The following is a 57,049-nucleotide window of genomic DNA, read 5'->3' as shown; positions in this document are numbered from 1 at the left end:
GGGCGGGACGGCCGTCGCCTCGTAGGGTCGGGTCATGACCACACCTGATTTCATCCGCGCGATCCGGGCCACCGCCGGGCACCAGCTGCTCCTGCTGCCCGGGGTCACCGCGATCGTCTTCGACGACCTGGGCCGGGTGCTGCTGGGCCGCCGGGTCGACACCGGCCAGTGGGCCGTGATCGGCGGCATCGCCGAGCCCGACGAGCAGCCGGCGGAGACGGCGGTACGGGAGGTCTTCGAGGAGACGGCCGTGCACTGCGTCCCCGAACGGGTCGTCCTGGTCCAGATGCTCCAGCCGATCGTGTACCCGAACGGGGACGTCTGCCAGTTCCAGGACATCACCTTCCGCTGCCGGGCCACCGGCGGCCAGGCCCGCGCCAACGACAACGAGTCACTGGAAGTGGCCTGGTTCGCGCTGGACGCCCTGCCCCCGCTGGACGACTTCGGCCTGGACCGCATCCACCGCGCCCTGACCGACGAGCCGACCTGGTTCGAGGCCCCGTCCGAGGCACTGACGGCCGCGTCGAGCGGGCCCGCGCACGAGGTGGGCGATGAGTGACGAGTCCGGGGGGCTGCGCGCCGCACTGGAGCGCACCCGTGCCGAGCGCGACGCCGCACTGCGCGAGGTGGCGCTGCTGAGGGCCGAGGTGGACTCCCTGAAGAGGCCGGCGTACGACCCGGAGTCCCGTTGGTCCCGGATCGACCACCTCATCCGCGAGGGGCGTCGCATCCAGGCCCTGCACCGGATCGGCGAGGAGTTCGACTGCGGGGACCGGCAGGCGGCGCACCTGCTGGACAACCGGGTACGCCGGTTGCGCGAGAGGGATCCGGAGGACTTCGCGGACGGACCCGGCGCGTAGTCGTGGCGGCGCGGGAGTCCGGAGCCGGGTCGAGGAGCGGTCAGCCCGCCGGGACCGCGGCCTCCCGGTACAGCTCCAGCGCCTGGTCTCCCACCACCGCGCTGTACGAGACGTCCGGCACCGTGCCACCGCCCTCGTGGCCGCCGAGCACCCCGGCCAGCGCGCCGTTCGCCAGCCAGGGGCTGCCACTGGTGCCGCCGCTGAGGTCCGGGCAGTCGATGCGGCGCTGGGTGTCGGAGAACAGTGAGGTGTCGTTGGCGCAGCGCAGCGGCGCGTCCTCGGTGCTCGGATAGCCGACGATGGTCACCGACACGTCGTCCGGCTGTTCGGCCGCCACGGGGAACCCGCCCACCACGTCCTCGATCGCCTCGGTCCCGCCGTCCACCGGTGTGACCGAGGCGAAGGCTATGTCCTCGTCCGGGTCCTCGTCGCTCGTCCAGCCCGGGGCCACGTGCACATCGGTGAGCTTCCATACGCCGAACGGGGCACGCCCGTCGCGGTAACCCGGTGCGAACACCGTGGACTCCGGGTGGTCCAGACAGTGCGCGGCGGTGGCGATCACGTCGCGGCCGGCGCTGCGCACCACGGCAGCGGTGCAGAAGTGGCCGCCGTCCAGCCCGCCCGCGAACAGCGCGCCCACCCGGTCCGCCGTCCGGTCGGGGACGGCCCGCGCCGTGACGCCCGCGGGCGTCACGACCGTCGCGTCGGGCAGGTCGATGCCCAGCAGCGCGCCCATGGCGGCCAGCGCGAGCGCGATCCGTGAGGCCCGCAGGGCGCGGGCGCGGCCGGTCTGTCGGGGGAGCACGCGATGGATCATGTATCGAGCCTGCCCTTCGAGACTGTGTCCGGAGCCCGAAGTTCCATATGAATCCGCTGTGAATGCCGGACCCGGACGAACCAACCGGACGAACCACCTCGCGAAGCCCGGTCGCTCGGCGATCCGGGTCCATCCAGGATCCGGGCTCCTCGACGATCCCGCTCGTGAGAACGGGGCCCGCGAGGAGGGCCCCGCCGGCTCGTCGAGGGCTCCGCCTTGTGCCGACGAGGGCTCCGCAGGCGTCCCCTCCCGGCCGGGGCGAGACTGGCAGAGGCGCCGGGGGTCCCAGGAGGTGTCCCGCCATGACCACACCGCACCGCACGCCCGTGGTGTTCATCCACGGGCTCTGGTTGCACTCCACGAGCTGGCAGGCCTGGGCCGAGGCCTTCCTCGACGCGGGATTCGAGCCGATCCTCCCCGAGTGGCCCGGGGTCCCCGCCACCGTCACCGAGGCCCGCCGGCGCCCCGGCGACCAGGCCGGGGTCGGGCTGGCCGAGATCTCCGAGGCGCACGCCCGGGTCATCCGCGCGCTGCCCACCGCGCCGGTGCTCGTCGGGCACTCGGTGGGCGGTTTCATCGCCCAGCACCTGCTAGGCCAAGGCCTCGGATCGGCGGCCGTGGCCGTGTGCCCCGGCCAGATCAAAGGAGTGAAGGCCATCGCCCCGGCGCAGGCGAAATCGACCTTCGCCTTCCTGCGCGACCCCGTGAACATCAAGCACGCCGTGTCGCTGAACACCGAGCAGTTCCGCTACGGCTTCGCCAACGCGGTCTCCGAGCGCGAGTCCGCCGAGCTGTACGACGAGTGGACGATCCCGAGCCCGGCCCGCCCCCTGTTCCAGTTGGCGCTCGGCAACTTCGTCCCGCACTCCGCCGCCCGGGTGAACACCGACAACGAGACCCGCGGCCCGCTGCTCCTGCTGTCCGGCCGCCTCGACCACACCGTCCCGGACGTGCTGACCCGCTCCACCTACACGCAGTACCGGGACTCCCGCGCCACCACCGAGTACCAGTGCTTCGAGGACCGGGGCCACTCCCTGACCGTCGACCACGGCTGGCCGGACCTGGCCCGCACCTCGCTCGGCTGGCTGGACTCCCACACCCACTGACCTCGCGACCGGCCGCGCGGCGGTCGTTTCCGTGGGATGCCATGAAAGAACCCGGGACCCCGGTGGGATCCGACGGCGCACCCGCCCGGTCTATGGACGACACGGAGGGTTTCCCGTACGCCTGTTGTGCACGACGGAGCGTGATCGTCGGGCCCCGCCGCCCCTAGCCTCGCCGCAGGAGCACGAAACGAGGGGCGGTACCCGGTGAACTGGCTCATCCACGACTACCGCGAGAGCGATCTCGCAGCGGTGGTGCACCTGATCGACACCACGGCCGAACTCGGCCAGGAGTCGGTCTTCTCGCTCGCCGAGTGCATCAGCGCCCTCACCGACCGGCAGCCCTGCGTGGTCGCCGTCCACCAGGGCGTCCCCATCGGCGCGGCCCTGGCCTGCGTCACCGGCGAGCGGGCCTGGGTGATGCGGATCGCCATCGCCGCCGGCTGGCGCGGCCGGGGCCTGGCCAGCGCCCTCCTCGTCGAACTGGAGCGCCGCCTCATCGCCGCCCGCGTCGGCCGGATCGCCTACGTCCTGCCCGAGGAGGACCTGCTCGGCGAAGGCCTGCTCAACGCCGGCTACACCCGCCAGCCCGCCGTCGCCTACTTCGAGAAGACCGAGCCGCTGCACGGACCGGCCGCCGGACTCCTCGACGACCTCGGCGGCCGGTTCCTGCCGAACGACCTGTGGACCAAGGTCGCCGGCATGGAGAAGGAGAAGGACCTCATCGAGCGCCGCGTGGTCCTGCCGCTCGCCGAACCCGAACGGGCCGCCGCGCACGGGGTACGGCCACCGCGCGCCATCGCCCTCTTCGGACCCCCCGGCACCGGCAAGACCACCTTCGCCCGCGCCATCGCCTCCCGACTCGGCTGGCCCTTCGTGGAACTGCTGCCCTCCCGCCTCGCGGACGAGGGGAACCTCGCCGCCGCGCTGCGCGACGCCTTCGCCCGCATCGCCGAACTCGAACGCGTCCTCGTCTTCATCGACGAGGTCGAGGAGATCGCCCCCGTACGCACCGAGCCCGCGCAGCCCGGCGGCATCCACGGGGTGACCAACGAACTGCTCAAGCTGATACCGGGCTTCCGGGAGGGCGACGAAAGGCTGCTGGTCTGTGCGACCAACTCCGTCCGCTCCCTCGACCCCGCCTTCCTGCGCCCCGGCCGCTTCGACTACCTGATCCCCATCGGCACCCCCGACGCCGGCGCCCGCGCCGCGATGTGGTCGCGGCACACGGCCGGTCGGGCGGACGTCGACGTCGCGGCCCTGGTGGAGGCGAGCGAACTGTTCACCCCGGCCGACATCGAGCACGCGGCCCGGGCGGCCGCGCAGGCGTCCTTCGAACGGGACCTGGAAGCCGTGGGCACCCGGGGCGCGTCGGCGGCGCAGCCCGGCGCGAGCACCGAGGACTACCTCTCGGCGGTCGCCCAGTGCCGGCCCTCGGTGACCCCGGCGATGACGGGGGAGTTCGCGGCGGACATCACCGCGCACGCCCGGTTCTAGGCCGGCCGGCGCGTTGACCGGGGACCGGGGACCGGCGCCGGAGCTTCGGCCGGACGGCCACGACCACGCCGGCCGTAGGAACCGGCGGGACCGCCCCGGTCGCGCGCCTCAGGGGCGGCAGCGGTACGTGAACTCCACCGAGGCCGTGTGCCGCGAGGGCGACAGCAGCTCGATCTCGGCCCGCGCCGGGTAGGTCCCCGCGCCCTGGAACGTCCACAGCAGATGCAGCGAGACCTCCCGCTGCCCGCTCGGCACCCGCTCGGTGAGCCGCTCCGAGCGCGTGCCGTCGCTGCGGAGCCAGCGGTACGCGAGCGTCCCCGGGCGCCCGTCGGTCCGTACGAGCGCCACCACGTCGGCGGCGGAATCGCAGCCAGGCCCCTTCGGATCGGTGCTGACCGCCACGTCCCGGACCTCGACGGCCGGCCCGAAGCGCTGCCAGCCCAGGTACGCGAGCACCGCGACCAGCACCACGGCGGCCAGGGTGTACCGACGCCACTGCCCACCGCGGCGGCGCGGGGTGCCCACCGCGGTCCCGACGACCACCGGGAACGGCGCGGGGACGGCAGCCGTCACCCCGGGCCCGAACCGCAGGACCGATCCCTCGATCCGGTCGGGCACCGCTCCGGGGGTGGTCTGCGGGGTGTCGAACCGTTTCGTGTCCGGTTCGTCGAGCCGCCGCGTGTCGGGGCCGGAGTCGGGTGTGCCGTCGAGCCGCCGTGTCGCCGGTTCGTCGGCGGGGTCCGCGGGCGGGCCGCTGAACCAGTGGCTGCCGAGGACGGTGGCGCTGTAGTCGTCTCCCTCGGGAGCGCGGGCATCGCTCATCGCGGCACGTCCTGACACCTGGGGATGAAGATCGAGTCGACGGCCACCTTGCCGGACGTCGGTTTGGTGGTGACACGCGCGCTCAAGTAGCAGCCGCCGACCCGCGCGAGGGCGTGGGACCGCGTCACCGGACCCGTCCCGGCCTCGACGGCGACGGAGTCCGCGCCGTCCGGCGAGCGCAGGTCGCCCGGGCTGTCGCCGCGGAACCACTCGATGGTCACCGTCGCCGGTCCGCCCCGCACCTTCAGGGACACGGTCGCCCGACCGGCGCTCGGGGCGGCGGACAGGGTGACGGACACCCCCGAGACGACCACCGGAGTCGGAGTCGGAGTCGGCGTCGGTGTGGGGGTCGGCGTGGGAGTGGGCGTCGGGGTCGGCTCGGTGACGGTCGGTGTGGGGGTCGGCGTCGGGGTGTCGCTCGCGCCGGGGCTCGCGGACGTCGAGGCCGAGACGGACGGGGACACGGACGCCGAGGGACTCGCGGACGGCGACACCGACACCGACGCCGAAGGGGAACCCGACGGGCTCGGACCGGGAGCCGGCGAAGCCGTCGGCGCACCCGGGCTGGTCGTCGCGAACGCGCTCAGCGCCGCCGCGCCGTCCGGCTCGCCGCCGACCGCGTCGTACGTGAACATCAACAGCGCCCCCACCACCAGCACCGCACCCGCCGCGAGCGCTCCCCGCCGACCCGGCAGCAGGCTCCTCGGGGGCGGCTTCAGGGCGGTCGTCGCCAGCGCGGTGGTACCGGCGGCCGGCGCGCCCGCCGAGGGGAACAGCAAGGGCAGCAGCGCCGCCAGCGCCGCCAGCTTGCGCTGCCCGCGCTCCTCCCAGTCGGGCCCGTACGCGGCCAGCGCCACGCCCTCCAACTCCGCGACGAACGCCTCGGCGTTCTCCGGCCGCCGCTCGGGCTCCTTGGCCAGACCGCGCCGAATCAGCGGACGCACCGGTTCCGGGGCCTCCGTCTCCGGTACGGGCGCCTCGATGTGCTGGACCGCCAACTCCGCGAAGTTGGTCCCGTCGAAGGGCTTGCGCCCCGTGAGGCACTCGAAGAACGTCGCCGTCGCCGCGTACACGTCGGCCGCGGGGGAGGCCGGCCGTCCCTGCCACTGCTCGGGGGCCATGTACGCGGGCGTGCCCGCCACGCCGGGCGTGGTGCCGCGCCCCGCCGCGATCCCGAAGTCCACCAATTTCGACGAACCGTCCGGCGAGACCAGCACGTTCTCCGGCTTGTAGTCCCGGTGGACCACCCCCGCCCGGTGCGCCGCGGCCAGGCCCAGCAGGGACCCCTTCAGCACCACCAGCGCGGCCTCGGCGTCCGCCCGGCCGGACCGCTTCAGCAGGGCGCGCAGGGAGATCCCGTCGACCAGTTCCATGACGATCGCGGCGCCGCCGGGCGCCTCCACGTACTCGTACAGACCGACCACGTACGGCGAGCGCAGCCCGCCCAGCAGCCGGGCCTCCGCGCGGAACTCACGGACGAAGGCGGGGTCCTCGCGCAGCCGGTCACCGAGGTACTTCACCGCGACCGCCGTGCCCGTCGCGCCGTGCACGGCGAGAACCACACGGCCGCTGCCGCCCGCACCGAGCTCCCGGACCTGGGTGTACCCCGGTACGGTCCACACGTCGTTCATCGTTCCCCCCGCCCATGGCGTCGCGCCCGGTTCCGGTCGTCCCCCGACCGGCCACCACCAGGGACACGGTTTCCGCCACGGCTGGTTCCCAACCTCGCGGGGGTGTCTCGAACGGGTGTCAGGCCGCCGCCCGCTCCGCGCCGATCATGGCGTGCAGTCGGTCGGCCGCGCCCCGGCCGAACGCCGGGTCGTTGATGTGGGTGTCGTAGTCGTACAGCCGGGCGGCACTGCCCCGCAATCCCTCGCGCAGAGCCGAGAACAGCGCCCCGTCCGCACAGGGGTCATGGTAGGGGCCGCCCGGCGCGCCGAGCGTGGACAGTCCGCGCAATGGGACGCACACGGCCGCGGGACCGGTGGCCGACCGCAGCTTGACCGCGACCCGCCGGCCCAGTTCGGCGCACTCGGACGCGGTCGTACGGATCACCGTGATCGAGGGATTGTGCAGGCGCACCCGCCGGTACCGGGCACGTTCGGGCAGGCTCTCCAAGGGGCCGAACTTCACCATGTCCAGCGCGCCCAGGCTCACCACCTGCGGAATCCCGGCACGACCGGCCGCGCTGAGCCGATCGGGGCCCGCCGTGAGGATGCCCCCGCACAGGTCGTCGGCCAGCTCGCTCAGCGTGAGGTCCAGCACCCCCGCGAAGATCCCCTGACCCGCCAGCTTCTCCAGGGTCCGGCCGCCCGTGCCGCTGACGTGGAAGACCAGCACCTCGTAGCCCAGCTCGGTCAGTCGTTCCCGGGCCGCGTCCACGCCGATCGTGGTCACGCCGGCCATGCTCGCCGCGATCAGCGGCCGCCCACCCGCCCCGAGCCGGGTCGGGCCGCGCTCCCGGCCATCGCGGGCGAAGCCCCCGGCCATCGCGGCGACCGCCTCCACCGCGTTGGCGAGCACGGGAGCGGAGATGCGGTTGATCCCCGCTATGTCCACGACGCTGTACATCATGGTGATGTCCGAGGATCCGACGTACGGGGCGACGTCCCCGGACGCCATCGAGGAGACCATCACCTTCGGCACGCCCAGCGGGAGCGCCCGCATGGCCCGGGTCGCGATGGACGTCCCGCCGCTGCCGCCGATCGCGAGCACCCCCTGCAGCCGGCCCTCGGCGTGCAGGCGCAGGAGGGTCGCTTCCGCCCCGGCGGCCATCGCGGTGACGGCCGACCCCCGGTCGGCGGCGGCCCGCAGGTCCGCGAGTTCCGTTCCCGCGGCCCGCGCGACCACCTCGCGCGGCACGTCCGCCGGCACCCGGGGCTCGTCCATGATCCCCGTGTCGACCAGTACCACCTCGACGCCGGCGCGCAGCAGTCTCTCGCGCAACCAGCCGTACTCCACACCCTTGGTGTCCAGGGTCCCCACCAGCACGACGCTCGTCATATGTGCAATGTCCACGCAGGTGGGCTTTATTGGCAAGTCAAGGTCGGGTCAACCCTTCAGAAGCACCAACAGCCGCTCCAGAAAAGGCACTTGGCCGGGAATCAACTTGGATTCGGCCACTGCCGGAGGGAACCAGGCCACCCTGTCCAGTTCCGGGAACTCGCCGATCCGTCCCGAGTGCGGCGGCCACTCCATCGTGAACGTCCCGGGCACCATGAGGGCCGGATCCAGGTCCGCCCGCACCGCCCAGATCGTCACCAGCTTCCCGCTCGGCATCCGGATCTCCCCCAGGGGCAGGTACGGGCCCTCCGGGGGCGGCAGGCCGATCTCCTCGGTGAACTCCCGGCGGGCCGCGTCGCGGGGGGTCTCCTCCGGGCCGTACTCGCCCTTGGGGATCGCCCAGGTCCCGGCGTCGCCGCGCCGGTCCCACAGTGGCCCGCCCATGTGCCCGAGCAGGACCTCGATGTCGGTCTCCTCTTCGCCGGCCCGACGGAAGAGGAGCAGACCGGCGCTTCGTTTCTGTGCCATGCCGCTATCCATGCCCCGCGTATGGGGTGTCGGCACCACCGGACCGTCAGTGGTCCCGACCACCGGACCGTCAGTGGTCGTGCGGACCCTCGCGGTGGACCGGACCGTGCGCGTCCGCGCAGTGCGAGTCGCCCGCCGGGGCCTCGCCCGGTCGCCGCCCGACCGAGAGCAGCGCGTCCTGCGCGTGGTCCACCTGGAGGGTGGTGTGCGTGATCCCGTACTCCTTCTCCAGCAGTGCTTCCAGGTCACGGCGCACGGCGTGGCAGTCGCCCGCCGGTTCCACCAGGACGTGCGCGGAGAGCGCCGCCTGACCCGAGGTGATGGTCCAGATGTGCAGGTCGTGGACCTCGGTCACCGGCGGCTGCCCGACGAGCCGGTCGCCGACCGCGTCCGGGTCCGTGCCGGCCGGAGCGGCCTCCAGGAGGATCCGACCCGACTCGCGGACCAGTCCGTAGCCCGCCTTGACCATCAGCGCCACCACCACGAGCGAGGCGATGGCGTCGGCCTGGACGAAACCGGTGGTGAGCACGATCAGGCCGGCCACGGCGGTGCCGATGAAGGCGAACAGGTCGTTCAGCACGTGCTGGTAGGCGCCCTCGACCGCCAGGGAGGAGCGGTTCGCCTTCGAGATGCACCAGGCCGCCGCCACGTTCACGACGATGCCCGCGAGCGCCGTCACCAGGACGAGTCCGCCCTCCACCGGCGGTGGGTCGAGCAGCCTGCGCACCGCCTCGTACGCCAACCAGACCGCCAGCAGGAGCAGGGTGAGGCCGTTGGCCTGGGCGGAGAGTATCTCGGCGCGCTTGAGGCCGTACGTGAACCCACCGCGCGCCGGCCGGGCGGCGAGCCGCATCGCGATCAGCGCGAGGGCGATCGAGACGGCGTCCGTCAGCATGTGCGCGGCGTCGGAGATCAGCGCCAGGGAGTGCGCCATGACGCCGATGACCACCTCGACGGCCATGAAGCCCGCGATCAGCGCGAGGGCGATGGCCAGCCAGCGGCGATCGGCGTTCGGGTCGACCCCGTGGCTGTGTCCGCCGTGGGCGTGGCCGCCTTGGGCGTGGGTGTGATCCTTCGCGTGGTCGTGCCCGGTCATGGCGTCCCCCGTTTGTTCGGTTCCGACGCGTGAAGTGAAGCGCACCTTTCGGAGATGGGCAAAGGCTGCAACGGGGACCGTTGTCATTACCCTTAAGGGCGCCCTGACCTGCGGTTATGCCGAGCCGGTCGGATCGTGGGAAAATCTGACCATGGTCCAGCGCCCCGGTGTGCCGACCGCACCCGAACTCGTTCTGGAAACGGCCGGGGGCTCCACCGCGATGAGCCCGGTCCGGACCTACCACGTCGGTCGGGACCCCCTCTGCGAGATCTGCCTCGACGACGCCCGCGTCTCCTGGCACCACGCCGTGCTGCGCGCCGAAGGCGACCACTGGACCGTCGAGGACGAGAACAGCACCAACGGCACCTGGGCCGACGGCCACCGCATCCACGCCTGGAACATCGGCGCCGGCAGCGAACTGCGTTTCGGGAGCGTCGACGACGGCCCGCGCGCCCTCCTGCTCGGCCCCAAGCCGCCTGCCAAATCCGCCGAGCCGGCGGCGACCCCCGCCTCATCCGCGCCCGCACCGGCCCCGTCCGCCCCCGCGCCGTCCGCCACCCCCGCGTGGCCTTCGGCGTACCTGGCGCCCACCGGGTCCGCCGGCGGGACCTCGCGGCCGTCCTCCGTGTCACACCCCGGGCTGACCGGCACCTTCGCCCGGCCGACGTCGGTCCGCCCGCTGCCCGCGCGGACCGCCGTACGCATCGGGCGGGCCTCGGACAACGACCTCGTCGTCGACGACCTCGTCGTCTCCCGACGCCACGCCGAGCTGCGGGCGCTCGCGGACGGCACGTACGAGATCGTCGACCTCGCCAGCCACAACGGCACCTACCTGAACGGCGCCCGCGTCGAGCGCGCGCCGATCGCCGAGGGCGACATCGTCGGCATCGGGCACACCGCCTTCTGCCTGGTCGGCGACCAACTCCAGGAGTACGTGGACACCGGAGAGGTCTCCCTCGACGTCCAGGACCTCGCCGTCGCGGTCGACCACGGCCGCAAGGTCCTCCTCGACCACGTCTCCTTCCCCGTCGGCGCCAAATGCCTGCTCGCCGTCGTCGGCCCCAGCGGCGCCGGCAAATCCACCCTGCTCGGCGCCCTCACCGGCCTGCGCCCCGCCGACCAGGGCACCGTCCTGTACGACGGGCGCGACCTGTACCGCGACTACGCCGAACTCCGCAGCCGCATCGGCCTCGTGCCGCAGGACGACATCCTGCACGCCCAGCTCACGGTGCGCCGCGCCCTGACCTACGCCGCCGAACTGCGCTTCCCCCAGGACACCGAGAAGGCGGAACGCCAGGCGCGGGTGGACGAGGTGATCGGTGAGCTCGGCCTCGGACAGCGCGCCGACCAGTCCATCCACAGCCTCTCCGGCGGCCAGCGCAAGCGGGTGTCCGTCGCCCTGGAACTGCTGACCAAACCCTCCCTGCTCTTCCTCGACGAACCCACCTCCGGTCTCGACCCCGGGATGGACCGCTCCGTCATGCACATGCTGCGCGGCCTCGCCGACGACGGCCGCACCGTCATCGTCGTCACCCACAGCGTGCTCAGCCTCGACGTCTGTGACCGGCTGCTCGTCCTCGCCCCCGGCGGGCGCGTCGCCTACTTCGGACCGCCCGACGAGACCCTTGCCTTCTTCGGCTACGAGCAGTGGCCCGAAGCCTTCGAGGCCTTCGAGAACCAACAGGACCGCGACTGGGCGGCCGAGTACGCGGCATCCCCCCTGTACCGCAGGTACGTGCGCGGGGCCGCCACCCGGCCCCCGGTCGCGGACGGCAGACCCGGACCGGCCGGTTTCGTCGCCCCTCCGCCCAAGGCGCAGAGCTGGGGCTCCCAGCTCTCCACGCTGGTCCGGCGGTACGCGGCGGCGCTGAGCGCGGACCGGACCTTCCTCGCCATCATGATCGCGCTGCCGTTCGTGATGGGCGCCATGGCCCGCGCCCTGGCCGGCAGCCGCCTCACCCAGGAGACGGCGATCAACGCCCTGCTCATCCTGTGCGTGGGAGGCGTGCTCACCGGCGCCGCCAACGCGGTGCGCGAACTGGTCAAGGAACGGACCATCTACCAGCGCGAACGCGCGGTGGGACTGTCCCGCTCCGCCTACCTGATGTCCAAGGTGGTGGTCCTGGGCGCGATCACGGTGGCCCAGGCCGTCGTGCTGACGCTCGTCGCCCTGTTGGGCGTGAACCTCGGCGCCCCCGGCGGCAAGGGCGTCCTCATGCCGCCGCTGATCGAGATCACGCTCGCCGTCGCCCTGCTGTCGTTCACCGCGATGATGCTCGGCCTGCTGGTCTCCGCCCTGGTCAGGAAGGAGGAGGTCACCATGCCGCTGCTGGTCCTCCTCGCCATCGTCCAGGTGGTCTTCTGCGGGGCGCTCCTGCAACTGGACGGGGTGCCGGTGATCCAACAGCTGTCCTGGCTGGTGCCCTCCCGCTGGGCGCTCGGCGCGATGGCGGGCACCATCGACCTGGGCGCGATCGTGCCCGGCCCCCTCACCGACGACCCGCTGTTCGCGCACACCGTCGGCGTGTGGCTGCTGAACCTCGGGATGCTGGTCGTGCTGTCCGTACTGTTCGGCGTACTGGTCTCCCGGCTGCTGCGGCGCCACGAACCCGCCATCATGCGGAAGTAGGCCGCGTGACGAGCCCCGAAGGCGTCGCCGACTTCCGGCCCACCCACGTCGTGCCCCGGGACGGCCTGCCCGCCTGGGAGGCACCGGACGTCTCCCGGCCCACCGCCGCCCTGGACGCCTTCCTGCCGGTGCAACTGCTGTCCCGGCGCGGCGAATGGGCGGAGATCCTCTGCGCCAACGGCTGGTCCGCCTGGGTGGACGGGCGACTGCTGGTCGTCGTCCCGCAGCCGCCGCCCACGGCGGGACGCCCCCTCTCCCGCGCCGAGGACCCCCGACCGGTCCTCGCCCGCGGCGTCGAGGCCCTGGAGCGCTACCGCCGGGCCGCCGACGAACTCGCCTCCGGCCGGACGGACGCCGACGGCTTCCGGCGGGCGACCCGGGGCCTGCGCGCCGGGGTGGTGCTCGACGGGGCGGAGATCTGGCTCTACGACGAGACGGCCGGGCGGTGGATGTACGGCGACGGGACCCGGCGGGCGACGTACGCCGTCGTCTCGGAACCGGGCGCGGCCCCCGGCCCGCAGCCGCCGGCCGAGACCCCGGAGTCCGACGGACAGGCGGCCGACGCGCCCACGCCCGGACCCGCGCCCGGCGAACAAGCGACCGCGCCCGAGCCCACGTCCGGCGAACGGGCGGCCTCGGCGGGCGACGGTCCGGGCGAGGCACCCACCGGCCCGGCGGACGGACACGAGCCGACGCGGATCGTCGACACACCCGGGGACGGTGGCCGGTGACGTCCGCCGCGGACACCCCGGGAGGTCGACCGGCCGCGCCGGGGACACGGATCGCCGGGTACCGGTTGGAGGACGAGATCGGACGCGGAGGCATGGCCGTCGTCTACCGGGCGCGGGACCTGCGCCTCGACCGCGTCGTGGCACTGAAGCTGCTGGCACCCGAGTTGGCCCGCAACGACACGTTCCGACAGCGGTTCGCGCACGAGTCGAGGGTGGCGGCGTCCCTCGACCATCCCCACATCGTTCCCGTCTTCGAGGCGGGCGAGGCCGACGGTCTGCTGTACATCGCCATGCGCCACGTCGCCGGACAGGACCTGCGGGCGATGCTGGACCGCACCGGCCCGCTGCCGGTGGCGACGGCCGCGCGGATCGCCGGCCAGGTGGCCTCGGCCCTGGACGCGGCCCACGACCACGACCTGGTCCACCGGGACGTCAAACCCGGCAACATCCTGGTCGCGGAGGGCACCGACAGCGAGCACCCCGAGCACGTGTACCTGACGGACTTCGGGCTGACGAAGAAGTCCCTGTCGCTGACCGGGTTCACGAGCGTCGGACAGTTCGTCGGAACGCTGGACTACGTGGCGCCGGAACAGATCTCCGGCAAGCCGGTGGACGGGCGGTGCGACGTCTACGGCCTGGGGTGCGTCGTCCACGAGATGCTGGCCGGTGGACCACCTTTCCGGCGGGACGACGACATGGCCCTGCTGTGGGCCCACCAGTACGACCCGCCGCCACCGGTGAGCGCGGAGCGGCCGGACCTGCCGGCCGCGGTGGACGACGTACTGGCGAAGGCCCTGGCCAAGTCGCCGGAGGAACGCTGGAGCACCTGCCTGGAGTTCACTGCGGCGCTGCGCCGGGCCGGGGAGGAAGGACAGGCGGCCGGTCGGCGCCCGCCCACCCGAACGGCTTCGGCGCCGCCCGTCGACGCCCCGGCGCCGGGGGAGACGGAACCGGCGCCCCCGCCGCCGCGCTGGGCGCTGCCCGTCTTCCGACCGCGGGAGCGGGCCTGACGCCGTCGCGGTGAGGGAGCCCGTCCGCCGGACCGGGTCAGGGTCCGTCCGCGCCGGGGACGGGCAGGCAGAGCACGTACGCCCGGACGTCCGCGTGCGAGGCCGAGGCGTACCAGCCCTTGCGCCCGTGCGGACCGGCGACCGGGTGGCTGGCGAGGACGGGGCCGGTCCGACCGTTCTCCAGGGAGTAGCCGCCGGACTGTACGAGCATGCCGTCGGGACAGTAGACCGCGCTCCCGGAGACCTTGCGGGGCGTGGCGTCCTGCACGCCGACCGGACCGGCCAGGTAGCGGGTGCCGGTCGTCGCCTCCGTGGGGAGGGCGGTGGACAGGGTCAGGGCGACGGCGGAGACGGCAAGCAGGCCGCCGGCGTGGAGCGGCCGGAACAGGCCTTTAAACGTGTTCACGGAGGTGAGGTTGGCATGCAGAAACGATGCCCCGATGAACCGATATCCCGCTCTTCACCCGTACGGCCCATCGGTTGCCGGGTTCAGCGTCGCTCCCCGCGGGGATCAGGGTCGCCCACTCGGCCGCGGCGGCGCAGGGGGCGGGCCACCAGGGCGCCGAGGAAGCCCGCCACGGCGCCCCACAACAGTCCCAGACCGACGTTGCGCCACAGGTGCGCGCTGAGCTCGACCTTGCCCCCGAGACCGCCCGCGTCGCCGATCCCGAGCAGCGACAGACCGAACTCGGCCCGGACGGAGGCCGTCAGGCACACCGCCAACGTCGCCAGCGCCAGGGCCACCGCCAGGTGCAGGGCGTGCTGCCGCGCCCGGACGTGCGCGGGGGAGCGTACGGCCGCCAGCACACCGGTGCCCAGCAGCAGGACGGCGGCCACCGGAACCAGCCACCACGCCCGGGAATCGTGTTCCGCGAGCGAGGCGACGTCCACCGTGGACAGGTCGGGGCCGCGCAGCGCCTGGTCCAACAACCGCGGCATCGGCAGCCCGAACGGCCCGTCCACGCGGCCCTCCCAGGACCCGCCGAAGCCCAGGGTCAGCGCGAGCCAGGCCAGGTTCGGCAGGCCCAACAGGATCACCGCGAACGTCTGTGCGACGTCCCCCCGGGTGGCGGCCACCACCAGACCGGCGACCACGCCGATCGCCACGTACGCCAGCAGCAGCACGACCGTGGCGAAGGCGGCCGGGCGCACGGCCGTGTGGAAGCGCACCAGGGCGGCGGGCAACGGCGCACGCCGGGAAACCAGCAGGGTGATCGCCAACAAGCCCAGGATCCAAAGCAGTCCGAAGAACAGCGTGGCCGGCACCTCGGCCCGGAAGCCCACCGTCGGGGCCGCGTCGAGGAGTTCGCCGATCTCCCCGACGGGGGAGTCGCCCGTGGAGATCCCGAAGTCCTGCCTGGCGACCAGGGCGACGCCGAGGAGCGCGAGCAGCCACAGCACCACCAACGGCACGACCCGTCCGAGCAGTTCGCGCGGGTGGGCCACCGCCCGGTTGTGCAGGGGGCGCAGGAAGCAGAGGCCGACCGTCAGGGCGCCGGCCAGGGTCACCGAGAGCGGGAGCACGGACAGGTTCACGTCGGCCTCGGCCAGGAACCCGGCGCCGCCCGACACCCCGATCGAGCCGCCGGCCGCCATCACGACCACGGCCGCGACCACCCGGGGGAACGCGCCCTCCGGGAGGTCGCCCGCACCCGCACAGGCCAGTCCCGCCGCGGCGATCACGATCATCACCACGAAGCCCGCCACGACGGCGGCGAGGGCGTCACGCCAGGCCCGTGCGGAGCCACCGGAGGTCGTTGCTGACGTTCGGCTCACCCGACAACGGTAGGCACCCTCGGCTTGCGGCCACCACCGGGAGGCCCCACACAATGGTCCGCAGGAGCGCAAGAAATCCGGAGATTTCCGTACACCACCACGGAACGTCCGCCCCGGACCGGAACTCCTCCGTCAGGGAAGAAGAGCCCGTGACCACGCAACCCTCCGGCCAGGAACCGCCGCTGCCCCCGCGGTCGTCACAGTCGCCGTCCGAGCGCCCGTCCGGTCCCCCTTCCGGCCCACTGTCGGGCGGGCGGCGGGGAGGCCCGCCCGAGCAACCGCCCGGGGGGCCCGCCGGCCCCGACGGTCCCGCGCCCACCGGGCCGTCCGGCAAAGGCCCGTGGTGGCGCTCCGGACCCCGGTTGGCCGCGGCGGTCGTCGCCCTGGCGGCCGTCGTGGCGCTGGTGGTGGTACTCACCCGGCCGAGCGGCACGCCCTCCTCCACCCGGGCGGGCGGTGGGGAGGTCTTCCTCCAACCGGCCTCCGCGACCGGACCCGCCCCGTTCACCGGGTCCACGGCGGCCGAGGAGGCCACACCGTCGGCGCAGAGCCCGCCGCCCTCCGCGAGCGACAGCGCGCCGGCGACCGGGGCGACGGTCACGCGCAGCGTCAGCGGGGCCGCGCCCGGGCTGTACGGGGGCACCCGGAACACCGCCAGTTGCGATGTCGGGAAGCAGATCGCGGCGCTGACCGGGCAACCGGCCAAGAACACCGCCTTCGCCTCCGCCCTCGGCATCCGTCCCGAGGCCGTACCCGCCTACCTGCGCTCCCTGACCCCCCTGCGGTTGCGCGCGGACACCCGGGTCACCAACCACGGTTACCGCGACGGCAAGGCCACCCCCTACCAGGCGGTGCTGGAGGCCGGTACGGCGGTGCTCGTTGACGACCGCGGGGTGCCCCGGGTGCGCTGCGCGTGCGGCAATCCGCTGGGGGAGCCGGTGGCGCTCGGGGCCGACGCGAAGCGCACGGGGCAGTCGTGGCCCTCGTACCAGCCGCAGCGGGTGGTGGTCATCGCCCCCTCGGTGAAGGTCGTGAACACCTTCGTGATCTACGACCACCACGACGGGACCTGGGTCGGACGGGACCGCGCCGACCACGACGGCCAGCGCGACAAGCCGGTGCCCCCGCCGGTGACCCCCACCCCGACGGGCACCACGTCCCCGGACACCACCACGTCCCCCGGGAGCGGCTCGCCGACGGACACCGACACCCCGACGCGATCACCGGGCGACACCCCCGGCGCGACCCCGTCCGACAGCCCCCCGGAGTCCTCCGCGCAGTCCCCGGGCCGATCCCCGGAGCAGTCACCGGACGAGCCCGCCTCGGATTCGCCCGCCGACACCACCCCGAGCGACACCACCCCGAGCGACAGCACCCCGAGCGATGCCCCGGCGGATTCGCCGCCCGCCCGCGTCGCCCCGTCGGACACCCCGCCGCTCACCCCGTCCTCGGTGGCACCCCCCTCGGAGGCGAGCCCCCGCACCGGGTGACCGCGCGCCCCGGCCGGGGAACAGTGAGACCCTGACTGCATGGACCAGCGGGGAAGCACGACCCCCGAGGTCGACTGGCCCGCGCGGCCCGACACGAGTCTCGCGCTCAACCGCATGGGCACCTTCGACTGGGACCTCGACAGCGGACAGATGCACCTGGATCCCACCGCCCTCGAGGTCCTCGACTTGCGTCCGGACGAGTTCACCGGAACCCCCGCCGGACTGCGCATCCGACTCGTATCCGGCGAGGAGCCGCGGATCGACGCGCGCGTCGCCCAGGCGATGAAGGACGGCCGCAGCCACTACGGGGCGTACTTCCGCAGTCGCAGGCGGGACGGAACCCTCGGCTGGACCCACATCCAGGGACACATCCTGCGGGACCCGCACGACGGCCGTCCGTACCGGGTCATCGGGATCCTCCGCGACGCCGCCCACGACCCCGTCGAGCCGGGCGCCGCCGGGGAACGCAACGAGGGGCGCCTTCGGATGACCGGCGTCGTGGAACGGACCACCGCGATCCTCGCCCACGCGCGCACGGTCAACGACGTGACCGACGTGCTCAAGGACCCCGAGGCCCTGGGGCACCTCGGAGCCGTCAGCGTGATGCTCGGCGTCGTCGACGGCGCCCGCGTCCACCTCGTCGCCGAAGGACAGCTCGGTTCCTACGTTCCCGAGATCGAGTACACCCGCGTCGACGCGCGCTTCCCGATGAGCGAGGCCGTACGCACCCTCCAGACGGTCTACGTCGCGTCCCGCGAGGAGTTCCAGCGGCGCTACCCACAGCTGTGGCCGTACATCGAACCGCTCGACGTGCGCAGCGGGGTCTACCTGCCCCTGATCGCCCAGGGCCGTCCCGTGGGCGCGCTCGGGCTGCTCTACAGCCGGGACGGGGACTTCACCACCGAGGAACGGAACGTGCTGGTGGCCCTGGGCAGCGGCATCGCACAGAGCCTCCAGCGGGCCATCCTCTTCGAGCAGGAGCACGACCTGGCGGAGGGACTCCAGCGGGCCATGCTGCCGCGCAGGATCCCGGAGGTGCCGGGCGCGCTGATCGCCGTACGGTACCGGGCGGCCAGGATGGGCCGGGACATCGGCGGCGACTGGTACGACGTGATCCCCCTCGGGGAGGGACGGGTCGGGGTGGTGATCGGGGACGTGGAGGGCCACGACACCGACGCGGCGGCCGTGATGGGCCAGTTGCGGATCGTCCTGCGGGCCTACATCGCCGAGGGGCACACGCCCGGCACGGCGATGGCGCGCGCCTCGACCTTCCTGCGGGAACTGGCGACGGAACGGTTCGCCACCTGCACCTACGGCGAGGTGGACCTGAACACCGGCATGCTGCACCTGGTGCGGGCCGGTCACCTCGACCCCATCGTCCGCCGCGGCGACGGCAGTTGCCACCGGATCCAGGTGGCCGGCGGACTGCCGCTGGGCCTGCCCGCCCACGACCCACCGGGGACCGGTACCGGCTACCCCGTGACCAGCGTCGAACTGCACCCCGGCGACACGCTGCTGCTCTGCACGGACGGCCTGACGGATCGCCGCGGCGACCGCGCCGATTCGGGGATGCGGGAGGTCATGGACGGGGTCCGGGACGGACCGGTCGACGTCGAACGGCTGGCCGACGTGCTGTGCGACCTCGTCGGGGACGCGGGCGGCGGCGACGACATGGCTCTGCTCCTGCTGCGCCGCCGGGGCACCCCCGCCCCGCGCGGCGGCGGCCCGCTGCGCCACGAACTCGCCCCCGGCGACCCTGACGGCCCCGCCCTGGCCCGGCACCTGATCCGGGCGGCGGTGGCCGCCTGGGGCGCCCGGGAGCGGGCGGACGAGGTCGAGCTGGCCGCCGACGAACTGATGACGAACGTCCTGGTGCACACCGACGGCGCGGGACACGTCAGCCTGCGGCTGACCGCGGAGGGACGGATCCGCATCGAGGTCGAGGACTCCAGCAGCGCCCTGCCGCACCGGCGCGAGGCGGGCGACTGGGCGGTGTCGGGGCGCGGTCTGCTGCTGGTGGACCGGCTCGCGGACGACTGGGGGGTGGAACCCCGGGGCGGCGGCAAGTGCGTGTGGTGCGAGTTCATCGTCCCGGGGCGGCCCGGGTAGCGGCGCCCGACCGCCCGGCGAATGGCTGAACACGCCGCTCCCGGTCCGGGTCGCGCTCCCGGGGCCGCGCCGACCCGCGAAATCCTTCCCGGGTGTCGATCCTCCGGCCGCCGCTCCCGGCCCTGCTCGCCTCGCTGCTCTGCGGCGCCCTGCTCGCCGGGCCGCCGGCCGCGCTCGCCGCGGAGGTCGACGACGGCATCGAGACCGCCCGCACCTCCCGCCCGGTCGCCCCCGGCGTGCGGCTGGACTCGTACGACCGGCTGGAGCGCGACCGTTGGCTGCGCGTCGACGAACTCGTCGTCGACCTCGCCGTACCCGGCGGGGTACGGGCCGAGTACCTGGGCGGGCGCGGAGCCGAGACGCTCGCCCAGGCCGTCGCCCACCACCCGGCCGGGCCGGGGCGCCGCGTCGTCGGAGCCGTCAACGGGGACTTCTTCGACATCCGGGGAACCGGCGCCCCCCTCGGCCCCGGGGTGCGGGGCGGCCGGCTGCTGCACTCCGCGTCGCCCGGCCCCGGCGGCGCTGCCGTCGGCTTCGCCCCCGACGGCAGCGGGCGCGTCCTGCGCCTCGGTCTCACCGGGAGCATCACCCTGCCCGGCGGCGCGGTGCGCACCCCGGCCGGGTACAACGCCGCCCTGCCGCCGGCCGAGGGCTTCGCCGTGTACACCGCCGACTGGCCCGGCTCCGTACTCCCGGACACCGGGCCGGCGGTGGAACTGCGCGACGGCCGCGTCGCCGTCGCGGCCCCGGTACCGATCCTGCGGCGTCCCGCGCGCCGCGACCGCCCGGCCCCCGGCACCACCCTGCTCGTCGCGGCCGGGGCGGCGGCGGCCGAACTCGCCGCCCTGCGCGTCGGGGAACCGGTGACCGTCACCGCCGCGCCGCTGCCGGAGTCGGGACCGGTGCCCCTGGAGGCCGTCGGCGGGCGGGAGGCCCTCGTCGTGGCCGGGGTTCCGCAGAACCACGACGGCGAACCGAACGACACCGCCGCCCCGCGCACGGCCGTCGGCCTCTCGCGGGACGGCCGGTCGCTGCGCCTGGTCACCGTGGACGGCCGCATGCGGGCCAGCGGCGGGCTCACCCTGACCGGGCTCGGCCGCATGATGCACCGGCTCGGGGCCCACGAGGCGCTCAACCTGGACGGCGGCGGCTCCTCGACGCTCCTCGCGGCGCTCTCCGGGGCCACCGCCCCGACCCTGGAGAACACCCCTTCGGACGGGAGGCCCCGCCCGGTCCCCAACGGCCTCGCGCTCACCGCCCCGGTGGGCTCCGGACGGCTCACCGGCTACCGGATCGAGGCCGCCGCCGGCCGCCTCTTCCCCGGACTGACCCGCACCCTGACCGCCACCGGCCACGACCCCGCGCTCGGACCGGCCCCGGGCACACCCTCCTGGTCGGCCGAGGGCGCCGGCCGGATCGGCCCCGACGGGGTCCTGCGCGGCTCCCGGCCGGGGCCCGTCACCGTCCGGGCCCACACGGACCGGCCCGGCGCCCGACCGGCCGAAAGCGGTCCGGTCGAGGGCTCGTTGGCGCTGGAGGTGCTCGGGCCGCTGACCCGGATCCGCCCGACCCGGGACCGGATCGGGCTCGCCGACCGGACGGAGAGCGCCGGCTTCGACCTCACCGGGTACGACGGCCAGGGCCGCGCGACCACCGTCGAACCCGGGGACACCGTCTTGCGGTACGACCGCTCCCGCTGGCGGGTCGCCCCCGACGGGCGGGGCGGCTTCACGGTCCGGGCGCTGGTCGCGCGGGCCACCGGACGGCTGCGCGTCAGCGTCCCGGCCACCGGCGCCACCGCCGAACTGGCCCTCGGGGCGGGGCTGGACGCGCTGCCCCTCGCCGATCTGGAGGACGCCGCCCGCTGGAGGGGCGCGGGTGCGACCGCCGCCCCCGGCGAGGGCCGGCCGGGTACCGGGATCGCCCTCACCCTCCCCGCCCCGGCCCCGACCGCCACCGCAGCCGCCCCCCGCCCGATCCTCCTGCCGGAGCAGGCCCGTTCGGTGTCCCTCTGGGTCGGCGCGGACGGGTCCGGAGCACGGCCGGCGGTGCACCTGACCGACGGGGACGGGGCCGGGCTCACCCTGCGCGGGCCGGCCGCCGACTGGTCCGGCTGGCGCCGGATCACCCTGCCGCTGCCGGCGACGGCCGAGCCACCGCTGCGCCTCACCGGCCTGTCGGCCACCCAGGGCGGGGGCGGCCCGTCCCGGCTGCTGCTGGACACGCTGACCGCCGAGACCCCGCCGACCGGGGCCGCCCCGACGGTCACCCTCCCCCCGGACCCGGTCGTGTCGACGCCCGCCGGGGTGCGCGCGCGGCCCTGGCGGTTCGCGGTGTCGCCGGACGGGCGGGCACCGGGGGTCGGCGCGGACTTCGTCCTGGTGGGGGTGGACGGCCGCCCGGGCTTCACCCACCGGGGCGTGCGCTTCGTGCCGCTCGACGGTCGCCGCCGTACGCTCGACGCGGGCGGCGGTCTGGACCGGATGCGGGTCCTCGCCGAAGCCCTCACGGCCGCCGCGCGGGAGCCGGGGACGGGCGCGGTGGCCGTCGTACAGCGGTACGCGCCGGGCGTCGTCGACCGGAACGAGGCCGCCCTGCTGACCCGGCGCCTCGCCGAGTTCCGGCGCGCCACCGGCAAACGCGCCGCCCTGTTCACCCTCGACGCCCCCCGCTTCACGGCCGCCCGCACCGAGGGCGTGCCGACCGTCACGACCGGGCGCGCCGGCCGGACCCTGATCGGGGTCGACGCCTTCGCGGCGGGGGAGTGGCTCTCGATCCTGCCCGGCCCGACGCCGGCGCCCTGACGCGGGCACCGCTCAGAGCGACACCAGCGTGATCTCGGTGGCCTTCACGCTGGACCAGACGGAGGCCCCGTCGACGATGCCCAGTTCGGCGGCCGCCTCCGGGGTGATCTCCGCGACCAGGTCGGGGACTTCGGCCGAGGCGACCAGCACGCGCAGTCGGCTGCCGGTCGCGGTGATCTCCCGTACGGTGCCGGGCCAGACGTTTCGCGCGCTTCCGCTCGGGCGGTCCCGGTACAGCGACACGGCCTCCGGGGCGATGATCGCGAGCGCCGGCGCCCCCTCGGGCTGTGCCTCCGGCACCACCAGCCGGCCGCCTCCGGTGAGGGCCAGCCCGTGGGCGGTTGTGGTGCCGGGCCAGGCGTTGCGGCCGAGCATGCGGGCGACCCAAGGGCTGCGGGGGTGGCGGGTGACCTCGGCGGGCGGGGCGTCCTGGAGGGTGTGGCCGTCGGAGAGCACGAGGACCCGGTCGGCCAGCGACACGGCCTCGACGGGGTCGTGGGTGACGATGAGGCAGACGCCGCCGAAGCCGGCGAGGTGGGTGCGCAGGGTGTGGCGGACGCGGGCCCGGGTGGTCTGGTCGAGGGCGGCGAGGGGCTCGTCGAGGAGGAGGAGCCGGGGTCGGGTGGCGAGGGCGCGGGCGAGGGCAACGCGTTGGGCCTGGCCGCCGGAGAGTTGGGCGGGTTTGCGGTGGGCCAGATGTCCGACGCCGAGGCGGTCGAGCCACTGCCGGGCCTCCGTACGGGCTCGGGCGCGGGGCGTGCCGTGGGCGCGGAGCCCGTAGGCGGTGTTGGAGAGTGCGGTGAGGTGCGGGAAGAGGGCGCCGTCCTGGGGGACCCAGGCGACGTGTCGCTTGTGCGGGGGCAGGGCGGTCACGTCGGTGTCGCCGAGGGTGAGTCGGGCGTGGGCGCGGGGGGTGAGGCCGAGGAGCGCGCGCAGGAGGGTGGTCTTCCCGGCGCCGTTCTCGCCGACGACGGCGATGGTGGTGCCCGGTTCGGCGTCGAGGGTCAGCCGGTTGAAGCCGGTCACCTCGGCGTGCAACGCCCAGCGGCCGTCGTCGTGCGCGGCGGCGTCCGGCGCCTGCGGAACGCGGGTCGCGGGGGAGTCCTCGGGCGCCGCGGGGGCCTCGACGTCCTTGCGGGCGACGGGGGTTCCCGTCCACCGCCCGCGCAGGGCGATCAGTACGCCCATGGCGATGGCGAGCAGCAGCAGCGACACGGACGTGGCCGCCTCGGGGCTGTCCTGGAGCAGCAGGTAGACCTGGAGCGGCAGGGTCTGGGTCTCGCCGGGCAGGTTCCCGGCGAAGGTGATCGTCGCACCGAACTCGCCGAGCGCGCGGGCCCAGGTGAGCGCCGCTCCGGCGACCAGGCCGGGGGCCACCATGGGAAGGGTCACGGTGAAGAACACCCGGACCGGCGAGGCGCCGAGGGAGGACGCGGTCTCCTCGTAGCTCTGCTTCAGTCCGCCGAGCGCCCCTTCCAGGCTGATGACGAGGAAGGGCATCGCGACGAAGGTGGCGGCGACGACGGCGCCGGAGGTGTGGAAGGGCAGGGTGATGCCGAAGGCGTCCTCCAGCCAGGGTCCGAGGAGTCCGCGCCGGCCGAAGCCCAGCAGCAGGGCCACGCCGCCGACGGTCGGCGGCAGCACCATGGGCAGCAGGACGAGCGACCGGACGAACGCCTTCCCCTTGAACTCGACCCGGGCCAACAGCCAGGCCAGCGGTACCCCGAGGACGAGTGAGAGCCCGAGGGCCCAGAAGGACACGACGAGCGAGAGTTCGAGCGCCTGGACCACGTCGGGGCTGGTCAGATGGGTGGTCAGCTCGCCCCATTGGGTGCGGGTCAGGATGCCGACGAGGGGCAGCAGCAGGAACGCGACGGCGAGCAGGGCGGGGAGCGCCAGGGCCACGGGCGGCCTGACACGGGTACGGACTCTGGTCATGTGGGGTTCCTGGCTGGGGGCTTCGCCGGGTGGGAAGCGTACGGCGGCGGGGGCGGACGGCGCGGCAGCATCGGACGACACGCGCACGGGACTCGCGCACGGGACTCGTGGACGTGACTCGTGGACGGGTCACGCGGCCGGGTCACGCGCACGGGACACGCCGAGAGGGGCCGCCTGTCCCCCCGGACCAGGCAACCCCTCTCGGCATGCGGGCGCGGGGCCCGTTACGGCTTCTGGAAGCCCGCGTCCTGGAGGATCTTCTGCGCCTCCGGGGTGCTCAGCCAGGCGACGAACGCGGCCGCGGCGTCGGCGTTCTTGGAGCCCTTGAGCGAGGCGGCCGGGTAGGAGGCCACGGCGTTCTGGCCGTCCGGGATGTCGACGACGGCGACCTTGTCACCGGACTTGAGGGTGTCCGTCTTGTACACGAGACCGGCGTCGGCCTCGCCCAGCTCCACCTTGCCCAGCACGGCGCGGACGTTGGGCTCCTGGGAGACCGGCTTCACCTCGACCTTCTGGGCGTCGAGGATCTGCTTGCTGTAGCGGCCGACCGGGACCTCGGGCGCGGCGAGCACGACCTTGATCTTGGTGTCGGCGAGGTCCTTCAGCTCGTCGATCTTGAACGGGTTGCCCTTGGCGCTCGCGATGACCAGGCGGTTCTTGGCGATGACGGTCGGGCTGTTGGTCTCGGCCTTGAGGCCGTCCATCGTCTTGGTGTCCGCGGTGACCAGCGCGTCGGCCGGGGCGCCCTGCTTGACCTGCGCGGCGAGTTCCTGCGAGCCGGCGAAGGAGAACGTGACCTTCGTGCCCGGGTGCGCCTTCTCGTAGGCGGCGCCGGCGCTCTTGAAGACGTCGGTGAGGGAGGACGCGGCGAGGACGGTCAGGTTCGCGGCCTTGGGGGCGGCGGAGCCGGCGGAGGAGGGGGCGGCGCTCGGGGAGGAGGCCGACTCGTCCTTCTTGTCGTCACCGCTGCCACAGGCGGCCAGGACCGGTACGAGAAGGGCGGTGGTCAGGGCTGCGGCGACGGTACGACGGCGGTTCAGCGTCGGGGACATGAGCAGGGGCTCCTCGGTCGGGTCGGCGGCCGGCCTGGTGCCGGGACCGCGTGGTGGTGACCCGCGCCGGTGACGGGCGGAGCGGGTGGGGACGTTCGGTGGTGCTGAGCGGTGGTGCGGGGACCGCTGATCGGCGGCGGGTCGGTCGGGGACGCCGTGACCCGCCACGAGGGAGGGATCAGGTGCGGTCGATGTGCACACTGGTGGACTTCACGCGGGCGGTGGCCCGCATGCCGACCTCCAGTCCGAGCTCCTCGACGGCCTCACGGGTGAGCAGGGAGACCAGACGGTGGGGACCCGCCTGGATCTCGACCTGGGCGGCCACGTCGCCGAGCTTGACGGCCGTGACGATGCCCGGGAAGGCGTTGCGCGCGGAGGTGTAGGGCTCCTCGTCCTCGGTGTGGGCTCCCTGGCCCACCTCGACGGAGAAGGCGGCCAGCGCGCGGCCGTCGATCAGCCGGCGACCGCCCTCGTCGCGATGGGTCGCGACCCGGCCGGCGTCGGCCCAGCGACGCGCCGTGTCCGGGCTGACGCCCAGCAGACGCGCGGCCTGTCCGATGGTGTAGGACTGCATGGGCGACAAGGTAGGGGCACTTGTCCCGCATTTGCAATTCCATTGGGGCGATGTACATGGCAGATGCCATGGTGATTGGTGTTTCCGCCAAAAGTCGTTCCGACTTTCCCCGGGCCGCTCGTTAAAGTCGGGGCATGGCTGAAGAGGGATCGGGAACAGTTCGGGTCGACGCGTGGATCTGGGCCGTGCGCCTGACGAAGACCCGCTCGACGGCGGCGACCGCCTGCCGGGCGGGCCATGTCAAGGTCAACGGGGAACGCGCCAAGCCGGCGCAGCCCGTACGGGTGGGGGACGAGGTGCGGCTCTTCCACGCGGGACGCGAGCGCATCGTGGTGGTGCGGCGGACGGTCGCGAAGCGGGTCGGCGCCCCGGTGGCCGCCGAATGCCTCACCGACAACAGCCCGCCGCCGCCCACGCCCGTCGAGGCGGCCGTGGTCGGCATCCGCGACCGGGGCGCGGGGCGCCCGACCAAGCGGGAGCGCCGCGAGATCGAAACCCTGCGCGGTCGCTAGAGCGTCGGCGTGCCGGGGGGCTCAGGCCTTCCGGTACGCGTACGCCTCCTCGGCCGCGGTCGCCACCGCGTCCAGGGGGGCTCCGGTGGAGGCGGTCACCACGGCCGCCACCGCCCCTTCCAGGAACGGCGCGTCGACCAGTCGGCTGCCCTCGGGCAGTTCCTCGTCCAGCAGCAGTGACTTGACCGAGAGCACCGAGCTGCCGAGGTCCACCAGGATCGCGACACCCGCGCCCCGGTCCACGGTCCGGGCGGCCGTCACGATCAGCTCCGGGTTGGTGCCCAGGCCACCGTCGGGGCCGCCGCCGGCCGTCGCGACCAGGGCCGTCGCGCCGCCCGCGGCGAGACCGGTGGCCAGTGCGGCCACCGACTCCGCGACCTCCTTGCTGTGGGACACCAGGACGATCCCGACCAGCGGCTCGGCGCTCATCCGCGTGCCTCCGCGACCTCGGCCAGGGCCCCCAGCAGCAGCGCGGACGACGTGGCCCCCGGATCCTGGTGCCCGATGCTGCGCTCGCCCAGGTAACTGGCCCTGCCCTTGCGCGCCAGCAGCGGCACCGTCGCCAGCGCCCCGTTCTCCGCGGCCTCGCCGGCCGCGCGGTACGAGGTGGCGAGCGCCGCCACCCCGGGCACCAGAGCGTCCAGCATCGTCTTGTCGCCCGGCGCCGCCCCGCCGAGTTGGGCGACCGCGCCCACCCCCGCGTACAGGGCCTTGCGCAGATCCTCGTCGGAGACCTCGGCGGCGTCGCCCAGTTCCTTGCCGGTGCGGCGCAGCAGTGTTCCGTACAGCGGTCCGGACGCGCCGCCGACCGTGGAGATCAGGGTCCGGCCGGCGAGTTGCAGCACCGCGCCGGGCGTTTCGGCGCTCCCGGCTTCGAGCGCCGCCCGTACGGCGACGAACCCCCGCAGGAGGTTGCTGCCGTGGTCGGCGTCCCCGATGGGGGAGTCGAGCTCGGTCAGCCGGTCCGCCTCCCGTTCGACGACGGCCGCGACGGCATCCATCCAGCGTCGGAAGAAGTCTGCGTCACGCACCGGAATCTCCTCGCCTCACGTCCACCGGGGGCAGTCCTTCCACCACCCTACGGTCACCCCGGCCCGACGGCCCCCGAGACGGGGCACCGCGTGGCGCCCTTATTGGAAATGAAAACGATGTCGGATAAGGTCGCGCGGTGCGGCGGGAACCGACCGCGCCGCCGTCCGAGAGGAAGATCCGTGGGACATCCGCTGCTGGACGAAAGCCCGGTGGGCACGACGGGCGCGTGGCCCCACGACCCCGATCCCACCCCCTTCGCGCGCGTCCCCGCACCGGCCGGACCGCCCCGCTCCGTAGACGAACTGACCCGCCGCGTGTTGGCGGGCCGCCACGGACCCGACCCCCGCGGGCAACGGATCGCGCTCGCCTTCACCACCACCCAGGCCGTACGGCACGCGGGCCGCGCCACCGGCTACCGCAACGAGGTGCTCGGCCTGCGCCTGGACGAAGCCGTCGGATCCTGCGCCGTGGAACCGGGGACCCTGCCCGCCGGCGCCCTCGACGCGTGCGTCGGCGCGAGCGTCGCGACCCTGCTCGCGCACCCCCTGCTCCCCGTACGCGTCGCCGCGCTCGACGCCTACCTGATGCGCGCCCACCCGCACACCCCGGCCAACGGGGCCCGCCCCTGGCCGCTGGAGGCGGGCGGTTCGCTGAGCAAGTCCCGGGCCAGGGCCCGGGCGGTCGTCGGACTGCTGCCCGTGCGCCGGCTGCGCCGCGTGCTCGTCGTCGGCGTCGTGAACTCGCTGCTGGAACGACTGCGTGCCGAGGGCGTGGACTACCTCCCGTGCGACCTGTCGGGCGGCACCACCGAATGGGGCGAACCCGTCCACACCGACGCCGTCGCGCGGTTGCACCACTGCGACGCCGTCCTCGCCTCCGGCATGACCCTCGGCAACGGCACCTTCCAGGCCCTGCGCGAGCACGCCGAGAACACCGGCAAACCCCTGGTGATGTTCGCCCAGACCGGCAGCGCCGTCCTGCCGCGGTTCCTCGGGGCCGGGGTGAGCGCCGTGTCGGCCGAGCCGTACCCCTTCTTCTGGCTCGACGGCGGCCCCGGGATCATCCACCGCTACGGAGGCACCCGATGACCACCGCGTCCCCGCCGCGCCGGCCCGCCCCGGTCGCCGCCAACCCCGAACTGCTGAGGCTGCTCGGCCGTACGCCCATGGTCCGCGTCCACACCCGACTCCCCCACGCGCACCCGGGATTCTGGGCGAAACTCGAAGGTCTCGGCGCGGGCGGCATGAAGGCGCGGGCCGCCGTCTCGATACTGCGCGGTGCCCGGCTGCGCGGCGAACTGCTCCCGGGCGCGCCGGTGATCGAGTCCACCTCCGGCACCCTGGGCATCGGCCTCGCCTTCGCCGGGCAGGCCCTCGGCCATCCCGTCGTCCTCGTCGGCGACGCCGAACTCGAACCCTCGATGCGGCAGTTGCTCCGCGCGTACGGCGCCGAACTCGAACTCGTCGACCGCCCCGCCCCGCGAGGCGGCTGGCAGGCGGCCCGCCTCGCCCGCCTCCACACACTGCGCCGAAGCCTCCCCGGCGCCTACTGGCCCGACCAGTACAACAACCCGGACAACGCGGCCGGCTACCACCGGATGGCCGCCGAGATCGTCGAACGGCTCGACCACCTGGACGTCCTCGTGTGCAGCGTCGGCACCGGCGGACACAGCGCCGGACTGCTCGGGCCGCTGCGCCGCCGCTGGCCCCGGCTGGAGGTGATCGGGGTGGACTCCGTCGGCTCGGCCATCTTCGGACAGCCCGCCCGCCCCCGGCTGATGCGCGGGCTCGGCAGCAGCATCCACCCTCGCAACGTCGCCCACCCGTCCTTCGACGAGGTCCACTGGGTCGGCCCGGTCGAGGCGGTGGACGCCTGCCGCAGGCTCGCCCGCGACACCTTCGTCAGCGGCGGTTGGAGCACCGGGGCCGTCGCCCTGGTCTCGGCCTGGGCGGCTCGCGCGGAACCGGGCCGGGTCGTCGCGACCGTCTTCCCCGACGGCCCCCACCGCTACCTCGACACCGTGTACGGCGACACGTTCCGCCGCGCGCACGGCCTGGACACCGCCACACCCGCCACCCGCCCCTCGGAGATCCCGCACCCGCACGCCGTCGAGGCCACCGGATGGACGCGCTGTCGCACCGTCATCGCCCCGGGGCACGCCACCCCCGCCCGGTGCGCGGCCGGGAGACCCGACCCGGCAGCGGCCGCCCCCGCGCGCGACGGGGTTCAGTAGCCGTAGACGCCGAGCACCGTCACGGCCGAGAAGATCTGCTCCCACACCTCGTGCTCCGGGCTGCCGGGGCTCAGGATCTCGACCTCCCGCAGGAAGTCCCCGATGCCGTCCTCGCCGGGGTAGGGGTCCCAGCACGCCCCCATGTACCGGCGGACGGCCTCCAGCAGCCGCAGGAACGTCTCGATGTCACGCGCGAGGGGGAGCGGTGCGCCCTCGCCGAGGCGTGCGAGGACCTCGCCCGTGTCCGGCCGGACCAGCACCCGCACGGACGAGGCGAAGCCGTGCTCGAACGACCCCAGGTGCAGCGGGCCGGCGCTCTCCCCCTCCCGATCCGCCTCCGGTCCCGCCTCGTCGTAGCCCAGGGCGAAGGCCGTCACGCCCGCCGCCCAGTGGCGCGGCAGGCCCACGCCGACGAGCAACTCCCGCGTGGGGGCGTGCGTGAGCGCGGCGGGCAGCCGGTCGGGAGCCACCCGGACCATGGTGTCCCCGTCGAAGACCGCGTCCAGTCGGGCCGCGTCGAGCGGGGTCGCGGACGGCGCCGGGTCCAGGAACCACGGCTCGCCCACGCCCTCCTCCCACGAGCCGGCGTCGGCGCCCCCGGCGGGCCGGTCCGCGGTCGGCGCCACCTCGCCGCGTTCGACGACGACAAGCCCCCTGGCCTCGGCGAACAGGAAACGGCCCCCGCCGAGATGGACGGGCTCCTCCCAGGTGCCGGGACACACCAGCCGCCGGCCGTCCTCGTCGCCGTCGAAGAGCGCGGGGCCCTCGTCCTCGGCCTCGTCGGCGCGTTCCGCGTACGTCCCGGCGCCGGGCGCCGGCCGCAGCGCCCCGGTGGCGAGGTCGAACCAACGGTCACCGGTCCACAGGGACCAGACCTTGAGCAGGGGCCCCTCGACCCCGTCCTCGCCGGCCCCGTCGGTCACCGGGTCGTGGACGTCGACGCTCCAGTCCCCGCTGAGGTTCGGCTCGGCGCGGTGGGCGCCGACCGGCCGCCACCAGGCCCACACCGTCCGCCACGGCATGCCGGGCTCGGCGGCGGCCGTCAGCTCGGCGTACGCCTCGCGCCCCAGCACCTTCGCGGCGAAGTGCAACCACGACGCGAACTCCGCCCGGGACACCCGCGCACGCCCGAACACCGCCTCGGCCTGGGTGAACACCTCGCGCCCCACACCGCCGGCTGCCGGTACCCGCTCGCGCACGCGCGCGGGACCGGCGGCCAACAGCGCCGAGGGGGAGGAGAAGAGAGCATCAAGATCGTCATCAGGCATGGGCACATGGTGCCGGCGCCCACTGACACCCCGTCGGCCGCATCTCGCCGTACGACTACGAGGGCACGCGTTCCGCGCCCGTGTCCAGGAAGATCCAGTGATCGTCGGGCACCCCCGCCGGCGGCCCCGGAACCCGCACGGGACGCCGTTCCTCGCGCCAGGCCTCCCGGCCCACGGCCTCGTCGGCGATGCCGCGCCAGAACCGGGCGGCGCCCGCGTTGACCTCCTGGAAGGCAATCGCCCAGCGCCCCGGCCGGGACCGCAACAGCTCCAACGCCGCCCGCCGGCCCAGGCCCCGCCTGCGCAGCGCCCGTACGACGAAGAACGCGGAGATCGACGTCGCCCCGTCCTCCGTCGGCCGGGTCAGGACGAAGCCCGCCGGGGTCGAGCCGTGAGTGATCAACTGGACCGTGCGTCCCGGTTCGCTGAAGAAGAGGGGCAGTGGACGGAAGGCGAACCTGCCGTCGGGCCCCGGCAGGAAGTCGAGGAACTCCGACATGTCGTGCCGGTACAGCTGCGCCAACCGCTCCACCACGGGACGCAGTTCCTCGGTGACGGGAAGGAGCTTCAGGGGTGCTTCGTACGAGGTCGAGTCCATCCGCGGATTCTCGCAGGACGTCAACCCGATGATCGGTTGTCATCCGAGAGGAGGAACGACCAATCCACCCGTTCCCCGGCGCCGAAGACCGGGTGTGAGCGACAACGGCAGCACCATCGAGCGCGACGCCCAGGCGGCGCCGACAGTTCTGCCGTCCGGGGAACCCGTCCGGACGGTGGCGGCCCCTCGGGGTCTCCCGTCGGCACCGGGTCACTCCGCGAGGGCCTCGGCGGCGCCGGGTTCCCCCGACCGGCCGGGCGCGGCACCCACCGGTGCTCCCGGCGCGGACCGCAGACCCCCCACGGGCCGCGCGAACCGCCGGCCCACGGTCGTGGTTTCCGCCGCCTGACCCACCCGGCGGCGCTGCCGCCACCCCCACACCGCTCCTTCCGTACCACCCCCATGCCTGATTCCCCCTGAAGTACCCCCGGATGATCCCAAGGAGAACAACCGTCATGATGGCTCTTCGTTTCCGCCGTACCGCCGTCGCCGTCGCCGCCGCATCGGTCCTTCCCTTCGCGCTGGCCGCCTGCTCGGACTCCGGTGAGAAGTCGAGCGCCGGCAGCGCCGCCTCCGAGCAGGCCACCCCCGGCACGGACGCCGCCTCCACGCCCGCCATGGCGATGGACGCCCCGTTCGGCCCGGCGTGCGCGGGTGTGCCGAAGGAGGGTGCGGGTTCCTTCGACGGGATGGCCAAGGACCCGGTCGCCACCGCCGCCTCCAACAACCCCGCCCTGTCCACGCTGGTCGCGGCCGTCAAGCAGGCCGGACTGGTCGACACCCTCAACAACGCGAAGGACATCACCGCCTTCGCGAAGATCCCGAAGGCGGACCTGGACAAGGTCCTCGCCGACAAGGCCATGCTCACCAAGATCCTGACCTACCACGTCGTGGGCCAGAAGCTCGCTCCCAAGCAGCTCGACTCCGGTTCCTTCGACACCCTGGAGAAGGGCAAGATCACCACGGCCGGCTCCGGCGAGGCCTACAAGGTCAACGGAACCTCCAACGTGGTCTGCGGCAACGTCCCCACCGCAAACGCCACCGTCTACATCGTCGACACCGTCCTGATGCCCAAGTAGCACCGACGCGCGCGAGGGTGCGCGCGAGGGACGAGCGCACGCCGTGCGGCTCCGGACTCCGGGGCCGCACGGTGCGTCTAGGACATCGGCAGGGCGAACGACTTGCGCTCCTCCAGGGCGTAGAGCAGAGAGCCGTCCGGGTCCGCGAAGAGGTTCAAGGCCATGCACGTGAACCGCCACGCGGGGCGTCCCGTGCTCAGCTCGACGGCCCGCAGTCCGATCGTGTCGATGTCGTACACGTACGCGGAACTCACCACCGGGGCGGTCTCCCCCCGGGTGAGGGTGTCCTTCCGGGTCTTCTCCGTCCATTTGCCGGCGCCGGTGCGCGCGTCCACGCCGACGAGCCCGCGCCCGCCCTCCGTGGCGTAGACGACCCCGTCGCGGACCGCGGGGATCCCGTAACGGCGCTGCCCCTGGGCGTTGTTCCCCAGATCGCGGTCCGCGCCGAAGGACCACGCCACGCCCCCGTCGGTCAGCCGCAGGGCCTGGAGGGCGTCGGCGCCGAAGTAGACGTGCTCGTCGTCCGCGGTGAGCCGGGAGGGCGGCGTGCCCGGGACGATCACGGTCTTGCTCCAACGCACCTTGCCGGTGGCCGGATCGTGCATGGACAGCGTCAGGCCGTCCATGGCCTGCGCCTTGCCGCGCACCAGCAGCCCGTGCTTCGTCGTGTCGGCGACGAGGTAGACCCTGTCGTACGTCCCGGCGGGCGCCTGCGCCGGCCCGCGCCACAGTTCCTTGCCGGACGCCAGGCTCGCGGCCACCAGGAACCACCCGTCGCCCGACCGGGCCTTCGCGTGGAAGAGCACCATGTCGCCCCGCACGCGCAGCAGTTGGTTCCTCACCTCGCCGCCGTCGAACGCGGGAAGCGTCAGGACGGGCGGCTTCTTGTCCGTGAGCGGCTCCGGGACGGCGACGAGGGCCAGGGCCTTGTCGGCGTCCTTCGTCATGCGCAGGACGTAGGCCGCCTTGCCGTCGACCGCGACCCGCGTGTCGTGCTCGACGTCCGCGGACCAGTCGTACTTGCCCGTCTTCAGGTTGATGCCGGAGACGGCCGACGTGCCGGGAAGCACGAGAACGTCCCCCACCCGGGTCGGCGCCATACGGTGGCTGTCGTTCAGGCCCTCCTTCGCCCACAGCGCCGAAGGCCCGCCCGGCAACGGAGGCTCCGCGGTCTCCGACTCGCCCCCGCCCTGCGCGAGCCAGGCCCACAGTCCGCCGCCGGCGAGGGCCGCCGCGCCGGCCGCGCCACCACCCCACACGAGCAGGCCGCGGCGGGACACGCCGCCCGTCGGCACGGCCGGCGGCTCCGTCGTGGAGTTCGAGGCGGGTGCCGGGAGTCGGGCCGGCGGCTCCTCCCAGACGGCCGCGCCCCGCCGGGCGATGTCGGCCAGCACGGCGGGCGCGAGCCCGTCGGCGAAGACGCCGCCCTCGGGGGCGAGCCACCGGGCCAGCTCGGCCGTCGTGGGCCGCCGCGCGGGGTCCTTGTCCAGGCAGCGGGCGAGCAGCGGCAGCAGCCCCTCCGGGACGCCGCCGAGGTCCGGGTCCGCGTAGCGCACCCGGTACAGCAGGTCCGCGGCCTGACCGCCGCCGAACGGGCCGTGTCCGGCCGCCGCGAAGACCAGCACACCCGCCAGCGCGAACACGTCGCCCGCCGGCGTGTGGTCGAGTCCGCCCGCCTGCTCCGGGGACATGAACGCGGGGGTGCCGGTCGCCGCGCCGACGCGCGTCAGCCGCTCGTCCCCGAGGGCCCGCGCGATGCCGAAGTCGATGACCTTGGGGCCCTCGGCCGTGATCATGACGTTGGACGGTTTGAGGTCCCGGTGCACCACGTCGGAGCGGTGCAACTGGCCGAGCCCCCGCGCGAGATCGGCGCCCAGGTTCCGCACGCACACCTCGGACAGCGGTCCGCCGAGCCGGACGGCCTCGTCGAGCTGCGGGCCGATGACGTACTCGGTCGCCAGCCAGGGCGTCGTCGCCAGCGCGTCGGCCGCGAAGACGCCCGCGCCGTACCTGCCGCCCATGACCCGGGCCGCGTCCGCCTCCAGCCGGAAACGGGTACGGAAGGCCGTGTCGGCGGCGATCCTGGCGTGCACGGTCTTCAACGCGACCGTCCGGCCGCGCGGCGAACGGGCCAGGTAGACGGTGCCCATGCCGCCGCTGCCGAGCCGGGCGAGCAACTGATGGTCGCCGAGGTGCGCGGGATCGTCGTGGGTGAGGGGCATGAGGGGGGAACGGTCGGCCGGGGCGGCGGGCATCGGGGTCAGTGCACCTTCTGGGCGGCCGGCGGGAACGGCGGGGGAGGGGTGGACTCGGTGGTGGCCGGCAGTTCGGCCGCGAGGAGCGCCGCGGACTGGGCGGCGAGCGCGGCGACGACCCGGCCCGGCAGCGCGAGCGGCCCGGCCGCGGCCGTCGCGGGAGCCGGCGCGCCGGGAGAGGCGTCGGCCGCGTGCCCGGTGAGTTCGTGCAGCACTTCCCGCGCCGACCGCGGCCGGTCGGCGGGCGTCGACGCGAGGCAACTTCCGATCAACCGCCGCAGTCCCGGGGGCAGTTCGCTCTGCTCGGGCACGGTGTGGCCCGTCGAGGCGTAGGCCAGTACCGCGCCGAGCGCGAAGACGTCCCCCAGCGGCGTGGGCCGCCCGCCGGAAGCCTGCTCCAGGGCCAGACAGCCCGGGTCGAGGCCGGGCAGCCCGGAGCGGCGCGTCCCGTCGGGGGCGGCGGCCCGTACGGCGCCGAAGCACGCCAACAGTGGTCCGCCCGCCGTGAGCAGAACGGCCGCCGGCGACAACCCGGCGTGGGTGAACCCCCGGTCGTGCAGGTCGGCCAGGCCCTCGGCGAGGCCGGCGCCCACGTGGCGCACCAGGTCCTCGGGGAGCGGCCCGCCGTACGCGGCGAGCGCGGCCGGAAGGGGCAGCACGGGCGTGTAGGGAGTGGTGGACCAGGGGAATCCGGCCGTGCCGTCGACTTCCGCGACGGGAAGCAGGCGCGGCACGTCGAGCCGCCGTGCGCCCTCGGCCTCGATCGCCCACCGGGACGGGTCGGCGCCGACCCGCGGCAGACACAGGAGGACGGTCCGGTGGCCGTCGGCGGTACGGGCGAGGAACCGGCGCTCGGGCACGCCGCGTTCCGCGGATTCGGCGTCCAGGCGCGCCAGGATCACGTACGGCCCGATGCGTGACGGGTCGTCCTGACGTAGGCGTTCCATGCGCGAGGTCCCCCGGGTTCGGCTGATGGCCCACCGAGCCTAAGCGGTGGTCGGGGGAGCGGGGGAGCCGGGTGGGGCGTGACGTCGGGCCCGCGGGGTCATCCGACGGAGGGCATGGCCGTGATCTTCCCGTCGTTGACGAGGAAGACGCGGTTCTCGGCGCCGGACATCGCCCAGGGCCCGTGCGAGTCGGTGGACCAGGTCCAGAAGCGGGCGCCGTCGGTGGTCGAGTGCGCGGCGACGCCCTTCCCCTCCGCCAGAACCACCCACACGGTCCGCCCCTGGACCACGGGGCGGACGTGCGGCAGCGGACCGGGTCCGACCGCGCCGTACCCCAGGACCAGCATCCTGTCGGAGCTGAGCCTGACCAGGGTGCCGTCCTTCACGCCGAGCAGGGCGTCGCCGTCGCTCACCGGCGGTCCCCAGCCGCCGGCGCCCTCGACGGGGGCCGCGGCCGCGGCGTCGGACCACGTCTCCCGGCCGCTGGTGAGTTCACGGACCGACAGGGTGAGTCCGCCCAGGAAGACGGACTCCGTCTTGGTCGTCTCGCGCTTGTAGGTGACGACGAGCGGTTCGACGGCGGAGCTCGCCCGGCCCTTGGCTTCCCAGATGGCGCTTCCCTGGAAGCACTCGAAGCCCCACGCGTTCCCGTTGGCACCGGTCAGGACGAGTTTGTTGCCGGTGGCCGCGCCCTTGGGGCCGGACCCGAGCAGGGCGAGGGTCGGGATCGGCACGGTCCAGCGGACGGTCTGGAGCCCGGTGTTGATCGCCCGCAGTCGGTTGTCCTTGGTCACCACGTACACGGCCTCGCCGTCGAACGCGAGGAGGCGGACGGCCTCGGCTGCCGGGAGCGACCACTCCAACGCGCTGGTGGAGGCGTTGTGGACGCGCAGCGTGCCGCCCGCGTCCACCGCGAGGAACAGGCGTTCCGTCATGGCCAGGACGCCGGCCTCCGCGGAGATGTCCGGCAGTCGCCACTTCTCCTCGCCGGTCTTGGCGAGGTGGGCCACCAGGCCGCCGTCCTTGCCCGCGAACATCACCACGTCGACCAGGGACAGCGGTGTGGTCGGCACACCGTCCGCCGGCGCCGCCGCCGCCACGGGCAGGGGGCCCCACAGCGGCTCGGGCGCGCGGCCCGGCGTCTTGGCGGGGCGGTCCAACAGAGCCGCCTGGTGGGCGAGTCCGTTCCGCGGCGGACCCTTCGGGGTCTCCTCGCGCATCGACCACCAGATGCCGGCGCCGCCGCCCGACACGGCCAGCAACCCGCCCGCGCCGAGGGAGGTGCGCAGGAACCGGCGCCGCGAGGGACCGACGGTGACCGTGGCCCCCTCCGGCGCGGCCCGGCGTTCCGCCTCCGCCTGCCGGCGGGCGATGTCGGCGGCGAGCGGACCCTTGCGCCAGGACCGGTCCGCGCCGCGCGGGGGCGCGAAGGCTCCGGCGATCTGCTCGGGCGTGGGGCGCGGTCCCGGGTCCTTGGCGAGGCAGGGGATGATCAGCGCGCGCAGTTCCTCGGGCACGGTGGACAGGCGGGCTTCCCCGTGGACCACCTCGTACTGCACGGCGGCCACGTGCGTCCCGTCGAAGGCGCGTTGCCCGGTGGCGGCGTACACGAGGACCGCGCCCAGCGAGAAGACGTCCGCCGCGGGGCCCACGCGCTGCCCCAGGACCTGCTCGGGGGCGCCGTATCCGGGAGTGACGGGCACCTGGCCCGTGGTGGTGAGGGTCAGTCCGTGCTCGGGCCGGGCGATGCCGAAGTCGATGACCCGCGGCCCGGTCGAGGTGAGCACGATGTTGGCGGGCTTCAGGTCGCGGTGGACCAACCCCGCCGCGTGGATGTCGCGGAGGGTGTCGGCCAGCGAGGCCGCCAGCGCGCGCACCCCGGCGGTGTCGAACGGGCCGTAGGCGCGTACCGCCTCGTCCAGGGTGGGGCCGGAGAGGAACTCGGTCGCGATCCAGGGGCGGTTGCCCTCGCTCTCGGCGCCGAGGACCCGGGCGACACCGGCGCCGGTGACCGCCCGCGCGGTGTGAGCCTCGCGCAGGAAGCGCTGGACGAGGTTCTGGTCGTGCGTCAGTTCGGGCAGCAGCACCTTCACGGCGGCGATGGCACCGGTGTGGTCGCGGCCGAAGTAGACCTTGCCCATGCCGCCTTCGCCGAGGACACCGATGACGCGGTAGGGGCCGAGTCGGATCGGGTCGCCGGGGCCGAGAGGTTTCATGGATGCCGCTTCCTGTCCTGCCGGGCCCGACTCTCGGCCCCGGGGCGCGGGGCGTTCGGGCCGGCGCGCCTGGGTGGGGCCATCGTTTCATTGGCCGGTGCGCAGGTGGCGCCTGGGGCGGCAGGGGGTGGTGCGGCGTCGGGCGGGAGTCGAGGGAGCCGGGGGAATCGGCTGGAGGAACGCGGTGCCGTGCCGAGGACGGGGCGGCGGCGGTCCGCCGAGGGGGTGATGCGGTGGCGGTCGGCTCAGGGCAGGGCGCGGTCCGGCGCCTTGCCGGCGCCGCGGGCCGCGGTCGCCGCCGCCTGCAGGGAGCGCAGGGCCAGCAGGAGCACCCCGATGTCGTCGAGGTACACGGGGTCCGGGATCAGGTCCACGGGCGAGATCGTGTAGGCCACGGCCACCCAGAACAGGGCCTTGTCGCGCAGCGGGATCCCCGCGTCGACCAGCAGCTTCCGCGCCTTGAACACCCGCACGAGCAGTACGGCGGCCAGGGCCGCCAGCCCGATGGCGACGATCACGGCGATGGTGAGCCAGACTTTTCCGTCCATGCCACTCCTATACCCCGTGCGGGCGGGAACCCTCGGGCGGCCTGTTCCCGGGCGGGCTGCCTGTCGCGCGCCGCTTCTCGGGCGGTCGTACCTCAGGCGCCCTGTTCCCGCAGTCGGCGGGTGACCTCGCCGAGGCCGGCGGCGAGGGCGTCGAGCTGGTCCGGCGTGAGCACGTCGATGAGGGCCTCCCGGACGGCGGCCACATGACCCGGCGCCGCCGCGTCCAACCGGGCGCTGCCCGCTTCGGTGAGGACGGCGAAGACTCCGCGCACGTCGGAGGGGCAGCTGCGGCGGCGGACCAGTCCGGCCTTCTCCATCTGGGTGACCTGGTAGGTCAGCCCGCTCTTGGAGTTGATCAGTCCGTTGGCGAGCTCGGTCATGCGCAGCTCGCGATCGGGCGCCGCCGCCAGTCGAACGAGGATCTCGTACTGGGGGTGCGAGAGTCCGGAGTCGTCCTTGAGCTGCTGGTCGAGGCGCCGGTTCACCAGGGCGGAGGCGGCCAGGAAGCCGTTCCAGGCCCGCATCTCGCGATCGTCCAACCATCTCGTCTCAGCCATGGGCACAGGATACAGCGGGTTGTTCCAATTTGAATCAATGGTTAGGGTCGGGATCGCCGGTTCGAATTTGAACTACCGACTCGGGCCGGCTCGACCGGAAGGAACCCCCATGACCAGCGCCTCCGCCACCACGACGAAGGCTCCGGCCGCCGCACCGGCCGCCCCCCGCCCCCTCACCACCACCGGCCTGGACACCGGCCTGCTGCTCCTGCGCGTCGTCCTCGGCCTCACCATGGCCGCCCACGGCAGCCAGAAGCTGTTCGGCTGGTTCGGCGGGGGCGGCATCGGCGGCACCGGCCAGTTCTTCACGGCGAGCGGCTACCCGGCGGGTGACGCCATGGCCGTCCTGGCCGGACTCACCGAGACCCTCGGCGGCCTCGGCCTCGCCGCGGGCCTGTTCACCCCGCTCGCCGGCGCAGCCCTCGTCGGCACCATGATCAACGCGCTCGCCGTTCACGGCGTCGGCTCGTTCTTCGCCCCGGAAGGCATCGAGTACGAACTGCTCCTGACCGTCGGCGCCGCCGCCCTCGCCCTGACCGGCCCCGGCCGGTACGCGGCCGACCGCTTCGTCCCCGTCCTGCGCGAGAACCGCGCGGCCCACGGCGCGCTCGCCCTCGCCCTCGGCGTGGTGCTCGGCGCGGTGTTGCTGCTGGTGCGCGGCTAGGCACGCCCGCCTCCGGCCGCCCCGGCCGCGGCGAAACCCACCGAAAACCCGCGCGCAAGAGGGTGTCCCGGGGCCGGTCTGATTGGCCCCGGGTATTCGGGGGAAGAGCGCACAAATGACACAACCCATCGAAGACTACGCACTCATCGGCGACCTGATGACCAGTGGGCTGGTCGGCCGAGACGGGTCCATCGACTGGCTGTGCCTGCCGCGCTTCGACTCGGCCGCCTGCTTCGCCGCCCTCCTCGGCGAGAAGGACAACGGCCACTGGCGCATCGCCCCGGAGAGCGCCGCCGACGGGGAGCGGTGCACGCGCCGGGCATACATCGACGGTTCGTTGGTCCTGGAGTCCCTCTGGGAGACCGAGGACGGCACGATCAAGGTCATCGACTTCATGCCGCAGCGCGACACCGCGCCGGACGTGATGCGGATCGTCGAATGCCTGTCCGGTGAGGTCACCGTGCGCAGCACCCTGCGCCTGCGCTTCGACTACGGCCACGTCGTCCCCTGGGTCCGACGTTCCGCCGGCGACCGGGTCGCCGTCGCCGGTCCCGACTCCGTCTGGTTCCGCAGCGAGCCGCCCGTGCGGACCTGGGGCGAGCAGAACACCACCCTTTCGGAGTTCACCGTCTCCGCCGGGGAGAAGGTCGCCTTCGTCCTGACCTGGCACCCGTCCCACGAGCCGCGCCCCGAGCAGGTCGACCCGTACCAGGCGCTGGAACACGCGCTCGTCGACTGGGCGCAGTGGGCCTCCCAGTGCACCTACGACGGCCCCTACAAGGAGGCCGTGACCCGCTCGCTGATCACCCTCAAGGCCCTCACGTACGCCCCCACGGGCGGGATCGTCGCCGCCGCGACCACCTCCCTGCCCGAGGAGGTCGGCGGCGTCCGCAACTGGGACTACCGCTACTGCTGGCTGCGCGACTCCACCCTGACCCTCGGCTCCCTCATCGCGACCGGTTTCAAGGACGAGGCCCGCGAGTGGCGGAGGTGGCTGCTGCGGGCCGTCGCCGGCGACCCCGCCGACCTGCAGATCATGTACGGGATCGCGGGCGAGCGGCGGATCCCGGAATTCGACCTGCCGTGGCTGCGCGGGTACGCCGAGTCCGCCCCCGTCCGCGTCGGCAACGCGGCCGTCGACCAACTCCAGCTCGACGTGTACGGCGAGGTCATCGACTCCCTGTACCTGGCCCGGTCCACCGGGCTGGCCAGCGAGGCGCACGCCTGGCAGATCCAGCTCGCGCTGCTCGACTTCCTGGAGCGCAACTGGCGCCGCCCGGACGAGGGACTGTGGGAAGTGCGCGGTCCGCGCCGTCATTTCACGCACTCCAAGGTGATGGCCTGGGTGGCCGCCGACCGGACGGTGCGGACCCTGGAGACGGATCCGTCGATGCCGGGCGACCTGGAACGCTGGCGGGCCATAAGGGACGACGTGCACGCCGACGTGTGCGAGAAGGCCTTCGACCCGGAACGCAACACCTTTACCCAGTACTACGGTTCGCGCGAACTGGACGCCGCGACCCTGCTGATCCCCCGCGTGGGATTCCTGCCCCCCGACGACCCGCGCGTGATCGGTACCGTCGACGCCGTCCGCGAGGAACTCGGCCGCAGCGGCCTGGTCCGCCGCTACAGCACCGAAGGCCCCTCCGTGGACGGTCTGCCCGGTGACGAAGGGGCCTTCCTGGCCTGCTCGTTCTGGTTGGCCGACGCCCTGCACATGACCGGCCGGGGCAAGGAGGCGCGGCAACTCTTCGAGATGCTGCTGTCCGTGCGCAACGACGTGGGTCTCCTCGCGGAGGAGTACGACCCCGTCGCCGGCCGCCAACTGGGCAACTTCCCGCAGGCGTTCAGCCACGTCGGCCTGGTGAACACCGCGCTCACCCTGAGCCGGGACCCCTCGTCGGACTGACCGGGACTGTGGGATCCCGGTGGCGCGCGACGGTGGGCGCGCGGCGCCGGGAGGCGAGGGGTCGACACGGGGGCGCGGCCGGGACGGGCGGCGAGGTCGTCCCGCCCTCCCCGCCCGGCCGCCGGGGCCGTTCAGGGGCGACGCATGGTCTCGGTGAGCCGGCCGCGCAGGTGGGCGAACTCCGGGGAGGAGCGCAACGCGGCGACGTCCGTGGTCGGAGCGCGGTCGAGCGGGACCGGAAGCTCCGCCACCACCCTGCCCGGATTCGCCGCCATCACCAGGACGCGGGAGCCCAACAGGACGGCCTCCTCGGCGGAGTGGGTCACGAACAGCACCGTCGTCCCGAGGCGGGCCGCCAGCGTACGCACCTCCTCCTGGAGCCGTTCCCGGGTCAGCGCGTCCAACGCGGCGAACGGCTCGTCCATCAGCAACAGCTCCGGCTCCGCCGCCAGCGCCCGGGCGATTGCCACCCGCTGCTGTTGGCCGCCCGACAGCTCCCACGTACGCCGCGCCGCCAGGCCCGGCAGCCCCACCCGCTCCAGCAGCTCCGCGATCCGGGCGGGCCACTCCGCGCGCGGGACCCCGTGCCGGGCCAGGGCGAAGCCGAGGTTCCCGCCGACGGTGCGCCACGGGAACAGCCGAGGCTGCTGGAACACCACCCCCGCGCCGCGGCCGGGCTCCGGGGTCCCGCCCCGGACCAGGGCCGTTCCCACCGCCGGCCGTTCGAAGCCGGCGGCCACCCGCAGCAGGGTCGTCTTGCCGCAGCCGGAGGGGCCCACCAGGACGACGAACTCGCCCGGGTGGATCCGCAGGTCGACCCCCTCGACCGCCGTGACCCGCTGTTTCGCCGGACCGTAGCGGACGGACACGCCGGCCAGTTCCACGGCCGCGGGCGCCGGGGGAGCGTCAGTTCGCGGCACGGCCGAGCTCCTCCACCGCGAGCGCCCGCCCGAACACGGCCTGGTCCGGGACCGCGTCCACCGCCTTCTGTCCCTTCAGGAACACCGCGGCGTCGTGCAGGTGGCCGGCCAGCTTGCCGGGGGCGCCGGGCGTGCCCAGGTATTCCGCCCCGGTCTGCTCTTTCGCGCTCAGCAGCACCAGTTCCGACAACTGGCGCTTCGCCTCGCCCGCCGGCAGGCCGAGCTCCGCGCCGATCGACTTGGCCGCCTGGTCGGGTGCGGTACGCGCCTGGGCGACCGCCTGGTCCTGGGCCTTCAGCCAGGCGGTCACCACCTCGGGGTGCTTGGCGGCGAAGTCGTTGGTCACCACCCCGAGGTCGGCCGTCGGCTTGCCCTGCTGCGCGACCTGTCGGCTGGTGATCAACACCTTGCCGTCCTTGGCCAGTTCGCCGAGCGTGGGCGTCCACACGTACGCGGCGTCGATGTCCCCGCGCTTCCACGCCGCCAGGGTGTCCTGGGGTTGGAGGTCGATGGTCTTCACGGACGACGGTTCGACTCCGGCGGCGGTCAGTGCGGCGAGCAACGAGTAGTGCGAGGTGGAGCCGTAGGGGGTGGCGACCTTCTTTCCGACCAGGTCCTTCACCGAGCCGATGCCGGGCTTGGCGACGAGGGCCTCGTTGTCGCCGATCAGGTCGTGGATCCACACCACCTTGTAGGGGATGTTCAGCGGCGCCGACAGCCCCTTCGTGACCGGGCTGGAGCCGGCCAGGCCGAGGTCCACGGCCCCCGCGAGGACAGCGGTGTTGACATCACCCCCCGATTCGAACTTCACCCACTTCACGTTGGCCTCGGGGAGGGCCTTCTCCAGCAGCCGCTGGTTCTTCACGACGAGGTCGGCGTTGGGTATCGACTGGTAGGCGATCCGTACGGTGGTGCGCCCCGCGCCGTCCGAGTTCGCGCCGGCGCCCCCGCAGGCGGTGGCGCCGGCGGCGGTCAGGGTGACCGCGGCGGCGAGCAGGAAGGTACGGCGCGAGAGGAATCCGGTCATGGCTGTGCTCCGGTGTGAGTGGTGGTCTGTCCGAGTGGTGCGGTGTTGGGGCGGGGCGGGGCGGGGCGGGGCGAAGTGAGGTGCTGTGAGGTGAGGTGAGGTCGCGTCCGTGGGTGGTGCGGACCACTCAGGTGCGGCCGCGCCAGGGCACGCCGATCCGCTCGACGCCGCGCAACAGGGCGTCGAGCACGATCCCGGACAGCCCGATGGCGAGGATGCCCGCGATCACCAGCGCGGTCTGGTTGTAGCGCTGTGCGTCGCGGATCATGCCGCCGATGCCCGGAGTCCCGTTGATGGTCTCCGCCGCGACGACGGAGGTGTACGCCACACCCACCGCGATCCGGATGCCGGTGAGGATCTCCGGCAGCGCGGCGGGAAGACGCACCGACAGCAGCAGGTGCGCCGGACCCGAGCCCAAGGCGCGCGCCGCCTCGACGAGTTGATCGGGGACGGTGCGAACGGCCGCGGCCGTCGCGGCGGCGATCGGCGGCAGGGCGGCGATCACCAGCAACCAGATCTTCGGGGCCTCGTCGATGCCGAACCAGATGACGAGCAGCGACAGGTACGCGAGCGGGGGCAGGGTCCGCAGGAACGTCACCACCGGTTCCAGTACGACGGCCAACGGTCGGACCACGCCGATCAGCAGCCCGAGCGGCACCCCGACCAGCACTGCGTACCCGGCGCCGGTGCCGATCCGGCCCAGGCTCACCCCGAGGTGTTCGATCAGGAGGTGGCCGCCGTAACCCCGCACCCCGTCGTGCGTGGTGGAGGCGAGCACGAACTGCCGCCACACGTCACCGGGCGAGGGGACGAGCACCCGGGGCCACACCTCGGCGGCGACCACCGCCTGCCAGACCCCGATCAGCACGATCAGCGACACGAGCCGCAGGGCGCCGCGGCGCCCCGCCTCACGGAGCCGGCGCCGGCGGCCCGCGGTGACGGTCGGGTCCGCGTCGGGGGAGGGGAGTCGATCGGTCGCCGCGGTCAGCAGGGTGCTCACGCCGAGGCCGCCGTCCCGGTCAGGGCCCGCAGCCGCGGCGCCACCTCTTCGCCGACCCGGAAGGCCTCCTCCAGATGGGGGTACCCGGACAGGATGAACTCGTCGATTCCCAGGGTCCGGTACTCCGCGAGTCGGGCGGCCACCTCGTCGTGCGAGCCGACCAGGGCGGTGCCGGCGCCCTCGCGGACCAGGCCGATGCCCGCCCACAGGTTCGGCGACACGGTCAGTCGGGCCGCGTCCGCGACCCCGCCGTGCAGCGCGGCCATGCGGGCCTGCCCGACGGAGTCCATGGTCGCGAACCGTTCCTGACTCGCCCGGACGGCCTCCGGGTCCAGCCCGGCGAGGATCCGGTCGGCCTCCGACCAGGCCTCGGCCGCGGAGTCCCGGCTGATGACGTGCAGCCTCAGTCCGAAGCGCAGGGTCCGACCGGCGGCGCGGGCCCGTTCACGGAGTCGGCTCACACGTGCGGCGACGGCGGCGGGCGGCTCGCCCCACAGCAGTTGTACGTCGGCCCGGCGGGCGCTGACGTCCTCCGCGGCGGCCGACGCTCCGCCGAAGTACAGCGGGACGTGGTGTCGCGTCGCCGGATCCGTGAGCCGGGCTCCTTCGAGCCGCAGATGGGTCCCGCGGTGGTCCACCTGTTTGCCGTCCAGCAGGTCCCGGAGCACCGCCATCACCTCGTCGGTGCGCGCGTAGCGGGCGTCGTGCTCCAAGTGGTCCCCGTAGGCACGCTGCTCCGCGGGGTCTCCGCCGGTCACCAGGTTCAGGCCGAGCCGGCCGTTCGCGAACCGGCGGAAGGCGTCGGCCTGTTGCGCGATCAGCGTGGGCGCGGCCAGGCCCGCCCGGAACGCGACGAGGAACCCGATCCGGTCCGTGTGTTGGGCCAGTGCGGAGGTGAGGATCCAGGGATCCACGCAGCCGAGGCCCACCGGCGTCAGGAGAGAGTGGAAGCCGGCCTGCTCGGCGGCCCGGGCGACCTGCGCCAGGTAGGGGATGTCGGCCGGTCGGCGGGTGGCCGCTCCGGTGCGGCCCTGGACGGAGGTCACCCCGCCGGGGTCGCGGCCGTCCCCGCCGGTGGGCAGGAACCAGTGGAGCAGAAGGGGGTTCTCGGGCACGGTGAAACCTCGTCGGGGCAGCGCGGCACGTGCCACCGCCCGGCGGTGGCACGTGTACACGGGCAGAAGGGAGTCAGGAGCGAACGCGAAGGGAGCGAGGGCGCCGGGGTGGATTCGAGAGCGGCGTACCGGGGCCGCACGAGGGCGGACGGGAACGCGGTTCGCGGCGCGCCCGGCGGCGCGCGGTCATCCGTACGCTGTCAGGAGCGGCGGATCAACAGCCGTGCGTACGGGAGGAGTCGGCCCGACAGAGCATGGTCGACACGCGCAGCAGATCCACGTGACGACGCGAGACGAGAAGGGGGGCCATGGCCGCATCCTGTCGGGGTTCGACCACCCGGGACAAGCGCGGTCCGTATCGTGGACGCCGGCGTTCCGGGAAGTGGGACGGTAGTCGAGGGGCGGGGACGCGGGCGCGGGGCCCGGATCGGGTCACCGGCGGCGGTTGACCGGCAGCCTTCCCAGCACCGACGCCATCGCGCAGGTGTCGGTCAGCGCGGAGAACACGAGCCCGCCCGCCACCGCGGCGCTCAGGAGCAGGAACGCCGGGTGCGTGAAGGTGCCGAGGGCCAGCCCCAACAGGACGAGCGTGCCGACGGTGATCCTCACCTGCCGTTCCATGGCCCACACGGCCCGACGGCCTTCGGCGGGGTACTCCAGTGCGTGACCGCCCGCGGACCAGGCGCCGGTCCCGCCGGTCAGGCTGCCGGCGGTGACGCCGTGACCGGCCAGGGTGTGGGCCGCGTTCCGTGACCGGGCTCCGGAGGCGCAGACCAGCAGCAGCGCCCCGCCGGAACCCCCGGCGAGTTCGGCGGCCTTCCGCAGCTCGGGCAGTGAGTCCGTGATCCGGTCGAGCGGGATGTTGGTCGCGCCCGGCAGGTGGCCGGAGGCGTACTCGCCCGGCGTGCGGACGTCGACGACGGCGAACTCCTCGGGGCGGGCATGGACCTGGTCGACCGTGACGGCGAGGGTCAGGGGAGTGCTCATGGCGGACGTGCTCCTCGGAAGGGAACGGCGCGGGAACGAGATCGGCTCGGAGGTACCGCGGTGGTGCCCCCGGGCACGGGCGAAGGCGCGGCGGGGCGTGCGGGGGCGTGCGGGCAGGCGTCAGCGTCGACAACAGGGGCGCGGCAGAACGCGCGGCGTGACGGCCATGCCGCGGATCATAGACACCCCGGACGCGTGCGCGCCGGCGCCCCGCGACGCTCGCAACACGCCCGCAATGTGGATACGACGAAGCCGACCCGGCGCGCAGGCCGGGTCGGCTTCGTCGTGAGGTGCGCGGGCGGCGGTGGCGTCGCCCTCAGGCGGCGGCCTCCTCGCCGTCATCGGGGATGCTGACCAGCCAACGGCTGTCCTGGCGCGGGCGCAGGTACAGCGCCCAGTACAGCGTGGCGACGGCGGTGATCCCGCCCGTCCACAGCAGGTACCGCGTCTCCTGCTGCGTCAGGATGTACGCGAACACGGCGATCAGCACCACCGGCACGGCCGGCCACAGCGGCATCCGCCAGGCCGCCGACGCCCCGTGCGTCCCGCGGCGGCTGTACAGCGCGGCGACCGCGACCAGCAGGTACATGCCGGTGACCGAGACGCCGGTGACCCCGTAGAGGGTGTCGAGGTTGACGAAGCACATGGCCGCGCCCGGAACGCCGACCAGCAGCGTGGCCACCCACGGGGAGCCGAAGCGGCCGAGCCGCGACAGGGCGTTGTTGACCGGCTCGGGCCAGGCCTTGTCGCGGGCGGAGGCGAAGAGCACCCGGGAGTTCTGGATGACCATCACGATGCCCGCGTTGACGATCGCGAGGGCGACGCAGAGGCTCACGAAGGTGCCGACGGCCGAGTTGGACCAGGCCGTGACCATCGAGCCGATGTCCCCGGAGGTCAGCACGGCCAGGTCGGGGGCGCCCATGGTGATGGCGATGACCGGGATCAGGATGACGGCGGTGGAGATGGCGAGGGTGGCGAGCACGGTCCGCGGGACGTTGCGGCGCGGGTTCTCCAACTCCTCCGACAGGTAGACGGCCGTGGAGAAGCCCTGGGTGATGAAGAGGGCGATGGCCAGCCCCGAGACCACCATCATCGCGGTGACGGGGGAGGTGCCCCCGTTGTCGGTGGCGACGGCGCCGTGCACCAGCACGTCGGCGCCGCGCTCGCTGTGGGCGAAGCCGAGTACGGCCACCAGTGCGGCGGCGATCACTTCGAGGACCAGGAAGATGCCGGTGATCCAGGCGTTGGCCCGGAGGTCGAGCAGACCGGCGAGGGTGGCGAGCAGCATCACGCCGGCGCCCGCGACCGGTGCCGGCACGTCGATCACCGGTGCGAGGTAGTCCGCCGTGCCCATCGCGATCACGGGCGGCACGATCATCACCACGAGGAGGGACAACACGAACACGAGCCACCCGGCGAGCCGGCCCGCCAGGGTGGACACCATCGCGTACTCGCCACCGGCGCTGGGGATGAGGGTGCCCAGTTCCGAGTAGCAGAACGCCACGCCGACGCAGAGCAGCGAGCCGATGGCGATGGTCAGGGCGGCCCAGGTGCCGAGGTCGGCGAACAGGTCGGGCACGACGACGAAGAGCGTCGAGGCGGGCGTCACGCACGAGAGGGTGAGCAGGGTTCCGCCGACGACGCCGATGGAACGCTTGAGCTTCTGGGGGACGGGCCCGGTGGCGGGGGCGAGGGCCTGGGGTGCGCTGATCGTGTCAGACATCGGTGCGGTGTTCCGATCGGCAGATGCGGTGAGTGAGCGCGGGAGCGGTATCGCCTCCGAGGCGGTGGTGAGCAAGGTGGTTCGGTGGCTCCCGGGCCGTCATGCAATCCCTGCGAGATCCGCAGGTCAAGAGCTGTTCACCTGCGGATTCCATCGTCACGCGCCCGCTTCCGGCCCCCGATACGGTGTTAAGGCCGCGTAAACGTTGAACGAACGAGCGGTGCGGGAACCGCAGGATGATCGTCGCGAATTTTCCTCCGCTTTGCCGATCCGGGACCAGAACGGCTCCGAGCCCCGCGTACGGGAGGCTACTGCGGGTAAGCGCGGCCCATGACGGTCAAGAAGACGAGCGTTCTCGTACTGGACTGCGCCGAGCCGGAAGGCCTGGCGCACTTCTACGCCGATCTCCTCGGCGCCGAGGTGCGGGCCGGGGTGGGCCTGGACATGGTCGAGGTCGTCGGAGGCCCCGGCGTGCACCTGGCCATCCGCAGGGACCTCGGTCACGCGCCGCCGAGTTGGCCGCACCCCGAGGACTCCCAACAGGCACACCTGCGGATCCAGGTCGCCGCCGAGGACCTGGACGAGGCCGAGCGGGAGGCGGTGTCGCTCGGAGCCCGGCCCCTGGACGTGGACGTGGAGGACGGCCCGCGCGACGCCCGGCTCTTCAGCGACCCGGCCGGGCACTCCTTCACCCTCGCGGCCACCGGCCCTCTGCGCACCTGAGCCCCGGCCCCCGACGACAGGATCTAGCGGGGCGGCTCCGTGCGGGACGCCAGCAGCAGGGCGATGTCGTCGGGCCGGTCGTCGGTGTTCCCGACCTCGTGGACCAGCCGGTCGGCCATGTCCGTCAGCGGGGACGGCCGGCCGCCGGCCAGCGCGAGCCGCAGCCGCTCCACGCCCACGTCGATGTCGATGCCGGGCCGCTCCACCAGCCCGTCGGTGTACAGGGCCAGCACCGAGCCCGCCGCGAGCCGCAGTTCCGCCACCGGATAGCCGGCGTCCGCGTCGATGCCGAGCACCACCCCGCCCGGCAGGTCCAACACCGAGGTGTGGCCGTCGGGTTCGCGCAGCAGCGGCTGCGGGTGGCCCGCCCGGACGGCGCGGGCCCGGCCCGAGGCCAGGTCGATCAACACGTAACAGCAACTGGCGAACTGGCCCGGGTCGAGGTCGATCAGCAGCCGGTTGGTGCCCCGCATCACCTGTTCGGGGTCATTGCCGCTCAACGCGAAGGCCCGCACCGCGCTGCGCAGTTGACCCATGGTCGCGGCGGCGGCCACCCCGTGGCCCTGTACGTCGCCGATGACCAGGGCCAGCATGTCCGGGCCCGTCTCGACGACGTCGTACCAGTCGCCGCCGACGTCCATGCCCGCGGTGCCGGGCAGGTACCGGCCGACCGTCACCACGTGGTCGCGCACCGGCAGCCGGTGCGGCAGCAGCGCCGCCTGGAGTCCGCGGGCCAGCGTCGTCTCGCTGTCGTAACGCCGGGCCCGCTCCAGGGCCTGGGCGATCAACCCGGCCAGTGCCGTGAGCACCGTGCGCTCCTCCGGGCTGAAACCGCGCGGCACGTCGAAGCCGAGGATGCAGGAGCCCACCGGCCGACCGGAGGCGATGAGGGGGAGGAAGGCGCGGGCACCCACGTCGGCGTCCAGCGGGATCCCCGGGTACGCGGCGGCCAGGTGCTGCATGGACTCGAAGAACATCGGCCGACCCGTGGTCAGCGTCTCCACGCCCGGCAGCCGCACGTCCAGCCCGACCCCGTCGAACCGGTCCAGGAACCCCTGGGGGAACCCGGTCTCCCAAGCCAGGTGCAGATGGCGTTCGTTGAGCAGGTAGATCGCCAACTGGCGTCCGCCGAAGGCCGGCAGCAACTCCTCGGTGACCACCGCCGAGACCTGTCGGGCCGTCATCGCCTCGGTCAGCGCGATGGCCAGGGCGACCGGCCGGTACAGCGCGGACGCCCGGTCGGCGGGAGAACCGGCCAGACCGGCGCCGGGGTGCTGTACGGACCCGGGCGCGTAGGCGGGTGGTTCCGCGGCGCCGATCGTCACGGTCACCCCGCCGAGCCCGGGATGGAGTCCGACCGCGAGCCACTCCCCGGACGGATGGGGGCCGCGCCGTGCCGGGAAGTACACGGGGTCCGAGGCCAGGAACACGGCCCGGAAGTGGTCCTCGTACGCCGGATGCCCGAGCCAGGGGAGGGCCTCCCACAGCACCTTCCCGTGCGAGGCGTCGTCGATGCCGAGCATGGTCCGGGCGGCCGGGTTGAAGGTGACGATCCGGCCCTGTCGGTCCGTCGAGAGCACCGCCTGGGTGAGCCGGTCCAGGGCCTCCCGGGCGTCGTCGGTCGCCGAGGGCCCCGGCACGGACACGGGATCGTCGTCCCACACCACCCGTGCACCGGTCGCCGCGAGCGCGGCCAGTTCCTTCGCGAGCCGGTCCGCGGTCTGCCGCAGTCGCCTCCGATCGGCGGCGTCGACCGGCACGCCGGGGGTCGCCGGGCGCAGCACCAGCAACACCCCGAACCGCTCGCCGTCGCCGGTGGTCACCGGCTCGTACAGCGAGGCGAAGGGGTACGGCAGCCCGGCCATCAGCTGGGGGAAGCGCCGCATCGCCGACTCGGCGTCAAACAGGTGGACGGCCTGCCCGGACCGGTAGGCCTCCGCGACCGGGTACGGCCTGTTCACGTGCATCCGCCACCACGGCCGGAACAACCGCACGGGCAGCCCGCTGACCGCCGCCATGCGCAGCCTGCCCTCCGTGCCGGAGCGCAGGTAGACACCACCCGCGTACCCACCGACGGCCTCCATGGCCTTCACGGCCGCCCGCGCGAGCACCCGGGCCGTGGCGTCGGTGGCGGGGGTGCCACTGTCCGGTCCGGCCGTCACACAGCCAGCATGCGCCCGCGCCCGCGCCCCCGCACACCCGTCGGCGGGGTCATCCGCGCGTCCGCTCCCGGTACCCGGCCACCACCGCGACCGCCGCGATCAGCAGGACCACGGACACGGTCCGCAGCGCGACGCCCATGGCCTCGGTGAAGGCGACCACCTGCGCGGGGTCGCGCGGATCGCCGTGGAAACGGGAGGCCGACACGGTGCCCACCACCGCCACGCCCAGGGCCGCGCCGATCTCCCGGGCCGCCGTGTTCAGACCGGACCCCAGCCCGGCCTGGTGCGCGGGCAGCTCCGCGACCACCGTCAGGGTCAGCGAGGGCGCGCACAGCCCCGTACCGACCGACAGCACCAGCAGGTGGAGCGCGTACACGGCGTACGGGGTGTCCGCGTCGGCGGTGGACACCAGCAGCAGCCCCGCCCCGATCAGGCCCAACCCGACGCCGACCGGCAGCCGGGGCCCGGTGCGCTCCTGGAGTCGCGCACCCAGCCGGGGGACCAGCGCCATGCCCACGGTCAGCGGGACGATCGCCAGGCCGGTGACCGCGGGGGAGAAGCCCTTCGCGTACTGGAGGTACTGGGCGTTCACGAAGAACAGCGCGAACAGCCCGAAGAACGCCGCCCCGATCCCCAGCGTCCCGGCCCGCAGCTTGCGCGACGCGAAGATCCGCGGGTCCAGCAGCGGGTGCGCGCCGCGCAACGCGTGCCCGGTGAAGGCCGCCAGCAGCCCCGCCCCCGCACCGAACGCCGACAGGACCCGCGCCGACGCCCACCCGTGCCCGGGCCCCTCGATGATCCCGTAGACCACCCCGAACAGGGCCCCGGCCAGCAGCAGCGCCCCGACGGGGTCGACGGACGCGTCCGGACGGGAGGGCGTGCGCGGGACCGTGCGGGCCACCGCGAGCGCGAGCAGCGCGGCGAGCGGGACCACGGCCCAGAACAGGGCCCGCCAGGTCAGGAACTCGCCCGCGAGACCACCTCCGACGTTGCCCGCCAGGCCCCCGAGGCCCGCGGACAGCGTCCAGGTGGCCAGGGCCCGGCCACGCTGCTCGGGCGGGCTCAGGTGCACCAGGACCGACATGGTGGCCGGCATGATCAGCGCCGCGCCCGCCCCGCACAGACCGCGCCCGGCGATCAGTACGACCGGATCCCCCGCGAGCGCGCTCAGCGCCCCGCCCGCGGCGAACAGGCCGAGTCCGGCGAGCAGGGCCCCCTTGCGGCCGTGGCGGTCGCCGAGGGCTCCCGCCGGGATCAGCAGCGCCGCGAAGACGATGACGTACGCGTCCACCGCCCACAGCAGTTGGTCGGGGGTCGGACGCAGGGCGGAGGCGGCGAGCTGCGGGATCAGCAGGTTCACGGCGGCGACCATGCCCTGGGCGACGAGCACACAGGCGCACAGGACGAGCAGGGCGGGGCGGGTGAGGGCGGGGGCGGCTGCGGCCCGGGACGGCTTCTGGGCATGGCGGAGCACGGCTCCTCCTGGAGTCGGTCGGTGCGGGGTGGGTGCTGCTCGGGCGGTCCGGCCGCCCTGAAGGGGGGCCGGATCGGCCGCCCCGCTCACCGTAGGCTGGGCGTGACCTGCTTTCCAGTGCAATGTGTGCAAGGGATCGATGCGTGTGACGCAATCCGGGATGGACCTGAACCTGCTCGTGGCCCTGGACGTCCTGCTGGAGGAGTCGAGCGTGTCCCGCGCGGCGGCCCGCCTGCACCTGTCCGAGCCGGCCATGAGCCGCACCCTCGGCCGCATCCGCAAGGCCCTCGGCGATCCGGTCCTGGTCCGCGCCGGACGGAACATGGTGCCCACCCCGCACGCCCTCGCCGTCCACGGCGAGGTGCGGGCCGTCGTGGAACGGGCCCGCGCGCTCTTCCTCTCCGGTGGCCAGGTCGATCCGGCGACCCTGACCCGCACCTTCACCATCCTCGCGAACGACGCCTTCACGGCCGTGTCGGGCGCGGCCCTCTTCTCCCGGGTGACGAGCGAGGCACCGGGAGTACGGCTCCGGTTCCTCTCCGAGAGCCACGTCGACGTGCCGGCACTGCGGGAGGGCGTCGCGGACCTGGAGCTCACCGTCATCGACAGCCGGGCCCCCGAGGTCCGCGTCGAACACCTCGCCGACGAGCGGATGGTGGGGGTCGTCCGCGCGGGCCACCCCCTGCTCCGCGGCCGGATGACCGCACGCCGCTTCGCCGCCGCCGAACACCTGATCGTCTCGCGCCGGGGCCGGCTCCAGGGGCCCGTGGACGCCGCCCTCGCCGAACAGGGCCTCACCCGGCGGGTACGGGGCAGCATGGGCACCTACCCCGCCTCCCTCTTCGTGCTCCGCGACACCGATCTGGTCGGACTGATCACCACGCAGGGCGCGCCGCTGGCCCACGGGATGGGCCTGGAGACCTTCCCGGTGCCGCTGGAGCTGCCGACGCTGCCGTTCGGCATGGCCTGGCACGCCCGCCACGACGCCGACCCGGCGCACACCTGGCTGCGCGACCGTGCCCGCGACCTGATCACCTCGCGGGAGGCAGGCACCCGGACGGCCGCCGGCGACCCGGGCCCGGCGGCCTGACGTACCCGCCGCAAGCGGGAGTTCGACGGTCCCGCCCCCGGCGGGGCGTGGCGTCGAGCCCCGTACGCCGTACGGACCGACCCGAAACCCCGTCCGAGGGACGCACCCGCGTACGGCATCCTTCCCCGGCCCGCTCCGGGAAGGCTTGCGGACATGCGACAGCAGGACGACAGCCCGACACCCCCCACCGCCTTCTCGGCGGCCGACGCCTTCACCCTGCGCACCGCCCTGGACGCCCTCGGCGGGGTCCACGGGCTCGACACCCTCGACCTCGCCTGCGGACACGGCGGCACCACCCGACTCCTCGCGAGCGGCGGGGCCCGGCGGACCGTGGGCGTGGACAACTGCCCGGAACGCATCCGACGGGCCCGCGAGACCCGCCACGACGGCCCGGCCGGGCCCATCGAGTACGTCGTCGCCGAAACCGCCGCGATGCCGCAGTTGGGCCCCTTCGACCTGGCCACGGCCCTCTACCTGTTCAACCACGCACCCGACCGGCACGCCCTGCACTCGATGTTCCGGTCCATCCGAGCCAACCTGCGGCCCGGCGGCCGGCTGCTGGCCATCGTCCCGAACGCCGGGGCCTTCCCGCGCGTGGACTGGTCCCCGTTCGGGCTCCGCCTCCTGGCACGCGACCCCGACGGGGACGCGCCCCTGGTGCGGGCCCAGTTCCTCACCGAGCCCCCGGTGCACGTCGAGTTCCGCGAGTGGGCGCACGCCGACTTCGCGGAGGCGGCCGTCGAGGCCGGGTTCACCACCGCGGGATGGCAGCCGGCGCGGACCCCACCCCCCTGCGCCGAGCGCGACGAGGCCTTCTGGGCGTCGTACCGGGCCAGGCCGGTCAGCTCGCTGATGACCTGCGTGGCCTGAGGGCGTCCGGCGGTGCGAGACCTGCCCCGGGCGTCTCCCGCGCCCCGTACGCCCCCACCGCCCGGCACGTCACCGCGTGGCGACCGCCCGGGTCAGCGCCACGATCCGCTCGCGGGCGGCCCTGCCCTCCGGCACCGGTTGGAAGGGGTAGCCGTGCGACTGGCCCGCGGCCTCGTGGAACTCCACCTCGACGCCGGCGTCCCGCGCCCGACGGAGCAACTCGTGGCTGTCGGTGCCCAGCAGGTCCCGGGTCCCGGTGAACACCGTCAGGGGTGCCAGCCCCGCGAGGTCGCCGCGCAGCGGGCTGACCCTCGGATCGTCGGCGGCGAGCGTACCGGCGTACAGGCGCCCGGCCTCGATCAGTCCCGCCCGCCTCAGCAGCGGATCGCCCGGCTCCGCGGCCGCCTGACCGGGATGGCTCACGCTCAGGTCCAGCCAGGGCGAGACCAGGACGATCCGGGACGGCTGCGCCCCCGTGCGCTCCCGCAGGCGCTGCGCGGCGGCCAGGGCGATCCCGGCGCCCGCACAGTCCCCGATCAGCACCGTCCCGCCCTCACCGCCGCTCTCGATCAACCCGCTGAGCAGGTCGGCGGCCACTGGAACGGTCCGGTCGGCGGTCCCGCGCGGGGCCAGGATGTACGCCGGCACGACCACCCGGGCCCTCGCCCGCGTGACCAGGGTGCGGACCAACGACCAGTGGGGCCGGAGCAACTCGCCCACGTAGGCGCCACCGTGGACGTACAACACCCGCGCCGCGGGCTCGACGCCCCGCGGCGAGACGTCGTACACAGGCCAGGCCCCGACGAAGGCCCGCGAGACCTCGGCGACCCGGCCCAGTGAACGCGGCGGCAGATGCGACGCGGGCCTCCTGGCGGACTCCGCCACCCGGGCCCGCACGGCCTCGGCACCGGCGTACCGTCTTCGACGCCCCACCGCGATCAGCGCCACCGACAACGCCTTGCTGCGCAGACTCGGCACGCCCCTCACCTCCCCTTTTCCCCGCCCCCGGCGCTGCCCGCGCCGGCCCTGCCCCATCAGGTGAGGAGCATAGGCGTGAAGCTGCGCTGTCGGCCCGCTTAAGAAAGTCTCGATGGACCGATCACCACCGCGCTCGGCACATTGGTGCACGTCAGACACCACACGGGCCCGCACGCCCCGAGGTGCTCCCCTCCGCATGCCTGGAGCCACGTTCATGAAGGCACTCGTCAAGCACAAGGCCGAGCCCGGGCTGTGGCTCATGGACGTCCCCGAGCCCGAGTACGGCCCCGGCGACGTGCTCATCAAGGTGCTCCGCACCGGCATCTGCGGCACCGACCTGCACATCCGGGCCTGGGACGGTTGGGCGCAGGGCGCGGTCAAGACCCCTCTCGTGCTCGGCCACGAGTTCGTGGGAGAGGTCGCGGCGCTGGGCGCCGACGTGCGGGACATCGAGATCGGCGCGCTGGTCAGCGGCGAGGGCCACCTGGTGTGCGGGAAGTGCCGCAACTGTCTGGCCGGGCGCCGCCACCTGTGCCGCAGCACGATCGGCCTCGGCGTCGGACGCGACGGCGCGTTCGCCGAGTACGTCGTCCTGCCCGCGCAGAACGTGTGGGTGCACCGCACCAAGGTCGACCTCGACGTGGCGGCCATCTTCGACCCCTTCGGCAACGCCGTGCACACCGCGCTGTCCTTCCCGCTCGTCGGCGAGGACGTGCTGATCACCGGCGCCGGTCCCATCGGCATCATGGCGGCGGCCGTGGCCCGGCACGCCGGCGCCCGCAACGTCGTCATCACCGACGTCAGCCCCGAGCGTCTGGAGATCGCCCGCAAGGCCGGCGCCACGCTCGCGGTGGACGTCCGCGAGTCGACGATCGCGGACGCGCAGGCCACGCTCGGACTGCGCGAGGGCTTCGACATCGGCCTGGAGATGTCCGGGCGCGGCGAGGCCATGCAGGACATGATCGCCAACATGACGCACGGCGGCCGGATCGCGATGCTGGGCCTGCCCGCCCAGGACTTCCCCGTCGACTGGGCGAAGGTCGTCACCTCGATGATCACCATCAAGGGCATCTACGGCCGCGAGATGTTCGAGACCTGGTACGCGATGACCGTGCTGCTGGAAGGCGGGCTCGACCTCAGCCCCGTCATCACCGGCCGGTACGCGCACACCGACTTCGAGGCCGCCTTCGACGAGGCGTCCACCGCCCGCAGCGGCAAGATCATCCTCGACTGGACGGCGTAGCCCCCCCGCCCGACCCCGGACGGCCCGCGGCCGTCCCCCCGAACCATCTCCCTCCGGCCGGGCCCCGCCCACCCCCCCCC

Annotated in this window: 49 protein-coding genes; 20 read left to right on the top strand and 29 right to left on the bottom strand. The window is 74.0% G+C overall.

From position 1 onward, the window contains the following. The first annotated feature begins 34 nt into the window (after positions 1-34). Together ADK55_RS24165 and ADK55_RS24160 are read left to right on the top strand one after the other, a co-directional pair. A complete protein-coding gene (locus ADK55_RS24165) occupies positions 35-559 on the top strand; it encodes an NUDIX hydrolase (RefSeq protein WP_053681882.1) in 525 nt (174 codons plus the stop codon). Further along, complete coding sequence (locus ADK55_RS24160) at positions 552-860, top strand: hypothetical protein (RefSeq protein ID WP_053681881.1); 309 nt, start codon at positions 552-554, stop codon at positions 858-860. The genes ADK55_RS24165 and ADK55_RS24160 overlap by 8 nt, the downstream gene beginning before the upstream one ends. A gap of 40 nt (positions 861-900) precedes the next feature. Here ADK55_RS24160 and ADK55_RS24155 read toward each other — a convergent pair whose 3' ends face one another. Beyond that, complete coding sequence (locus ADK55_RS24155; RefSeq protein WP_063839602.1) at positions 901-1,677, bottom strand: trypsin-like serine peptidase; 777 nt, start codon at positions 1,675-1,677, stop codon at positions 901-903. Between the two features lie 302 nt (positions 1,678-1,979). On the opposite strand from ADK55_RS24155, the gene ADK55_RS24150 reads away from it, so the two are divergent. Together ADK55_RS24150 and ADK55_RS24145 are read left to right on the top strand one after the other, a co-directional pair. Further along, positions 1,980-2,783: an alpha/beta hydrolase gene (locus tag ADK55_RS24150; protein ID WP_053681879.1), complete on the top strand. Its 804-nt coding sequence runs from the start codon at positions 1,980-1,982 to the stop codon at positions 2,781-2,783. Between the two features lie 204 nt (positions 2,784-2,987). Continuing rightward, positions 2,988-4,277, top strand: a complete 1,290-nt coding sequence (locus ADK55_RS24145; RefSeq protein ID WP_053681878.1) for an ATP-binding protein — start codon at positions 2,988-2,990, stop codon at positions 4,275-4,277. Between the two features lie 108 nt (positions 4,278-4,385). On the opposite strand, the gene ADK55_RS24140 is transcribed toward ADK55_RS24145, so the two are convergent. The 5 genes from ADK55_RS24140 to ADK55_RS24120 form a co-directional block, all read right to left on the bottom strand. After that, positions 4,386-5,099, bottom strand: a complete 714-nt coding sequence (locus ADK55_RS24140; protein ID WP_053681877.1) for a hypothetical protein — start codon at positions 5,097-5,099, stop codon at positions 4,386-4,388. After that, a complete protein-coding gene (locus ADK55_RS24135) occupies positions 5,096-6,730 on the bottom strand; it encodes a serine/threonine-protein kinase (RefSeq protein ID WP_053681876.1) in 1,635 nt (544 codons plus the stop codon). Before ADK55_RS24135 ends, ADK55_RS24140 begins: the two co-directional genes overlap by 4 nt. Positions 6,731-6,848: 118 nt before the next feature. Beyond that, positions 6,849-8,102, bottom strand: coding sequence for a Tm-1-like ATP-binding domain-containing protein (locus ADK55_RS24130; protein ID WP_053681875.1), 1,254 nt, complete (start codon positions 8,100-8,102; stop codon positions 6,849-6,851). 48 nt (positions 8,103-8,150) lie between these two features. Further along, on the bottom strand, positions 8,151-8,630 hold the full coding sequence (locus tag ADK55_RS24125; RefSeq protein WP_053681874.1) for an NUDIX domain-containing protein: 480 nt from the start codon (positions 8,628-8,630) through the stop codon (positions 8,151-8,153). Between the two features lie 70 nt (positions 8,631-8,700). Further along, on the bottom strand, positions 8,701-9,726 hold the full coding sequence (locus ADK55_RS24120) for a cation diffusion facilitator family transporter (RefSeq protein ID WP_053681873.1): 1,026 nt from the start codon (positions 9,724-9,726) through the stop codon (positions 8,701-8,703). A 151-nt stretch (positions 9,727-9,877) separates the two neighbouring features. Between ADK55_RS24120 and ADK55_RS24115 the strand changes: the two genes are divergently transcribed. From ADK55_RS24115 to ADK55_RS24105, 3 genes are read left to right on the top strand one after another with little or no spacing between them, the layout of a single operon-like run. Continuing rightward, positions 9,878-12,355 carry an FHA domain-containing protein gene (locus ADK55_RS24115; protein WP_053681872.1) on the top strand — a complete coding sequence of 826 codons (2,478 nt, stop codon included), beginning with the start codon at positions 9,878-9,880 and terminating at the stop codon, positions 12,353-12,355. Between the two features lie 5 nt (positions 12,356-12,360). Beyond that, entirely contained in the window at positions 12,361-13,086 is a 726-nt protein-coding gene (locus tag ADK55_RS24110; RefSeq protein WP_053681871.1) for a hypothetical protein, read from the top strand. Beyond that, the gene (locus ADK55_RS24105) at positions 13,083-14,096 is read left to right on the top strand and encodes a serine/threonine-protein kinase (protein ID WP_053681870.1); all 1,014 of its coding nucleotides are present in this window, start codon (positions 13,083-13,085) and stop codon (positions 14,094-14,096) included. Before ADK55_RS24110 ends, ADK55_RS24105 begins: the two co-directional genes overlap by 4 nt. 37 nt (positions 14,097-14,133) lie before the next feature. Here ADK55_RS24105 and ADK55_RS24100 read toward each other — a convergent pair whose 3' ends face one another. Together ADK55_RS24100 and ADK55_RS24095 are read right to left on the bottom strand one after the other, a co-directional pair. Beyond that, positions 14,134-14,502 carry a hypothetical protein gene (locus tag ADK55_RS24100; protein WP_053681869.1) on the bottom strand — a complete coding sequence of 123 codons (369 nt, stop codon included), beginning with the start codon at positions 14,500-14,502 and terminating at the stop codon, positions 14,134-14,136. A gap of 83 nt (positions 14,503-14,585) precedes the next feature. Then, positions 14,586-15,872, bottom strand: a complete 1,287-nt coding sequence (locus ADK55_RS24095; RefSeq protein ID WP_053681868.1) for a streptophobe family protein — start codon at positions 15,870-15,872, stop codon at positions 14,586-14,588. Between the two features lie 182 nt (positions 15,873-16,054). Here ADK55_RS24095 and ADK55_RS24090 point away from each other — a divergent pair, with 182 nt between their 5' ends. The 3 genes from ADK55_RS24090 to ADK55_RS24080 all read left to right on the top strand — a co-directional run bounded on the left by ADK55_RS24090 (position 16,055) and on the right by ADK55_RS24080 (position 22,275). Then, a complete protein-coding gene (locus ADK55_RS24090) occupies positions 16,055-17,362 on the top strand; it encodes a DUF6777 domain-containing protein (protein ID WP_078999336.1) in 1,308 nt (435 codons plus the stop codon). A gap of 39 nt (positions 17,363-17,401) precedes the next feature. Further along, a complete protein-coding gene (locus ADK55_RS24085; RefSeq protein ID WP_053681867.1) occupies positions 17,402-19,471 on the top strand; it encodes a SpoIIE family protein phosphatase in 2,070 nt (689 codons plus the stop codon). 92 nt (positions 19,472-19,563) lie between these two features. Further along, positions 19,564-22,275 carry a phosphodiester glycosidase family protein gene (locus ADK55_RS24080; protein WP_053681866.1) on the top strand — a complete coding sequence of 904 codons (2,712 nt, stop codon included), beginning with the start codon at positions 19,564-19,566 and terminating at the stop codon, positions 22,273-22,275. A gap of 12 nt (positions 22,276-22,287) precedes the next feature. On the opposite strand, the gene ADK55_RS24075 is transcribed toward ADK55_RS24080, so the two are convergent. From ADK55_RS24075 to ADK55_RS24065, 3 genes are all read right to left on the bottom strand, one after another. After that, on the bottom strand, positions 22,288-24,213 hold the full coding sequence (locus ADK55_RS24075) for an ABC transporter permease (protein ID WP_053681865.1): 1,926 nt from the start codon (positions 24,211-24,213) through the stop codon (positions 22,288-22,290). A gap of 224 nt (positions 24,214-24,437) precedes the next feature. After that, complete coding sequence (gene modA / locus ADK55_RS24070; protein WP_053681864.1) at positions 24,438-25,265, bottom strand: molybdate ABC transporter substrate-binding protein; 828 nt, start codon at positions 25,263-25,265, stop codon at positions 24,438-24,440. Positions 25,266-25,443: 178 nt separating this feature from the next. Further along, on the bottom strand, positions 25,444-25,839 hold the full coding sequence (locus ADK55_RS24065) for a TOBE domain-containing protein (RefSeq protein ID WP_053681863.1): 396 nt from the start codon (positions 25,837-25,839) through the stop codon (positions 25,444-25,446). A 134-nt stretch (positions 25,840-25,973) separates the two neighbouring features. Here ADK55_RS24065 and ADK55_RS24060 point away from each other — a divergent pair, with 134 nt between their 5' ends. Further along, positions 25,974-26,351: an RNA-binding S4 domain-containing protein gene (locus tag ADK55_RS24060; protein ID WP_053681862.1), complete on the top strand. Its 378-nt coding sequence runs from the start codon at positions 25,974-25,976 to the stop codon at positions 26,349-26,351. 21 nt (positions 26,352-26,372) lie between these two features. On the opposite strand, the gene ADK55_RS24055 is transcribed toward ADK55_RS24060, so the two are convergent. Both ADK55_RS24055 and dhaL read right to left on the bottom strand, forming a co-directional pair. Continuing rightward, positions 26,373-26,780: a PTS-dependent dihydroxyacetone kinase phosphotransferase subunit DhaM gene (locus ADK55_RS24055; RefSeq protein WP_053681861.1), complete on the bottom strand. Its 408-nt coding sequence runs from the start codon at positions 26,778-26,780 to the stop codon at positions 26,373-26,375. Then, positions 26,777-27,382 carry a dihydroxyacetone kinase subunit DhaL gene (gene dhaL, locus ADK55_RS24050; protein ID WP_199826615.1) on the bottom strand — a complete coding sequence of 202 codons (606 nt, stop codon included), beginning with the start codon at positions 27,380-27,382 and terminating at the stop codon, positions 26,777-26,779. Before dhaL ends, ADK55_RS24055 begins: the two co-directional genes overlap by 4 nt. Before the next feature lie 303 nt (positions 27,383-27,685). On the opposite strand from dhaL, the gene ADK55_RS24045 reads away from it, so the two are divergent. Together ADK55_RS24045 and ADK55_RS24040 are read left to right on the top strand one after the other, a co-directional pair. Beyond that, entirely contained in the window at positions 27,686-28,471 is a 786-nt protein-coding gene (locus ADK55_RS24045; RefSeq protein ID WP_234350220.1) for a Rossmann-like domain-containing protein, read from the top strand. Next, positions 28,468-29,616: a PLP-dependent cysteine synthase family protein gene (locus ADK55_RS24040; RefSeq protein WP_078999327.1), complete on the top strand. Its 1,149-nt coding sequence runs from the start codon at positions 28,468-28,470 to the stop codon at positions 29,614-29,616. Before ADK55_RS24045 ends, ADK55_RS24040 begins: the two co-directional genes overlap by 4 nt. Here ADK55_RS24040 and ADK55_RS39280 read toward each other — a convergent pair. Beyond that, on the bottom strand, positions 29,610-30,884 hold the full coding sequence (locus ADK55_RS39280) for an SUKH-4 family immunity protein (protein ID WP_234350218.1): 1,275 nt from the start codon (positions 30,882-30,884) through the stop codon (positions 29,610-29,612). The genes ADK55_RS24040 and ADK55_RS39280 overlap by 7 nt on opposite strands. A gap of 55 nt (positions 30,885-30,939) precedes the next feature. Next, the gene (locus ADK55_RS24030; RefSeq protein ID WP_053681859.1) at positions 30,940-31,482 is read right to left on the bottom strand and encodes a GNAT family N-acetyltransferase; all 543 of its coding nucleotides are present in this window, start codon (positions 31,480-31,482) and stop codon (positions 30,940-30,942) included. Between the two features lie 455 nt (positions 31,483-31,937). On the opposite strand from ADK55_RS24030, the gene ADK55_RS24025 reads away from it, so the two are divergent. Beyond that, on the top strand, positions 31,938-32,561 hold the full coding sequence (locus tag ADK55_RS24025) for a fasciclin domain-containing protein (protein ID WP_053681858.1): 624 nt from the start codon (positions 31,938-31,940) through the stop codon (positions 32,559-32,561). A gap of 77 nt (positions 32,562-32,638) precedes the next feature. On the opposite strand, the gene ADK55_RS24020 is transcribed toward ADK55_RS24025, so the two are convergent. The 5 genes from ADK55_RS24020 to ADK55_RS24000 form a co-directional block, all read right to left on the bottom strand. Next, positions 32,639-34,816, bottom strand: coding sequence for a protein kinase domain-containing protein (locus ADK55_RS24020; protein ID WP_053681857.1), 2,178 nt, complete (start codon positions 34,814-34,816; stop codon positions 32,639-32,641). A 5-nt stretch (positions 34,817-34,821) separates the two neighbouring features. Next, complete coding sequence (locus ADK55_RS24015) at positions 34,822-35,763, bottom strand: serine/threonine protein kinase (protein ID WP_053681856.1); 942 nt, start codon at positions 35,761-35,763, stop codon at positions 34,822-34,824. A gap of 98 nt (positions 35,764-35,861) precedes the next feature. Further along, positions 35,862-37,979, bottom strand: a complete 2,118-nt coding sequence (locus tag ADK55_RS24010; protein WP_053681855.1) for a protein kinase domain-containing protein — start codon at positions 37,977-37,979, stop codon at positions 35,862-35,864. A gap of 245 nt (positions 37,980-38,224) precedes the next feature. Beyond that, complete coding sequence (locus tag ADK55_RS24005; RefSeq protein ID WP_053681854.1) at positions 38,225-38,527, bottom strand: YkvA family protein; 303 nt, start codon at positions 38,525-38,527, stop codon at positions 38,225-38,227. Between the two features lie 92 nt (positions 38,528-38,619). After that, positions 38,620-39,084 carry a MarR family winged helix-turn-helix transcriptional regulator gene (locus ADK55_RS24000; protein WP_053681853.1) on the bottom strand — a complete coding sequence of 155 codons (465 nt, stop codon included), beginning with the start codon at positions 39,082-39,084 and terminating at the stop codon, positions 38,620-38,622. Positions 39,085-39,193: 109 nt separating this feature from the next. Here ADK55_RS24000 and ADK55_RS23995 point away from each other — a divergent pair, with 109 nt between their 5' ends. Both ADK55_RS23995 and ADK55_RS23990 read left to right on the top strand, forming a co-directional pair. After that, positions 39,194-39,748 (top strand): DoxX family protein, encoded by a 555-nt coding sequence (locus ADK55_RS23995; protein ID WP_053681852.1) that lies wholly within the window; start codon positions 39,194-39,196, stop codon positions 39,746-39,748. A gap of 115 nt (positions 39,749-39,863) precedes the next feature. After that, positions 39,864-41,657, top strand: a complete 1,794-nt coding sequence (locus ADK55_RS23990; RefSeq protein ID WP_053681851.1) for a glycoside hydrolase family 15 protein — start codon at positions 39,864-39,866, stop codon at positions 41,655-41,657. 131 nt (positions 41,658-41,788) lie between these two features. Here the strand turns inward: ADK55_RS23990 and ADK55_RS23985 are convergent, their stop codons facing one another. The 6 genes from ADK55_RS23985 to ADK55_RS23960 form a co-directional block, all read right to left on the bottom strand. Further along, entirely contained in the window at positions 41,789-42,577 is a 789-nt protein-coding gene (locus tag ADK55_RS23985) for an ABC transporter ATP-binding protein (protein WP_053681850.1), read from the bottom strand. Then, a complete protein-coding gene (locus tag ADK55_RS23980) occupies positions 42,564-43,604 on the bottom strand; it encodes an ABC transporter substrate-binding protein (protein ID WP_053681849.1) in 1,041 nt (346 codons plus the stop codon). The genes ADK55_RS23985 and ADK55_RS23980 overlap by 14 nt, the downstream gene beginning before the upstream one ends. 127 nt (positions 43,605-43,731) lie before the next feature. Further along, the gene (locus ADK55_RS23975) at positions 43,732-44,595 is read right to left on the bottom strand and encodes an ABC transporter permease (protein ID WP_199826616.1); all 864 of its coding nucleotides are present in this window, start codon (positions 44,593-44,595) and stop codon (positions 43,732-43,734) included. 5 nt (positions 44,596-44,600) lie between these two features. Then, positions 44,601-45,719: an LLM class flavin-dependent oxidoreductase gene (locus tag ADK55_RS23970; protein WP_053681848.1), complete on the bottom strand. Its 1,119-nt coding sequence runs from the start codon at positions 45,717-45,719 to the stop codon at positions 44,601-44,603. A 432-nt stretch (positions 45,720-46,151) separates the two neighbouring features. Then, positions 46,152-46,706 carry a rhodanese-like domain-containing protein gene (locus ADK55_RS23965; protein ID WP_053681847.1) on the bottom strand — a complete coding sequence of 185 codons (555 nt, stop codon included), beginning with the start codon at positions 46,704-46,706 and terminating at the stop codon, positions 46,152-46,154. 316 nt (positions 46,707-47,022) lie between these two features. Then, positions 47,023-48,429, bottom strand: coding sequence for an APC family permease (locus ADK55_RS23960; protein ID WP_053681846.1), 1,407 nt, complete (start codon positions 48,427-48,429; stop codon positions 47,023-47,025). Positions 48,430-48,759: 330 nt separating this feature from the next. On the opposite strand from ADK55_RS23960, the gene ADK55_RS23955 reads away from it, so the two are divergent. Continuing rightward, positions 48,760-49,152 (top strand): VOC family protein, encoded by a 393-nt coding sequence (locus ADK55_RS23955; RefSeq protein WP_053681845.1) that lies wholly within the window; start codon positions 48,760-48,762, stop codon positions 49,150-49,152. A gap of 23 nt (positions 49,153-49,175) precedes the next feature. Here the strand turns inward: ADK55_RS23955 and ADK55_RS23950 are convergent, their stop codons facing one another. Together ADK55_RS23950 and ADK55_RS23945 are read right to left on the bottom strand one after the other, a co-directional pair. Continuing rightward, positions 49,176-51,314 carry a SpoIIE family protein phosphatase gene (locus ADK55_RS23950; RefSeq protein ID WP_053681844.1) on the bottom strand — a complete coding sequence of 713 codons (2,139 nt, stop codon included), beginning with the start codon at positions 51,312-51,314 and terminating at the stop codon, positions 49,176-49,178. A gap of 49 nt (positions 51,315-51,363) precedes the next feature. Continuing rightward, positions 51,364-52,788: an MFS transporter gene (locus tag ADK55_RS23945; protein WP_053681843.1), complete on the bottom strand. Its 1,425-nt coding sequence runs from the start codon at positions 52,786-52,788 to the stop codon at positions 51,364-51,366. 139 nt (positions 52,789-52,927) lie between these two features. Here ADK55_RS23945 and ADK55_RS23940 point away from each other — a divergent pair, with 139 nt between their 5' ends. After that, a complete protein-coding gene (locus ADK55_RS23940; protein WP_053681842.1) occupies positions 52,928-53,878 on the top strand; it encodes a LysR family transcriptional regulator in 951 nt (316 codons plus the stop codon). 153 nt (positions 53,879-54,031) lie between these two features. Next, on the top strand, positions 54,032-54,748 hold the full coding sequence (locus ADK55_RS23935) for a class I SAM-dependent methyltransferase (RefSeq protein WP_053681841.1): 717 nt from the start codon (positions 54,032-54,034) through the stop codon (positions 54,746-54,748). A 69-nt stretch (positions 54,749-54,817) separates the two neighbouring features. Here ADK55_RS23935 and ADK55_RS23930 read toward each other — a convergent pair whose 3' ends face one another. Continuing rightward, complete coding sequence (locus ADK55_RS23930) at positions 54,818-55,726, bottom strand: alpha/beta hydrolase fold domain-containing protein (RefSeq protein WP_063839600.1); 909 nt, start codon at positions 55,724-55,726, stop codon at positions 54,818-54,820. Between the two features lie 214 nt (positions 55,727-55,940). Here ADK55_RS23930 and tdh point away from each other — a divergent pair, with 214 nt between their 5' ends. Further along, complete coding sequence (gene tdh / locus ADK55_RS23925; RefSeq protein ID WP_053681840.1) at positions 55,941-56,969, top strand: L-threonine 3-dehydrogenase; 1,029 nt, start codon at positions 55,941-55,943, stop codon at positions 56,967-56,969. Positions 56,970-57,049: the final 80 nt, after the last annotated feature.

The sequence above is a fragment of the Streptomyces sp. WM4235 genome (assembly GCF_001279725.1).
GTDB lineage: Bacteria > Actinomycetota > Actinomycetes > Streptomycetales > Streptomycetaceae > Streptomyces.
The sequence above is the reverse complement of the archived record's forward strand: the minus strand, read 5'-3'. Positions and strand labels throughout refer to the sequence as shown.

What these genes read in the sequence shown, in the direction of transcription:
- ADK55_RS23990 (WP_053681851.1), top strand. Translation starts at nt 39,864, where the DNA reads ATGACACAACCCATCGAAGACTACGCACTCATCGGCGACCTGATGACC.
- ADK55_RS24130 (WP_053681875.1), bottom strand. Translation starts at nt 8,102, where the DNA reads ATGACGAGCGTCGTGCTGGTGGGGACCCTGGACACCAAGGGTGTGGAG.
- ADK55_RS24005 (WP_053681854.1), bottom strand. Translation starts at nt 38,527, where the DNA reads ATGGACGGAAAAGTCTGGCTCACCATCGCCGTGATCGTCGCCATCGGG.
- ADK55_RS24055 (WP_053681861.1), bottom strand. Translation starts at nt 26,780, where the DNA reads ATGAGCGCCGAGCCGCTGGTCGGGATCGTCCTGGTGTCCCACAGCAAG.
- ADK55_RS24125 (WP_053681874.1), bottom strand. Translation starts at nt 8,630, where the DNA reads ATGGCACAGAAACGAAGCGCCGGTCTGCTCCTCTTCCGTCGGGCCGGC.
- tdh (WP_053681840.1), top strand. Translation starts at nt 55,941, where the DNA reads ATGAAGGCACTCGTCAAGCACAAGGCCGAGCCCGGGCTGTGGCTCATG.
- ADK55_RS23995 (WP_053681852.1), top strand. Translation starts at nt 39,194, where the DNA reads ATGACCAGCGCCTCCGCCACCACGACGAAGGCTCCGGCCGCCGCACCG.
- ADK55_RS23955 (WP_053681845.1), top strand. Translation starts at nt 48,760, where the DNA reads ATGACGGTCAAGAAGACGAGCGTTCTCGTACTGGACTGCGCCGAGCCG.
- ADK55_RS24165 (WP_053681882.1), top strand. Translation starts at nt 35, where the DNA reads ATGACCACACCTGATTTCATCCGCGCGATCCGGGCCACCGCCGGGCAC.
- ADK55_RS24065 (WP_053681863.1), bottom strand. Translation starts at nt 25,839, where the DNA reads ATGCAGTCCTACACCATCGGACAGGCCGCGCGTCTGCTGGGCGTCAGC.
- ADK55_RS24020 (WP_053681857.1), bottom strand. Translation starts at nt 34,816, where the DNA reads ATGCCCGCCGCCCCGGCCGACCGTTCCCCCCTCATGCCCCTCACCCAC.
- ADK55_RS24115 (WP_053681872.1), top strand. Translation starts at nt 9,878, where the DNA reads ATGGTCCAGCGCCCCGGTGTGCCGACCGCACCCGAACTCGTTCTGGAA.
- ADK55_RS23935 (WP_053681841.1), top strand. Translation starts at nt 54,032, where the DNA reads ATGCGACAGCAGGACGACAGCCCGACACCCCCCACCGCCTTCTCGGCG.
- ADK55_RS23965 (WP_053681847.1), bottom strand. Translation starts at nt 46,706, where the DNA reads ATGAGCACTCCCCTGACCCTCGCCGTCACGGTCGACCAGGTCCATGCC.
- ADK55_RS23940 (WP_053681842.1), top strand. Translation starts at nt 52,928, where the DNA reads ATGCGTGTGACGCAATCCGGGATGGACCTGAACCTGCTCGTGGCCCTG.
- ADK55_RS24040 (WP_078999327.1), top strand. Translation starts at nt 28,468, where the DNA reads ATGACCACCGCGTCCCCGCCGCGCCGGCCCGCCCCGGTCGCCGCCAAC.
- ADK55_RS24030 (WP_053681859.1), bottom strand. Translation starts at nt 31,482, where the DNA reads ATGGACTCGACCTCGTACGAAGCACCCCTGAAGCTCCTTCCCGTCACC.
- ADK55_RS24085 (WP_053681867.1), top strand. Translation starts at nt 17,402, where the DNA reads ATGGACCAGCGGGGAAGCACGACCCCCGAGGTCGACTGGCCCGCGCGG.
- ADK55_RS24000 (WP_053681853.1), bottom strand. Translation starts at nt 39,084, where the DNA reads ATGGCTGAGACGAGATGGTTGGACGATCGCGAGATGCGGGCCTGGAAC.
- modA (WP_053681864.1), bottom strand. Translation starts at nt 25,265, where the DNA reads ATGTCCCCGACGCTGAACCGCCGTCGTACCGTCGCCGCAGCCCTGACC.
- ADK55_RS24060 (WP_053681862.1), top strand. Translation starts at nt 25,974, where the DNA reads ATGGCTGAAGAGGGATCGGGAACAGTTCGGGTCGACGCGTGGATCTGG.
- ADK55_RS24025 (WP_053681858.1), top strand. Translation starts at nt 31,938, where the DNA reads ATGATGGCTCTTCGTTTCCGCCGTACCGCCGTCGCCGTCGCCGCCGCA.
- ADK55_RS24075 (WP_053681865.1), bottom strand. Translation starts at nt 24,213, where the DNA reads ATGACCAGAGTCCGTACCCGTGTCAGGCCGCCCGTGGCCCTGGCGCTC.
- ADK55_RS24140 (WP_053681877.1), bottom strand. Translation starts at nt 5,099, where the DNA reads ATGAGCGATGCCCGCGCTCCCGAGGGAGACGACTACAGCGCCACCGTC.
- ADK55_RS23980 (WP_053681849.1), bottom strand. Translation starts at nt 43,604, where the DNA reads ATGACCGGATTCCTCTCGCGCCGTACCTTCCTGCTCGCCGCCGCGGTC.
- ADK55_RS23960 (WP_053681846.1), bottom strand. Translation starts at nt 48,429, where the DNA reads ATGTCTGACACGATCAGCGCACCCCAGGCCCTCGCCCCCGCCACCGGG.
- ADK55_RS24135 (WP_053681876.1), bottom strand. Translation starts at nt 6,730, where the DNA reads ATGAACGACGTGTGGACCGTACCGGGGTACACCCAGGTCCGGGAGCTC.
- ADK55_RS24010 (WP_053681855.1), bottom strand. Translation starts at nt 37,979, where the DNA reads ATGAAACCTCTCGGCCCCGGCGACCCGATCCGACTCGGCCCCTACCGC.
- ADK55_RS24015 (WP_053681856.1), bottom strand. Translation starts at nt 35,763, where the DNA reads ATGGAACGCCTACGTCAGGACGACCCGTCACGCATCGGGCCGTACGTG.
- ADK55_RS24155 (WP_063839602.1), bottom strand. Translation starts at nt 1,677, where the DNA reads ATGATCCATCGCGTGCTCCCCCGACAGACCGGCCGCGCCCGCGCCCTG.
- ADK55_RS24160 (WP_053681881.1), top strand. Translation starts at nt 552, where the DNA reads ATGAGTGACGAGTCCGGGGGGCTGCGCGCCGCACTGGAGCGCACCCGT.
- ADK55_RS24120 (WP_053681873.1), bottom strand. Translation starts at nt 9,726, where the DNA reads ATGACCGGGCACGACCACGCGAAGGATCACACCCACGCCCAAGGCGGC.
- ADK55_RS39280 (WP_234350218.1), bottom strand. Translation starts at nt 30,884, where the DNA reads ATGCCTGATGACGATCTTGATGCTCTCTTCTCCTCCCCCTCGGCGCTG.
- ADK55_RS24150 (WP_053681879.1), top strand. Translation starts at nt 1,980, where the DNA reads ATGACCACACCGCACCGCACGCCCGTGGTGTTCATCCACGGGCTCTGG.